At 60.0% G+C, this 55,740-nt stretch carries 54 protein-coding genes and 1 pseudogene (1 of these 55 only partly in view); 29 read left to right on the top strand and 26 right to left on the bottom strand.

What is annotated here, in order from left to right:
* Positions 1-448 precede the first annotated feature (448 nt).
* The 6 genes from AC0Z8Z_RS15935 to dadA all read right to left on the bottom strand — a co-directional run bounded on the left by AC0Z8Z_RS15935 (position 449) and on the right by dadA (position 6,239).
* Complete coding sequence (locus AC0Z8Z_RS15935; protein WP_485619743.1) at positions 449-2,371, bottom strand: acetyl-CoA hydrolase/transferase C-terminal domain-containing protein; 1,923 nt, start codon at positions 2,369-2,371, stop codon at positions 449-451.
* A gap of 105 nt (positions 2,372-2,476) precedes the next feature.
* Positions 2,477-2,779 carry a DUF2845 domain-containing protein gene (locus AC0Z8Z_RS15940; RefSeq protein WP_485619744.1) on the bottom strand — a complete coding sequence of 101 codons (303 nt, stop codon included), beginning with the start codon at positions 2,777-2,779 and terminating at the stop codon, positions 2,477-2,479.
* Between the two features lie 8 nt (positions 2,780-2,787).
* The gene (locus tag AC0Z8Z_RS15945; RefSeq protein WP_485619745.1) at positions 2,788-3,336 is read right to left on the bottom strand and encodes a cupin domain-containing protein; all 549 of its coding nucleotides are present in this window, start codon (positions 3,334-3,336) and stop codon (positions 2,788-2,790) included.
* A 158-nt stretch (positions 3,337-3,494) separates the two neighbouring features.
* The gene (alr, locus tag AC0Z8Z_RS15950) at positions 3,495-4,568 is read right to left on the bottom strand and encodes an alanine racemase (RefSeq protein WP_485619746.1); all 1,074 of its coding nucleotides are present in this window, start codon (positions 4,566-4,568) and stop codon (positions 3,495-3,497) included.
* Positions 4,569-4,612: 44 nt separating this feature from the next.
* Positions 4,613-4,966, bottom strand: coding sequence for a RidA family protein (locus tag AC0Z8Z_RS15955; protein WP_122534154.1), 354 nt, complete (start codon positions 4,964-4,966; stop codon positions 4,613-4,615).
* Positions 4,938-6,239, bottom strand: coding sequence for a D-amino acid dehydrogenase (dadA, locus tag AC0Z8Z_RS15960; RefSeq protein WP_172610274.1), 1,302 nt, complete (start codon positions 6,237-6,239; stop codon positions 4,938-4,940). The genes AC0Z8Z_RS15955 and dadA overlap by 29 nt, the downstream gene beginning before the upstream one ends.
* Positions 6,240-6,393: 154 nt before the next feature.
* Between dadA and dadR the strand changes: the two genes are divergently transcribed.
* Positions 6,394-6,882 carry a transcriptional regulator DadR gene (gene dadR, locus AC0Z8Z_RS15965; protein ID WP_065988245.1) on the top strand — a complete coding sequence of 163 codons (489 nt, stop codon included), beginning with the start codon at positions 6,394-6,396 and terminating at the stop codon, positions 6,880-6,882.
* A 34-nt stretch (positions 6,883-6,916) separates the two neighbouring features.
* On the opposite strand, the gene AC0Z8Z_RS15970 is transcribed toward dadR, so the two are convergent.
* Positions 6,917-7,270: a YkgJ family cysteine cluster protein gene (locus AC0Z8Z_RS15970; protein WP_485619747.1), complete on the bottom strand. Its 354-nt coding sequence runs from the start codon at positions 7,268-7,270 to the stop codon at positions 6,917-6,919.
* A 153-nt stretch (positions 7,271-7,423) separates the two neighbouring features.
* On the opposite strand from AC0Z8Z_RS15970, the gene AC0Z8Z_RS15975 reads away from it, so the two are divergent.
* Positions 7,424-8,734 carry an NAD(P)/FAD-dependent oxidoreductase gene (locus AC0Z8Z_RS15975; protein WP_485619748.1) on the top strand — a complete coding sequence of 437 codons (1,311 nt, stop codon included), beginning with the start codon at positions 7,424-7,426 and terminating at the stop codon, positions 8,732-8,734.
* 38 nt (positions 8,735-8,772) lie between these two features.
* Here AC0Z8Z_RS15975 and AC0Z8Z_RS15980 read toward each other — a convergent pair whose 3' ends face one another.
* Entirely contained in the window at positions 8,773-9,006 is a 234-nt protein-coding gene (locus tag AC0Z8Z_RS15980; RefSeq protein WP_485619749.1) for a DUF1127 domain-containing protein, read from the bottom strand.
* Between the two features lie 177 nt (positions 9,007-9,183).
* Between AC0Z8Z_RS15980 and AC0Z8Z_RS15985 the strand changes: the two genes are divergently transcribed.
* Both AC0Z8Z_RS15985 and AC0Z8Z_RS15990 read left to right on the top strand, forming a co-directional pair.
* The gene (locus AC0Z8Z_RS15985) at positions 9,184-10,611 is read left to right on the top strand and encodes an aminotransferase-like domain-containing protein (RefSeq protein WP_485619750.1); all 1,428 of its coding nucleotides are present in this window, start codon (positions 9,184-9,186) and stop codon (positions 10,609-10,611) included.
* Between the two features lie 92 nt (positions 10,612-10,703).
* Positions 10,704-12,293, top strand: coding sequence for a phospholipase D family protein (locus tag AC0Z8Z_RS15990; RefSeq protein WP_485619751.1), 1,590 nt, complete (start codon positions 10,704-10,706; stop codon positions 12,291-12,293).
* Here the strand turns inward: AC0Z8Z_RS15990 and AC0Z8Z_RS15995 are convergent.
* Positions 12,290-13,435: an MFS transporter gene (locus AC0Z8Z_RS15995; RefSeq protein ID WP_485619752.1), complete on the bottom strand. Its 1,146-nt coding sequence runs from the start codon at positions 13,433-13,435 to the stop codon at positions 12,290-12,292. The genes AC0Z8Z_RS15990 and AC0Z8Z_RS15995 overlap by 4 nt on opposite strands.
* Before the next feature lie 114 nt (positions 13,436-13,549).
* Positions 13,550-15,043, bottom strand: coding sequence for an aldehyde dehydrogenase (locus AC0Z8Z_RS16000; RefSeq protein WP_485619753.1), 1,494 nt, complete (start codon positions 15,041-15,043; stop codon positions 13,550-13,552).
* A 259-nt stretch (positions 15,044-15,302) separates the two neighbouring features.
* Between AC0Z8Z_RS16000 and AC0Z8Z_RS16005 the strand changes: the two genes are divergently transcribed.
* Positions 15,303-15,665: a cupin domain-containing protein gene (locus AC0Z8Z_RS16005; protein WP_074893116.1), complete on the top strand. Its 363-nt coding sequence runs from the start codon at positions 15,303-15,305 to the stop codon at positions 15,663-15,665.
* A gap of 60 nt (positions 15,666-15,725) precedes the next feature.
* Here AC0Z8Z_RS16005 and rpmG read toward each other — a convergent pair whose 3' ends face one another.
* Complete coding sequence (gene rpmG, locus AC0Z8Z_RS16010) at positions 15,726-15,881, bottom strand: 50S ribosomal protein L33 (RefSeq protein ID WP_010225867.1); 156 nt, start codon at positions 15,879-15,881, stop codon at positions 15,726-15,728.
* 11 nt (positions 15,882-15,892) lie between these two features.
* Positions 15,893-16,129 (bottom strand): 50S ribosomal protein L28, encoded by a 237-nt coding sequence (gene rpmB / locus AC0Z8Z_RS16015; RefSeq protein ID WP_037016669.1) that lies wholly within the window; start codon positions 16,127-16,129, stop codon positions 15,893-15,895.
* A gap of 363 nt (positions 16,130-16,492) precedes the next feature.
* On the opposite strand from rpmB, the gene AC0Z8Z_RS16020 reads away from it, so the two are divergent.
* Positions 16,493-18,082, top strand: a complete 1,590-nt coding sequence (locus tag AC0Z8Z_RS16020) for an ABC transporter substrate-binding protein (protein WP_485619754.1) — start codon at positions 16,493-16,495, stop codon at positions 18,080-18,082.
* Between the two features lie 180 nt (positions 18,083-18,262).
* Here AC0Z8Z_RS16020 and radC read toward each other — a convergent pair whose 3' ends face one another.
* Positions 18,263-18,937 (bottom strand): RadC family protein, encoded by a 675-nt coding sequence (radC, locus tag AC0Z8Z_RS16025; RefSeq protein ID WP_122534164.1) that lies wholly within the window; start codon positions 18,935-18,937, stop codon positions 18,263-18,265.
* Between the two features lie 132 nt (positions 18,938-19,069).
* On the opposite strand from radC, the gene coaBC reads away from it, so the two are divergent.
* The 5 genes from coaBC to AC0Z8Z_RS16050 all read left to right on the top strand — a co-directional run bounded on the left by coaBC (position 19,070) and on the right by AC0Z8Z_RS16050 (position 27,993).
* Complete coding sequence (gene coaBC / locus AC0Z8Z_RS16030; protein WP_485619755.1) at positions 19,070-20,278, top strand: bifunctional phosphopantothenoylcysteine decarboxylase/phosphopantothenate--cysteine ligase CoaBC; 1,209 nt, start codon at positions 19,070-19,072, stop codon at positions 20,276-20,278.
* Positions 20,279-20,284: 6 nt separating this feature from the next.
* Entirely contained in the window at positions 20,285-20,740 is a 456-nt protein-coding gene (dut, locus tag AC0Z8Z_RS16035; RefSeq protein ID WP_122534166.1) for a dUTP diphosphatase, read from the top strand.
* A 1,303-nt stretch (positions 20,741-22,043) separates the two neighbouring features.
* Positions 22,044-23,441 carry a phosphomannomutase/phosphoglucomutase gene (locus AC0Z8Z_RS16040; RefSeq protein WP_485619878.1) on the top strand — a complete coding sequence of 466 codons (1,398 nt, stop codon included), beginning with the start codon at positions 22,044-22,046 and terminating at the stop codon, positions 23,439-23,441.
* Between the two features lie 22 nt (positions 23,442-23,463).
* On the top strand, positions 23,464-24,369 hold the full coding sequence (argB, locus tag AC0Z8Z_RS16045) for an acetylglutamate kinase (RefSeq protein WP_122534167.1): 906 nt from the start codon (positions 23,464-23,466) through the stop codon (positions 24,367-24,369).
* A gap of 177 nt (positions 24,370-24,546) precedes the next feature.
* Complete coding sequence (locus tag AC0Z8Z_RS16050) at positions 24,547-27,993, top strand: ParB N-terminal domain-containing protein (protein WP_485619756.1); 3,447 nt, start codon at positions 24,547-24,549, stop codon at positions 27,991-27,993.
* 16 nt (positions 27,994-28,009) lie between these two features.
* Here the strand turns inward: AC0Z8Z_RS16050 and AC0Z8Z_RS16055 are convergent, their stop codons facing one another.
* Together AC0Z8Z_RS16055 and pyrE are read right to left on the bottom strand one after the other, a co-directional pair.
* Entirely contained in the window at positions 28,010-28,621 is a 612-nt protein-coding gene (locus tag AC0Z8Z_RS16055) for a DUF4124 domain-containing protein (protein WP_438826306.1), read from the bottom strand.
* 12 nt (positions 28,622-28,633) lie between these two features.
* Complete coding sequence (gene pyrE, locus AC0Z8Z_RS16060; RefSeq protein ID WP_485619757.1) at positions 28,634-29,275, bottom strand: orotate phosphoribosyltransferase; 642 nt, start codon at positions 29,273-29,275, stop codon at positions 28,634-28,636.
* An 82-nt stretch (positions 29,276-29,357) separates the two neighbouring features.
* Here pyrE and AC0Z8Z_RS16065 point away from each other — a divergent pair, with 82 nt between their 5' ends.
* Positions 29,358-30,137, top strand: coding sequence for an exodeoxyribonuclease III (locus AC0Z8Z_RS16065; RefSeq protein WP_065988229.1), 780 nt, complete (start codon positions 29,358-29,360; stop codon positions 30,135-30,137).
* Between the two features lie 83 nt (positions 30,138-30,220).
* Here the strand turns inward: AC0Z8Z_RS16065 and AC0Z8Z_RS16070 are convergent, their stop codons facing one another.
* Both AC0Z8Z_RS16070 and rph read right to left on the bottom strand, forming a co-directional pair.
* Positions 30,221-30,589, bottom strand: coding sequence for a DUF4870 domain-containing protein (locus tag AC0Z8Z_RS16070; protein ID WP_192171460.1), 369 nt, complete (start codon positions 30,587-30,589; stop codon positions 30,221-30,223).
* Positions 30,590-30,649: 60 nt separating this feature from the next.
* A complete protein-coding gene (gene rph / locus AC0Z8Z_RS16075) occupies positions 30,650-31,372 on the bottom strand; it encodes a ribonuclease PH (RefSeq protein WP_122534172.1) in 723 nt (240 codons plus the stop codon).
* A 290-nt stretch (positions 31,373-31,662) separates the two neighbouring features.
* On the opposite strand from rph, the gene AC0Z8Z_RS16080 reads away from it, so the two are divergent.
* From AC0Z8Z_RS16080 to AC0Z8Z_RS16105, 6 genes are all read left to right on the top strand, one after another.
* On the top strand, positions 31,663-32,526 hold the full coding sequence (locus AC0Z8Z_RS16080) for a YicC/YloC family endoribonuclease (protein ID WP_122534173.1): 864 nt from the start codon (positions 31,663-31,665) through the stop codon (positions 32,524-32,526).
* Positions 32,527-32,539: 13 nt separating this feature from the next.
* Positions 32,540-33,160, top strand: coding sequence for a guanylate kinase (gene gmk, locus AC0Z8Z_RS16085; RefSeq protein ID WP_122534174.1), 621 nt, complete (start codon positions 32,540-32,542; stop codon positions 33,158-33,160).
* 128 nt (positions 33,161-33,288) lie between these two features.
* Positions 33,289-33,552, top strand: a complete 264-nt coding sequence (gene rpoZ, locus AC0Z8Z_RS16090; protein ID WP_025257879.1) for a DNA-directed RNA polymerase subunit omega — start codon at positions 33,289-33,291, stop codon at positions 33,550-33,552.
* Between the two features lie 60 nt (positions 33,553-33,612).
* Positions 33,613-35,721 (top strand): bifunctional GTP diphosphokinase/guanosine-3',5'-bis pyrophosphate 3'-pyrophosphohydrolase, encoded by a 2,109-nt coding sequence (gene spoT, locus AC0Z8Z_RS16095; RefSeq protein WP_122534175.1) that lies wholly within the window; start codon positions 33,613-33,615, stop codon positions 35,719-35,721.
* Positions 35,722-35,745: 24 nt separating this feature from the next.
* Complete coding sequence (locus AC0Z8Z_RS16100) at positions 35,746-36,126, top strand: RidA family protein (protein ID WP_205485459.1); 381 nt, start codon at positions 35,746-35,748, stop codon at positions 36,124-36,126.
* Between the two features lie 57 nt (positions 36,127-36,183).
* On the top strand, positions 36,184-36,921 hold the full coding sequence (locus AC0Z8Z_RS16105; protein ID WP_485619758.1) for a hypothetical protein: 738 nt from the start codon (positions 36,184-36,186) through the stop codon (positions 36,919-36,921).
* Between the two features lie 128 nt (positions 36,922-37,049).
* On the opposite strand, the gene AC0Z8Z_RS16110 is transcribed toward AC0Z8Z_RS16105, so the two are convergent.
* Positions 37,050-37,910, bottom strand: a complete 861-nt coding sequence (locus tag AC0Z8Z_RS16110) for an SDR family oxidoreductase (protein ID WP_485619759.1) — start codon at positions 37,908-37,910, stop codon at positions 37,050-37,052.
* 212 nt (positions 37,911-38,122) lie between these two features.
* On the opposite strand from AC0Z8Z_RS16110, the gene exbB reads away from it, so the two are divergent.
* The 6 genes from exbB to AC0Z8Z_RS16140 all read left to right on the top strand — a co-directional run bounded on the left by exbB (position 38,123) and on the right by AC0Z8Z_RS16140 (position 44,850).
* The gene (gene exbB, locus AC0Z8Z_RS16115) at positions 38,123-39,100 is read left to right on the top strand and encodes a tonB-system energizer ExbB (protein WP_485619760.1); all 978 of its coding nucleotides are present in this window, start codon (positions 38,123-38,125) and stop codon (positions 39,098-39,100) included.
* A 3-nt stretch (positions 39,101-39,103) separates the two neighbouring features.
* A complete protein-coding gene (gene exbD, locus AC0Z8Z_RS16120; protein WP_122534179.1) occupies positions 39,104-39,529 on the top strand; it encodes a TonB system transport protein ExbD in 426 nt (141 codons plus the stop codon).
* Positions 39,526-40,269, top strand: a complete 744-nt coding sequence (locus AC0Z8Z_RS16125) for an energy transducer TonB (RefSeq protein ID WP_172610254.1) — start codon at positions 39,526-39,528, stop codon at positions 40,267-40,269. The genes exbD and AC0Z8Z_RS16125 overlap by 4 nt, the downstream gene beginning before the upstream one ends.
* Positions 40,270-40,360: 91 nt before the next feature.
* Positions 40,361-41,290 (top strand): hydrogen peroxide-inducible genes activator, encoded by a 930-nt coding sequence (locus AC0Z8Z_RS16130; protein WP_065988216.1) that lies wholly within the window; start codon positions 40,361-40,363, stop codon positions 41,288-41,290.
* An 8-nt stretch (positions 41,291-41,298) separates the two neighbouring features.
* The gene (gene recG / locus AC0Z8Z_RS16135; RefSeq protein ID WP_122534181.1) at positions 41,299-43,374 is read left to right on the top strand and encodes an ATP-dependent DNA helicase RecG; all 2,076 of its coding nucleotides are present in this window, start codon (positions 41,299-41,301) and stop codon (positions 43,372-43,374) included.
* A gap of 87 nt (positions 43,375-43,461) precedes the next feature.
* Positions 43,462-44,850 carry an aminoacyl-tRNA deacylase and HDOD domain-containing protein gene (locus AC0Z8Z_RS16140; RefSeq protein WP_122534182.1) on the top strand — a complete coding sequence of 463 codons (1,389 nt, stop codon included), beginning with the start codon at positions 43,462-43,464 and terminating at the stop codon, positions 44,848-44,850.
* 21 nt (positions 44,851-44,871) lie between these two features.
* Here AC0Z8Z_RS16140 and AC0Z8Z_RS16145 read toward each other — a convergent pair whose 3' ends face one another.
* From AC0Z8Z_RS16145 to AC0Z8Z_RS16160, 4 genes and pseudogenes are all read right to left on the bottom strand, one after another.
* The gene (locus AC0Z8Z_RS16145; protein ID WP_485619761.1) at positions 44,872-45,246 is read right to left on the bottom strand and encodes a helicase; all 375 of its coding nucleotides are present in this window, start codon (positions 45,244-45,246) and stop codon (positions 44,872-44,874) included.
* Between the two features lie 328 nt (positions 45,247-45,574).
* A pseudogene (locus AC0Z8Z_RS16150) lies at positions 45,575-45,844 on the bottom strand (HU family DNA-binding protein); the annotation flags it as partial.
* Positions 45,845-46,032: 188 nt separating this feature from the next.
* A complete protein-coding gene (locus tag AC0Z8Z_RS16155) occupies positions 46,033-47,181 on the bottom strand; it encodes an NAD(P)/FAD-dependent oxidoreductase (RefSeq protein WP_485619762.1) in 1,149 nt (382 codons plus the stop codon).
* Between the two features lie 33 nt (positions 47,182-47,214).
* Complete coding sequence (locus AC0Z8Z_RS16160) at positions 47,215-47,382, bottom strand: rubredoxin (RefSeq protein WP_002555879.1); 168 nt, start codon at positions 47,380-47,382, stop codon at positions 47,215-47,217.
* Positions 47,383-47,753: 371 nt separating this feature from the next.
* On the opposite strand from AC0Z8Z_RS16160, the gene AC0Z8Z_RS16165 reads away from it, so the two are divergent.
* Both AC0Z8Z_RS16165 and ubiA read left to right on the top strand, forming a co-directional pair.
* The gene (locus AC0Z8Z_RS16165) at positions 47,754-48,332 is read left to right on the top strand and encodes a chorismate--pyruvate lyase family protein (RefSeq protein ID WP_485619763.1); all 579 of its coding nucleotides are present in this window, start codon (positions 47,754-47,756) and stop codon (positions 48,330-48,332) included.
* The gene (gene ubiA / locus AC0Z8Z_RS16170) at positions 48,332-49,222 is read left to right on the top strand and encodes a 4-hydroxybenzoate octaprenyltransferase (RefSeq protein ID WP_485619764.1); all 891 of its coding nucleotides are present in this window, start codon (positions 48,332-48,334) and stop codon (positions 49,220-49,222) included. Before AC0Z8Z_RS16165 ends, ubiA begins: the two co-directional genes overlap by 1 nt.
* A gap of 33 nt (positions 49,223-49,255) precedes the next feature.
* Here ubiA and AC0Z8Z_RS16175 read toward each other — a convergent pair whose 3' ends face one another.
* Positions 49,256-49,636, bottom strand: coding sequence for a COG4315 family predicted lipoprotein (locus AC0Z8Z_RS16175; protein ID WP_485619765.1), 381 nt, complete (start codon positions 49,634-49,636; stop codon positions 49,256-49,258).
* A gap of 170 nt (positions 49,637-49,806) precedes the next feature.
* Here AC0Z8Z_RS16175 and phoB point away from each other — a divergent pair, with 170 nt between their 5' ends.
* The 3 genes from phoB (at position 49,807) to AC0Z8Z_RS16190 (ending at position 53,286) form a co-directional block, all read left to right on the top strand.
* Entirely contained in the window at positions 49,807-50,496 is a 690-nt protein-coding gene (gene phoB, locus AC0Z8Z_RS16180) for a phosphate regulon transcriptional regulator PhoB (RefSeq protein WP_037016751.1), read from the top strand.
* A gap of 89 nt (positions 50,497-50,585) precedes the next feature.
* A complete protein-coding gene (phoR, locus tag AC0Z8Z_RS16185) occupies positions 50,586-51,845 on the top strand; it encodes a phosphate regulon sensor histidine kinase PhoR (RefSeq protein WP_241043500.1) in 1,260 nt (419 codons plus the stop codon).
* 100 nt (positions 51,846-51,945) lie between these two features.
* Positions 51,946-53,286 carry a hemolysin family protein gene (locus AC0Z8Z_RS16190; protein ID WP_122623573.1) on the top strand — a complete coding sequence of 447 codons (1,341 nt, stop codon included), beginning with the start codon at positions 51,946-51,948 and terminating at the stop codon, positions 53,284-53,286.
* A 21-nt stretch (positions 53,287-53,307) separates the two neighbouring features.
* Here the strand turns inward: AC0Z8Z_RS16190 and AC0Z8Z_RS16195 are convergent, their stop codons facing one another.
* The 3 genes from AC0Z8Z_RS16195 to phoU form a co-directional block, all read right to left on the bottom strand.
* Positions 53,308-54,216 (bottom strand): peptidoglycan DD-metalloendopeptidase family protein, encoded by a 909-nt coding sequence (locus tag AC0Z8Z_RS16195; RefSeq protein ID WP_485619766.1) that lies wholly within the window; start codon positions 54,214-54,216, stop codon positions 53,308-53,310.
* Between the two features lie 276 nt (positions 54,217-54,492).
* The gene (locus AC0Z8Z_RS16200; RefSeq protein ID WP_122534191.1) at positions 54,493-55,398 is read right to left on the bottom strand and encodes a response regulator; all 906 of its coding nucleotides are present in this window, start codon (positions 55,396-55,398) and stop codon (positions 54,493-54,495) included.
* 173 nt (positions 55,399-55,571) lie between these two features.
* Positions 55,572-55,740 carry the final stretch of a phosphate signaling complex protein PhoU gene (gene phoU / locus AC0Z8Z_RS16205; protein ID WP_122534192.1) on the bottom strand. Its footprint extends 590 nt past the window's final position, so only the last 169 of its 759 coding nucleotides appear in the window; its start codon lies off the right edge, out of view; the stop codon is at positions 55,572-55,574.

The raw sequence follows: 55,740 nt of genomic DNA on the forward strand, positions 1-55,740 counted from the left end.
CGAGCAAGCTCACTCCTACAATTTGTGGCGTAGCCGACATCTGCGTCGGGCGCAAATCCACTGTAGGAGCAATCGGAGGTTACGACGGTCGCGAACGCGGCGGGTCTGTGACATGAATGTCGGCTGACACACCGCAATCGCGAGCAAGCTCACTCCTACAATTTGTGGCGTAGCCGACATCTGCGTCGGGCGCAAATCCACTGTAGGAGCAATCGGAGGTTACGACGGTCGCGAAGTCGGTGGATCTGTGACATGGATGTCGGCTGACCCACCGCAATCGCGAGCAAGCTCACTCCTACAATTTGTGGCGTAGCCGACATCTGCGTCGGGCGCAAATCCACTGTAGGAGCAATCGGAGGTTACGACGGTCGCGAAGGCGGTGGGTCTGTGACATGGATGTTGGCTGACACCCCCCAGCGCGTTCCTACGCCTCCAAAAGACAACGGACCTAAGCCGTAGCCTGCAACCCCGCCAGCACCAGCCGCTGATACAGCTCTTCTCGCAGTCCCTGTGGATGATCAAGGCCCATGCGCTGCAGATGCTCGGGATAAGCGCTCGCGTCAGGGGCCTCAAGCGTGGCCTTGCCCAGCTCGATGATTTCTGTGAGCTTGAACTTGCTCTTCAGCCAGTTCAGCGCGCGCAGCAGATCGCGCTCTTCAGCCGTAAAATCGCTGCCCAACGGGTACTCGATGAACAGCGACGGGAACTGGTCGCGGATGTCCTTCAGCCGCTCGGGCGTGTTCTGGCTGAACAGCGGATCAAGGCGGAAATCCTTCGGCAGCTTGCCGGCCTTTTGCGCCTGATCGATCAGGCCCGGCTGGAAGCGTGAATCGCTGATATTGAGCAGCGCTTCGATCACTGCGGCATCCGTCCTGCCGCGCAGATCGGCAATTCCGTATTCGGTAACGACGATGTCGCGCAGATGCCTGGGAATCGTCGTGTGCGCATAGTCCCAGACGATGTTGGAACTGACCTCCCCGCCCGATTCACGCCAGCTGCGCAGGATCAGCACGGAGCGCGCGCCTTCCAGCGCATGGCCCTGAGCGACGAAGTTGTACTGCCCGCCGACACCGCTGACCACCCGGCCATCAGCCAACTGATCTGAAACCGCTGCGCCCAGCAACGTGACCGTGAAACAACTGTTGATGAATCGCGCATCCCGCCGTTGCAGGCGCTTGAGCGTCTCATTGCCGTATAGCTCGTTGATGTAGCTGATCGCAGTCATGTTGATCTGCGCGATCTGCGCCGGGGTGAATTCCCGCAGCCGCTCATAGAAGCTGCGCGGGCCGAGAAAAAAGCCGCCGTGAATCAACACGCCGTCGCTGTAAACCGATTCGTCCAGAACCCCGTCGTTGGCCATTTGCTGCAGCTCGACGTCGGCGTACACCTTGCGCCGGATGATTCCCGCATCCAGCAGCACCAGCAGACCGTTGACCAGCATTTCGCTGCAGCCATAAAGCCCGGTGGCGAAGGGCATCACCCCGCCTTGCGCCTCGATCAACGGCTTCCAGGTAGAGATCCCGTCCAGCTCGGCCAGGCATGCGCGATAGGTTTCGTTATCGGCCTGGCGCGCAAGCAAGGCGGCGGTCAGGGCGTCGCCCATCGAGCCGATGCCGATCTGCAACGTCCCGCCGTCGCGCACCAGCATGCTCGCGTACAAGCCAATGAAATGATCCTGAATGCCGACCGGCATGTTCGGCGTCGAGAACAGCGTGCTGCGTTCTTCGTACTCGATCAGGAGGTCGAAGGTGTCGAGGCCGACCTCGGCATCGCCCTGCATATACGGCAGATCCGAGTGGACGTGGCCCAGCACCAGAATGCGTTCGCCCGCCGCACGGCGTTTTTCCACCAGGGGCAGCAGGTCAAGAGTGATGTCGGGATTGCAGCTCAGGCTGAGGTGATCGGGCCGTTGCGGGTCGCGGGCGATCAATTGTGCGATCAGATTCAAACCATTGGCATTGATATCCCGCGCAGCGTGGCTGTAGTTGCTGCTGACGTAATCCTGCTGAGCTTCGACGCTGCCCAACAGGCTGCCGGGTTGCATGAAGAACTGCTGAACGTGAATGTTGGGTGGGAGGTCGTCCCTGCGCAGGTCGGTGAGGAAATCCAGCTCCGGGTAGTCGTCGAAGACGCGCTCCAGAAAGGGCTCCAGGAACCTTCCCTGCAAGCCGTCGCCGCCATCGGGTCGCCCAAGGCACAGCGCGGTGTAGATAGTGAGATACCGATCGGGCAGCGATTTGATTCGGGTGTACAACGCGTTGGCGAAGCGATTGGGCTTGCCCAAACCCAGCGGCATACCCATATGGATGTGTGCCGGCAACTCGGCCAGCACGTGATCGACAGCTTGCTCGATCGAGCAGGAATGCGGCATCCGGCCTCTCCTGGTTTTGTTATTTGATAGCGGTTGGACCGGGCCTTCAGGGGATTTGCTGCATTGCGCCGCTTGCGCCCTTAAACACGACTGCCAGTCGGCGACTCAATCCCGCTTTGTCTCGATCTCTACCAGCTTGTCCTCGATAAACCGCAGGTGTTGTTTTGCACCGTTACGAGGGCCATACGCCCACAAACTAACCTTCGCAAAGCCGAGCCTGGGTACGCCATTGCTTCGCAGCGCAGGCATTTGATCAACACTGCTGTCAGGCGCTCCACACTTCTGACGGACCACGTCGGCGGTGTCGCCCAGACTGATAAGCGCCGTGCCGCAGCGCATGGTCGCGTCAGCAGTATCGGCGAAGAGCAAGACGGCCAGGCCGAGGACGATCAGTTTTCGGTTAATCATATTGATGATCAGAAATTCGCCGGCGTGGCCGCGCTGATGAGTCGCGCAGGGACGTCGTACGGGTTGCGAAAGCGATGCGGCCGGGAGCTCTCGAAGTAGTAACTGTCGCCCTCTTCGAGCACGTAGGTGTCCAGACCGATCACTAGCTCAAGACGGCCTTCGACCAGAATCCCGGTCTCCTCGCCCTCGTGAACGAGCATCTCAACGCCGGTGTCCGCGCCCGGCGGATAGACCTCGGAAAGAAACGCAATGGCCCGGCCCGGATGGGATTTGCCGACCAGTTTCATGGTCACGGCACCGTCCGAGATATCGATCAGTTCACTGGCTTTGTAGACCACTTGGGTCGGATTTTCGGGTTCGAGCTCTTCGGAAAAGAACTCCACCATGGACATCGGTATGCCGCCCAGCACCTTGCGCAACGAGCTGATCGAAGGGCTGACGCTGTTCTTCTCGATCATGGAGATGGTGCTGTTGGTCACGCCCGCTCGTTTGGCGAGTTCACGCTGGGACAGACCTTTGAGTTTACGAATGGATTGCAGTCGTTCACCGACGTCCAATGCGGCAGTCCTCCTGATAATCAAGTTGAGTCAAGTGGCCGCCATCATGGCAACAGCGTTCAGTATTTACAACACTTGAGCCCATGGCCGGATCGGCAAAGGGACTGGCGGCCAAGACTGACCGCCTATGGGTGGTTTACACAGTTGGCGAATGGCGATCAGGCCCCGGTATAGAACCTGGGCACGCGCTTGAGATTGCAAAGAATTTGATAAGGAATCATGTCTGCGCTGGATGCAAGGTCGCTGATGAGAATGTTTTTCCCCCACAGTTCGACGCGGCTGCCCAGCCCTGCGCCCGGCACGTCGGTGAGGTCCACGCAGAGCATGTCCATCGACACACGCCCGAGCAACTGGCTGCGATGGCCGTCGACCATCACGGAAGTGCCGGTGGGCGCCTGGCGCGGATAGCCGTCGGCATAGCCCATCGCGACCACACCGATGCGCATATTTCGTTCGGCGATGAATGTACCGCCGTAGCCCACTGGCTCGCCGACAGGCAGATCGCGCACGCAGATGACCTGGGACTCCAGGGTCATGACCGGCTGCAAACGATCGGCGACCGATTGCGGCTGCTCGAACGGCGTCGCGCCGTAGAGCATGATGCCCGGACGCACCCAGTCACTCGGCACGCTGGGCCAGCCCATAACACTGGGGGAATTGCGCAGGCTGACTTCGGCGGTCAGGCCGGCGCGCGCCGATTGGAAAATCGCCACTTGCTCGTCGGTGCGCGCGCTGTCGAGTTCGTCGGCGCGGGCGAAGTGGGTCATCAGGACAATTTTCGCGGCCTTGCCGCTGTTCAGCAGCCGCCGATGGGCCGCCTGAAAATCCGCCGGGTGAATGCCGACGCGATGCATGCCTGAATCCATCTTCAGCCATACATTCAGCGGCTTGCCGAGGGCGGTTTGCTCGATGACGTCGAGTTGCCAGATGGAATGCACCACGCACCAGAAATCATGCTCGACCATCAGCGCCAGTTCGTCGGCTTCAAAGAAGCCTTCCAACAGCAAAATGGGCGCTTTGATGCCGGCCTGACGCAGCTCCAGCGCTTCTTCGATGCAGGCTACGGCAAAGCCGTCGGCTTCAAATTCCAGTGCCTGTGCAACTCGCACCGCACCATGGCCGTAGGCATCCGCTTTGATAACGGCAAGAGCCCTCGCGCCAGCGGTGTCACGCGCCAATTGGTAGTTGTGGCGCAGGGCTTGAAGGTCGATAAGGGCGCGGGCTGGACGCATGGTGGGGCTTCTTGTTGGTCAATAAATGGATATAGGTGAGTCAGCTATGGCAGCGCCGCAACCACCGACAGTTCAACCAGAATCTCCGGCTCACACAGCTTCGCTTCAACTGTCGCACGTGCAGGCGCAAGGCCTCTTGGCAGCCATGTGTCCCAGACACTGTTCATGCCGGCAAAGTGCGCGTCGATGTCTTTCAGGTAAATGGTCACCGACAGTATGCGGGTCTTGTCGGTACCGGCCAGGTCCAGCAATCGCTCGATGTTGTGGAGCGTCTCGCGGGTCTGTTGCTCGATACCCCCTGCCATGTCGTCGGCCACTTGCCCGGCAAGGTAAACGGTGCCGTTATGGACGACCAACTGGCTCATGCGCTCATTGGTGAGCTGGCGCTGAATGGACATGTTTTGCGATCTCCCTGGAACTGCCATAACGAGAAATATCGAGGCCTTCAGCACTGATCTGCGGTGTTTTGCGCGCGATCAGGTCAGCCAGCAATCTGCCTGATCCGCAGGCCATCGTCCAACCCAACGTGCCATGGCCGGTGTTGAGGAACAGATTGCGATAGGGCGTGGCGCCCACGATGGGCGTTCCGTCCGGCGTGGTCGGGCGCAGGCCGGTCCAGAAGCTGGCCTGCTGCAGGTCGCCGCCGTGAGGATAAAGGTCGTTGACGATCATCTCCAGGGTTTCGCGGCGACGGGGATTGAGCGACAGGTCGAAGCCCGCGATCTCGGCCATTCCGCCCACACGAATGCGGTTGTCGAAGCGGGTAATCGCGACCTTGTAGGTCTCGTCCAGGATGGTCGACGTCGGCGCCATCGCCGGGTCGGTGATTGGCACCGTCAGCGAATAGCCCTTGAGCGGATACACCGGCGCCTTGATGCCAAGCGGCTTGAGCAATTGCGGCGAGTAGCTGCCGAGGGCCAGCACGTAGCGGTCGGCTGTTTCGAGCTTGCCGTTGATGCGCACGCCATTGATGGTGTCGCCAGCGAAATCAATGGACTCGATGGACTGGCCGAAGCGGAACTCAACGCCCAGCTTCACGCACATCTCGGCCAGACGCGTGGTGAACAGCTGGCAGTCACCGGTCTGATCGTTCGGAAGGCGCAGCGCGCCGCTGAGGATGTTGCTGACGCTGGCCAACGCCGGTTCAACCCGGGCAATGCCTTCGCGGTCGAGCACTTCATAGGGCACGCCGGCCTGTTCGAGAACAGCGATGTCCTTGGCGGCGTTATCCAGCTGTTCCTGAGTGCGAAACAACTGAGTCGTGCCCAGGCTGCGGCCCTCGTAGGCAATGCCGGTCTCGGCACGCAGCTCATCGAGGCAGTCGCGGCTGTATTCGGAGAGGCGAACCATGCGCTCTTTGTTCACGGCGTAGCGGTTCTGGGTGCAGTTGCGCAGCATCTGCGCCATCCACAGGTACTGATCAATATCCGCCGTGGCTTTGATGGCCAGCGGCGCATGGCGCTGCAGCAACCATTTAAGCGCCTTGAGCGGCACACCCGGCGCCGCCCATGGCGAAGCGTAGCCCGGCGACACCTGCCCGGCGTTAGCGAAACTGGTTTCCATGGCAGCGGCCGGTTGACGGTCAACGACCGTCACCTCGAAGCCCGCACGCGCCAGGTAATACGCACTGGTGGTACCGATTACGCCACTTCCAAGGACCAGAACGCGCATGTTGATTTCCTCATCGCGGATATCCGCTGACGTTTTCAAGTTTTAAGCAAGGATGTGCGCAGTATAAAAAGGCCTGAGCAGTGCTTTTGACTATATAAACGCCTATATTCGGCATTTCTTCTCGGCAACCGACGCTTTGGCAGAGGGCTCTTCGATGCGTACCCAGCACCAGTCCAAACGCGAGCTGGACAAGATCGACCGCAACATCCTGCGCATCCTGCAAAACGACGGCCGGATCTCCTTCACCGAACTGGGCGAACGGGTCGGACTGTCTACCACGCCGTGTACGGAGCGGGTCCGGCGTCTGGAGCGTGAAGGCATCATCATGGGCTACAACGCCCGCCTCAATCCGCAGAACCTTAAAGCCAGTTTGTTGGTGTTCGTCGAGATCAGCCTGGACTACAAGTCTGGCGACACCTTTGAAGAATTCCGCCGCGCGGTGCTCAAACTGCCCCATGTGCTGGAATGCCATCTGGTGTCAGGGGATTTCGACTATCTGGTGAAAGCGCGGATTTCCGAGATGGCGTCGTACCGCAAGCTGCTGGGCGACATCCTGCTCAAGCTGCCCCACGTGCGGGAGTCCAAGAGCTACATCGTGATGGAAGAGGTGAAGGAGAGTTTGTGCCTGCCGATCCCGGAGTGAATACCGGCAGTGAATTGATAGCATCGGGCGGTCGTTACACCAGCACCTGCCGCGTCGAGGCGATGAACTCATGCACCTGTTTCTCGGCGCGAGGGTGAATCAGCACATCAGGGCGGCGGCCGTTGGGGCATGGCAGGGTTTTCGTCGTACCGAACAAGCGGCAAATCAGCGGCCGCTCGTCGTAGACGGTGCAGCCGTGGGGCCCCAGGTGTACGCAGTTCAGCTCGTTAAGCGCCGCTTCCTGCTCGGCCGGAGTCTTGCGGGGCAATCGCGACATCTCTTCTGACGACGTGGTCACCGGCCCACAGCAATCGTGGCAACCCGGCACGCATTCGAACGACGGAATCTGCCGCCGCAGATCGCGGATTGTCTCGCTGTTGCAGCTCATAGCGGCAGTTTTCCCTGTTAAAGGTGGTGATTGTGCCCCAGCGCCGCTGCGACTGACACCCGGCTGATGATCCACCGGCATTTTCTTGCCCGGGCACCCTGACCCCGCTACCCTCCGTAAAATTTTCCAAACAGTGCTCTCGGGATATTCAACATGAATGCTCGGTCTCCCCAGCCCGGATTGTCTGATCACGCGGCCTCTTACTACGCCACCACCCGCCATCCTCAGGCTGACTACCCTGCCCTGCACGGCGAGATCAAAACCGACGTCTGCATCATCGGCGGCGGGTTTTCCGGGCTGAACACGGCGATCGAGCTGGCTGAACGCGGCTTGAAGGTGGTGCTGCTGGAAGCACACAAGATCGGCTGGGGCGCGAGCGGGCGCAACGGCGGGCAACTGATCCGGGGCGTCGGCCACGATGTAGACCAGTTCAGCAATATCATCGGCGAGGACGGCGTTCGTCAGCTCAAGCTGATGGGCCTCGAAGCGGTGGAAATCGTCCGCGAGCGCGTCAACAAATACCAGATCGACTGCGACCTGACCTGGGGCTACTGCGATCTGGCGAACAAGCCCAGGGAATTCGAGGGTTTTGCCAAAGACGCCGAAGAGCTGCGCAGCCTGGGATACCGACACCCGCTTGAATTGATTGAAGCGGGCAACCTCAGTAGCGTCATCGGCTCACCTAACTATGCTGGCGCCATGCTGGACATGGGCTCGGGCCATCTGCATCCGCTGAACCTGGCGCTGGGAGAAGCCGCCATCGCCCAGTCACTGGGCGTGCAGGTGTTCGAACACTCGGCAGCGACGCGCCTGGAATACGGGGCAGAGGTCAATATTCACACAGCCCGGGGTTTAGTGCGCGCCAGTACGCTGGTGCTGGGCTGTAACGCTTATCTCAACGCGCTCGATGAAGAGTTGAGCGGAAAGGTCTTGCCCGCAGGCAGTTACGTCATTGCCACCGAGCCGCTGAGCGAAGAGCTCGCCAGCCAACTGATTCCGCGCAATACCGCGATGTGCGATCAGCGTGTAGCGGTCGATTATTTTCGGCTGTCGGCTGATCGGCGCCTGCTGTTCGGCGGCGCTTGTCACTACTCAGGCCGGGACCCGAGCGACATTGCCGCATACATGCAGCCGAAGATGCTCAAGGTGTTCCCTCAGCTCAAAGACGTGAAAATCGATTTTCAGTGGGGTGGAATGATCGGCATCGGCGCCAACCGCTTGCCGCAGATCGGGCGACTGCACACGCATCCGAACGTGTTCTATGCCCAGGCGTATGCGGGGCACGGGCTGAACGCAACGCATCTGGCCGGGAAGTTACTCGCCGAAGCCATCAGCGGCCAACACAGCGGCGGGTTCGAGCTCTTTGCCAAAGTCCCTCACATCACCTTCCCCGGTGGCAAACATTTGCGCTCGCCGCTGCTGGCGCTGGGTATGTTGTGGCACCGTTTCAAAGAACTGGTGTAACGAAACCCGCCCCTGTGAGGCCGACTGCGTTAAGGGCCTCATTCGCGCCAGAACGGCTTGAGCCCTTCATGGCGTGCCTGCTCGCTGCTCAAACCAATATCCTTCAACTGCTCGTCAGTCAGCTTCAGTAACGCGCGCCGACTGGCTCGGCGATGCTGAAACAGCCCCCACATCCCCAGCCCTTCCGGCGCGTTGATGCGCAAGCCTGCGTCATGCTCACGGACCAGCTCGCCTGCATACAGCGTTAACCGAACATCACTTATTCCGCTCATTTCCAGACACCTCATGGTGGGTTTCGAGTGGATTAATGATGTGTCTGTATGCAAAACCATTACAGATCCAAAGAATTATTATTCTTTGCATACAGATTGGTTTCTTACCGGGCTGAATGCTGTATTTTCCCCACATCTGTATCGGTTACCGATCGTTCCGCATTGTGGGATTACGCCATGACCCTCTACGTCAACCTTGCCGACTTACTCGGCACGCGCATCGAAAACGGCTTTTATCGCCCTGGGGACCGACTGCCCTCGGTGCGTGCGTTGAGTCTTGAGCACGGCGTCAGCCTGAGCACGGTGCAACAGGCGTATCGATTGCTGGAAGACAACGGCCTTGCACTGCCACGCCCCAAGTCCGGGTATTTCGTACCGGCTGACCGCAAGACGCCCGCCCTGCCTGCGATCGGCCGGCCCGCGCAGCGCCCGGTGGAAATCTCCCAGTGGGATCAAGTGCTGGAACTGGCTAGGGCTGCTCCCAGCCCGGACGTGGTTCAACTGGGCCGCGGCATGCCCGACGTCACCAGCCCGACCTTGCGCCCACTGACCCAGGCGCTGGGCAGGATCAGCCGCCGCTCGGACATGCCCGGGCTGTATTACGACAACATCCACGGCCGGCGCTGCCTGAGGGAACAAGTCGCGCGCCTCCTGCTGGATTCCGGCACCAACATCGACCCGGACGACCTGGTGATCACCACCGGCGCTCAGGAAGCGCTGGCGATCTGCATCCGGTCGGTGTGCCAACCGGGCGATATCGTTGCAGTCGACTCGCCGAGCTTTCACGGTGCCATGCAGGCGCTCAAAGGGCTGGGGATGAAAGCCCTGGAAATCCCGACTGACCCGCTCACCGGCATCAGCCTCGAGGCACTGGAGCTGGCGCTGGAACAGTGGCCGATCAAAGCCATTCAACTGACACCGAGCTGCAACAACCCGCTGGGCTACATCATGCCGGAGGACCGCAAACGCGCACTGCTGACTCTCGCACAACGCTTCGATGTGGCGATCATCGAGGACGATGTGTATGGCGACCTGGCCTACACCTACCCTCGCCCGCGCACGATCAAATCCTTCGATGAAGACGGCCGCGTCCTGCTCTGCAGCTCGTTTTCCAAGACGTTGGCGCCGGGATTGCGCGTCGGCTGGGTCGCCCCCGGGCGATACCTCGATCGCGCCCTGCACATGAAATACATCAGCACCGGCTCCACCGCGACCCAGCCGCAACTGGCGATTTCCGATTTTCTCAAGGCCGGGCATTACGAGCCGCATATGCGCCGGATGCGTGGCCAATACCAGCGCAGTCGCGACCTGATGACCGGCTGGGTCACGCGTTATTTCCCAGAGGGCACTCGTGTGAGCCGTCCCCAAGGCGGCTTCATGCTGTGGATCGAATTGCCGGAGGACTTCGACTCGTTGCGCCTGAACCGCGCGTTGCAGGGGCAAGGCGTACAGATTGCCGTGGGCAGCATCTTTTCAGCGTCAGGCAAATACAGAAATTGCCTGCGCATGAACTTCGCCGCCAAACCAACCGCGCAAATCGAAGATGCTGTGCGCAAGGTCGGGGCTGCCACGGCGTTGCTCATGCAGCGGACCGACCCTGCATGACCTTTGCAGCTAAACCTTTTGAAGCTTTTAACCTTTTGGGGCTTTTAACCTTTAGGAGAAAGCGCGGTCATATCGCCATGACTGATTTTCGGATGACCGCGTTGACGAACTTACGGGCGGTGCCCCTCCTTCTGGCTCTCGCCCTCGGCCTCAGCGGTTGTGCGCACACGCCCGCCCCCGATGGCCCGAGTCAGGCGTTGCCGGCGGCGCAGTCCTCGTTCGGCCGCTCGATCATGGCCCAGGCCGCACCTCACGAAGGGCGCTCGGGCTTCCGCCTGCTGCCCAACAGCACCGAAGCGTTCATGGCCCGCGCCGAGCTGATTCGCAACGCCAAAACCAGCCTGGACCTGCAGTACTACATCGTTCACGACGGCTTGAGCACCCGGGCGCTGGTTGACGAATTGCTCAAAGCCGCCGATCGCGGCGTTCGCGTGCGCATTCTGCTGGACGACACCACCAGCGACGGGCTGGATGAAGTCATCGCCACACTCGCTGCACACCCAAACATTCAGATTCGCCTGTTCAATCCGCTCAATCTGGGCCGCAGCATGGGCGCCACCCGTAATCTGGGCCGGCTGTTCAATCTGTCCCAACAGCATCGACGCATGCATAACAAGCTGTGGCTGGCCGATGGCGCCGTGGCCATCGTCGGCGGACGCAATCTGGGCGACGAGTATTTCGACGCTGAGCCCAATCTGAATTTCACCGACATCGACATGCTCAGTGTGGGGCCTGTGGCCGAGCAGCTGGGTCACAGCTTCGATCAGTACTGGAACAGCACGCTCAGCAAGCCGATCAACGACTTTCTCTACTGGCCGCCCGACCGTAAGGACCTGACCAAAGCGCGCGCACTGCTGGCCGAGTCGCTGGATCAGGCCCACGTTGAGAAGAAAGCCCTGTATGAACGGCTGATGGACTATCGGACTCACCCGCGCATGAAGACCTGGCTCAATGAGCTGATCTGGGCGCACAACCAGGCGTTGTGGGACGCCCCCACGAAGGTGCTGTCACGGGGCGAGCCTGATCCGCACCTGCTGCTGGCGACCCAACTGAGCCCTGATCTGGGCAACGTGCATAAAGAGCTGATGCTGATCTCGGCCTACTTCGTGCCCGGGCAGGAAGGCTTGGTGTACCTGACCGGGCTCTCCGATAAAGGCGTGTCGGTGAACCTGCTGACGAATTCGCTGGAGGCTACCGATGTGCCCGCAGTGCACGGCGGTTATGCGCCCTACCGCCGCGCGCTGCTGGAACACGGCGTGAAGCTGTTCGAGCTGCGCCGGCAGCCAGGCGACCCGAGCAACGCTCAAGGCAGCGGCCCGAGTTTTCTGCGCACAAACCTGATCAAGGGCGGCTCGGAATCGAGCCTGCACAGCAAGGCGATGATCTTTGATCGACAGAAGATGTTCGTGGGTTCGTTCAATTTCGACCCACGGTCAGTGCTGTGGAACACCGAAGTCGGCGTGCTGGTCGACAGCCCCGAGCTGACCGAATACCTGCGCGAGCTGGCGCTTCAGGGTATGGCGCCGGCCATCAGCTATCAGGTCAAGCTCGAGAATGACCGGTTGGTGTGGGTGACAGAGGACAACGGCAAAATCCATACGCTGTCCAAGGAACCCGGCGACTGGTGGCGCCGGATGAACGCCTGGTTCAGCACGGCCATCGGCCTGGAAAAGATGCTTTAAGCCGACACCACTTGTACCCCGAAAGCCTTGGGGCGCTGGGACAGGATCACCAGCCCCAGCGCGCCAGCCGCCATCAGCAAGGGCAGCGCCTGACCGCTGACCCACTGACTACCAGCGCCAGCCGCCAAAGGGCCGAGCAGGCAACCGATCCCCCAGAGCTGAGCGACGTGGGCATTGGCGCGCACCAGGGCGTCATCGCGGTAGCGCTCGCCAATCAGAATCAGCGAGAGGGTGAACAGCCCGCCAGCGCTGGCGCCGAACAGCACCCACAGCGGCCAGATGGCGAGGGTGTCGACCAGCATCGGAATCGCCAGGCTCGACACCATCAGCACCAGCGCACACCCGGAAAACAGCCGCCGACGCGACACCCTATCGGCCAGCGCGCCAATCGGCAGTTGCAGAAGGGCATCACCGACTACCACGGTGCTGACCATCGCCAAGGCCACTTCGGGCGTATACCCCTGCTGCAGGCAATACACCGGCAGCAAGGTCAGAATCATCGCTTCAAATCCTGCGAACAACGCGATGGCCCATGCAATCGCTGGCAAACTCCGACAGAAGCCGCCGAGATCGCGCAGCGTTACATGGCTGGATTCCGCGCTCGGCGCGCCTGTTCTGCCCAGTAATAACAGCGGTGATACCGCCAACAACAGGGTCCCGACCCAGAACCCGTAATCGGCTTCCGTGCCAATGAAGCCCAGCAGCACCGGCCCGCCCAACTGACTCAGCGCGTAAGAACTGCCATATAGCGCCACCAGCTTGCCGCGCAGCCGTTCGATGACCAGCTGGTTGATCCAGCTTTCGCCGAGCACGAACACAATGGTCAGGATCATGCCGAGCATCAGTCGCAGAACCAGCCAGACCCAGTAATTGGGTAATAACGCCAGTAAACCTACGGAAACCGACCCGGCCCACAGGCACAGCCGCATCAGGTTGGCGGTGCCGAGGTTTGAAGCGAGTCGGCTGGCAAGACTGGCGCCCACCAACACGCCGATCGCGGGCATCGCGGCCATGACGCCGATGGCAAACGCGCCGTAACCCCAGGCTTCCAGCCGCAGCGACACCAGCGGCATGCTCACGCCCAGCGCCAGGCCGACGCTCAACACCGAGGCCAACACAGCGAAATAAGTACCCCAACGCATCACCACGCTCCTGTGGCTCAAAAGGACGAAACGAAACAAAACAGCCGGGCTGTGAGGAAAGCCCGGCTGCTCTGGTTTTCTAACGACTGAGTGTGAAGTTGTGCGGCCCTTTCTTTACAGCTTGATCCAGGTTGCCTTCAGCTCGGTGTATTTATCGAACGCATGCAACGACTTGTCGCGCCCGTTGCCGGACTGCTTGAAGCCACCAAACGGCGCGGTCATGTCGCCGCCATCGTACTGGTTGACCCACACGCTGCCCGCGCGCAACGCCTTCGCGGTCAGATGCGCCTTGGACAAGTCAGCCGTCCACACCGCCGCAGCCAGGCCATAAGGCGTGTCGTTGGCAATCTGAATGGCTTCTTCAGCGGTATCAAAGGTCAGTACAGACAGCACCGGCCCGAAGATCTCTTCCTGCGCGATCTTCATGGCGTTGGTCACGCCGTCAAAAATCGTCGGCTCGACGTAGGTGCCGCCGGTTTCCTGAAGAATGCGCTTGCCGCCGACGACGAGCTTGGCGCCGTCGGTGTGGCCGGCTTCGATGTAAGACAGGACGGTGTTCATTTGCTGGGTATCGACCAGCGCGCCAACGGTTGTCGACGGATCAAGCGGATTGCCCGGCTTCCAGGCTTTCAGCGCATCGATCACCATCGGCAGGAATTTCTCTTTGATCGAGCGCTCGACCAACAGGCGGGAGCCGGCCGTGCAGACCTCGCCCTGGTTGAAAGCAATGGCGCTGGCCGCGGATTCCGCCGCCGCTTGCAGATCCGGCGCATCGGCGAAAACGATATTCGGGCTTTTGCCGCCAGCTTCCAGCCAGACGCGCTTCATGTTCGATTCGCCCGAGTAGATCAGCAACTGCTTGGCGATCTTCGTCGAACCGGTAAACACAGCGGTGTCGACATCCATGTGCAGCGCCAGCGCTTTACCCACGGTGTGGCCGTAACCCGGCAGCACATTCAGCACGCCGGCCGGAATACCGGCCTCAATGGCGAGCTGAGCAACGCGGATCGCTGTCAGCGGGGATTTTTCCGACGGTTTGAGGATCACCGAGTTGCCGCTCGACAGCGCAGGACCCAGCTTCCAGGAAGCCATCAACAGCGGGAAATTCCACGGCACGATGGCCGCTACAACACCGATCGGCTCGCGAGTCACCAGGCCCAATTGATCGTGCGGCGTGGGCGCCACTTCGTCATACAGCTTGTCGATGGCCTCGCCGCTCCAGCTCAACGCCTGAGCGGAGCCGGGAATGTCGATGCCGTAGGAGTCGCTGATGGGCTTGCCCATGTCGAGGGTTTCGAGCAGCGCGAGCTCTTCGACGTTCTCATTGATCAGCTCGGCCAAACGAAGCATGGCTGCCTTGCGCTTGGCCGGCGCCAATCGCGACCAGACGCCGGAACTGAACGTAACCCGGGCGTTTTCGACGGCGCGTTGCGCATCGGCGGCGTCACAACTGGCGACATGGGCGAGGAAACGGCCATCGACCGGACTGATGCAGTCGAACGTCGAGCCGGATGCGGCGTCTGTGTATTCACCGTTGATGAAAGCACGGCCTTCGATTTTCAGATCCTGGGCGCGTTGTTCCCAGTCAGCATGAGTCAGGGTGGTCATGAAACGTCCTCCTCTAATGAAATAGGCGCGTCTTCGCACTCCAATCGGGCTTCAGGACAGAGCCTGACGCGTCATCGGATCGGCCGAAGGCATTCGCCACCCTAAACCAGCATTAAGCGAATTTCCAATATATTGGACATAAGTGGGCGAAACCTGACCGGATCGTGCATTTTATTCAACAGCCGCCCGGGCTCGCCTGCGCTTTCCATCCGGCCCTCGGCGAGCAACAATCACGCAGCGCCCACTTCAGGAATCAGATATGAGCATCGAAAGCATCGTCGACTTCAGCGAAGCCACTACCGCAGCGGAGCGTTTCACCCCTGCCGCTGAAAAGATTCTCAAAGGGGAGCCTAACCAGACGGTTTACAACCACTACAACAGCCCATGCGGGCAGCTGAATGCAGGCGTCTGGGAGGGGGAAGTCGGTCAGTGGAAAGTGAACTACACCGAGCATGAATACTGTGAAATCGTGCAGGGCGTCTCGGTCCTTCGCGATGAAGAAGGCAAATCGAAAACCCTGCGCGCGGGCGATCGATTTGTGATTCCCGCAGGATTCAAAGGCACGTGGGAAGTGCTGGAGGCATGCCGCAAGATCTATGTGGTGTTCGAACAGAAGGCCTGAATGATCGCCCACAAAAAAGCCCGCATCGCTGCGGGCTTTTTTGTAAGACGCAAAAATCAATTACTTGATTTTGGCTTCTTTGTAGATCACGTGCTTACGAACAACCGGATCGAATTTTTTAATTTCGATTTTGTCCGGAGTCGTGCGCTTGTTCTTGTCGGTGGTGTAGAAGTGGCCGGTGTTAGCGGTCGACACCAAACGGATCAATTCACGCATGATTTTCTCCCTTAGACCTTCGCGCCAGCACGGCGGATTTCGGCCAGAACAACCGTGATACCACGCTTGTCGATGATACGCATGCCTTTAGCAGATACGCGCAGACGTACGAAGCGTTTCTCTTCTTCAACCCAGAAGCGGTGATGCTGCAGGTTTGGCAGGAAACGACGACGGGTTTTGTTGTTTGCGTGGGAAATGTTATTCCCGGTTACCGGACCCTTACCGGTAACTTGACATACTCTCGACATGCCTCAGCCCTCTAAAACCACATGCCCAACCCGGCATGGGTTGGCCGCTTAATCTCTCAGTCATTTGGCGCCAGGCGCCGCGTTTCTTCAGGGGTCTTACCGGCCACACCTGCGGTGAAGGCAGCGGGCCCCTAGAAAAGAGCGCTGCTTTATACCAGAAAGCCCCAGGTGCAACAACACAAACCACGAATTGCCTGCCAGATAGCCGCGCCATTCAACCCGGTAACGCCAGCGGCGTTAGGCGCGGCGGGAAATATACCACTCGTCGCGCAGCGGCGATTGTTCTGCGCCAATCGATGGTCTAGGGTTACTGACTCTCCAGACTGCGCCGGCAGATGGGCTCTCTCTGAAAGGAAAATCGCCATGCGCCTAGCCGTTCTACCCCTGTTGCTCGCATCCCTGTCCACGCCATTACTGGCCCAGGCGGCAACGACGCTGAGCGTCTGCACGGAAGCCAGCCCTGAAGGCTTCGACGTGGTGCAGTACAACTCGCTGACCACCACGAACGCGTCGGCCGACGTGCTGATGAATCGCCTGGTGGACTATGACGCCAAGGACGCCAAGCTTGTCCCGAGCCTGGCGCAGAGGTGGAATGTGTCGCCTGACGGGCTGACCTACGACTTCAAACTTCGCGCTGGCGTGAAATTCCATCACACCGACTATTTCACCCCCACGCGTGAGCTCAACGCTGACGACGTGGTGTTCAGCTTTCAGCGCATGCTCGATCCGGCCAATCCGTGGAATAAGGTCGCTGTGCAGGGCTTCCCCCACGCGCAATCCATGCAATGGCCGTCGCTGATCAAGAAAGTCGAAGCGACCGACGCCAACACAGTGCGCATCACTCTGGATCACCCGGACGCGACTTTTCTAGCGACGCTCAGCATGGGTTTCGCTTCTATTTATTCCGCAGAGTACACCGCGCAGCTGTTGAAGGCCGGTACGCCGGAGAAGCTCAACAGCCAGCCGATTGGCACCGGCCCGTTTATCTTCAAGCGGTTCCAGAAAGACTCGGTGGTGCGTTACGAGTCCAATCCGGATTACTTCGCCGGCAAGCCCGCCGTCGATACGCTGGTCTACGCGATCACCCCGGACGCCAACGTTCGCCTGCAACGCATTCGCCGCAATGAATGCCAGGTTGCCCTGTCTCCCAAGCCGCTGGATGTCGCTGAGGCCGCGAAGGATTCAAACTTGAGGGTCGAAAAGACCGACGCCTTCATGACCGCTTTCCTGGCGATCAACAGTCAGCACCCTCCGCTGGACAAGCCGGAAGTGCGTCAGGCAATCAACCTGGCGTTCGACAAAGATACTTACCTGAAAGCGGTGTTCGAAGGATCGGCGCGCCCGGCCAACGGTCCGTATCCACCTAATACCTGGGGCTACGCCAGTGACCTGCCTGGCTACAAGCATGATGTGGCGAAGGCAAAGGAACTGCTGGCCAAGGCCGGTCTTAAAGACGGCTTCAAGACGACGATCTGGACTCGGCCGTCGGGCAGCTTGCTTAATCCCAACCCGAACGCCGGCGCGCAGTTACTGCAGAGCGATCTGGCAGCGGTAGGGATCAAGGCAGAGATCAAGGTCATTGAATGGGGTGAGCTGATTCGCCGCGCCAAAACCGGTGAGCATGACCTGCTGTTCATGGGGTGGTCGGGTGATAACGGCGATCCGGATAACTTCCTGACACCGCAGTTCTCCTGCGCCGCAGTCAAATCCGGCACCAACTTCGCGCGCTATTGCGACGAGGGGCTGGACAAGCTGATCAGCAAAGGCAAGGCCGTGACCGATCAGGCGCAGCGCAGCAAGCTGTATCACCAGGTTCAAGAGCAGATCCAGAAGCAGGCATTGTGGCTGCCGCTCGCACATCCAACGGCCTATGCCCTGATCCGCAAGAATGTCGAGGGCTACAGCGTCAGCCCGTTTGGTCGTCAGGATTTCTCAAAGGTGACCGTGAAGTAATTCGCCAAGACTCCGGAGTAAGCGCACGTTCCCCGTAGGACCGGCTTTAGCCGGGAAGAGGCCGGTTTGCACACCGATAGTTTTGCGGTGTGACCGCCAGCGTCTTCCCGGCTAAAGCCGGTCCTACATTCGTTCGGCGGCCAGCCCTAGAATCTCCGTGATTAGCCAGTCCTAATGCCGCTACATCAACCCATACTCAACCATCGACAACGGATCGCCGTCGCCGATGATCAAGTGATCCAGCACCACTACGTCCACCAGCGCCAGCGCCTGTTTCAGATGCCGCGTCAGGTCAATGTCGGCTTCGCTGGCATCTTTGACGCCGGAAGGATGGTTGTGGCAAAGGATCAATCCTGCTGAATTGTGGGCCAGTGCCCGCTTGACCACCTGCCGCGCATGGACATGCGCCGTGTTGATCGAGCCGTGAAACAGCACTTCGAAGGTCTGAACCCGATTCTTGCTGTCGAGAAACAAACAGCCGAAGACTTCATGCTGCTCGTGCCGTAACAGCGCCTTGAGGTAGCGCCGCACCTGGGTCGGGTTTTCCAGGACGGAATCGCGCTTCAAATCCTCGCCCATGTTGCGCCGGGCCATTTCCATGACCGCCTGCAACTGCGCGAACTTGGCGGGTCCAAGGCCCAGCTCGCTGCTGAATGCCGTCAGGTTGGCTTCGAGCAATGCACGCAGACTGCCGAACTGATGCAAAAGGTGCCGGGCCAGGTCCACGGCACTTCTGCCCGAGACGCCCGTGCGCAAGAAAATCGCCAGCAATTCAGCGTCCGACAGACTCGACGCCCCCCGTTCCAGCAGCTTCTCCCGCGGACGCTCTGCCGCCGGCCAATCGCGAATACTCATAGCAGCTCCCTGTCTGTGGCGCCGCTGTTCCCGTGCGGTCGCTGTGCTATCTTAGCCGCTCTTTTTTGCGCGACAGTCAGGCCTGGGGAGGCGTAATGATTGCCGCGTGTTAACCGACCTAAAGGCAGGCCTATGCAGCGGCTGTATCGAAAACGCATCGTTCTCGGCGTCGGCGGTGGCATCGCGGCCTACAAGAGCGCCGAACTGGTCCGCCGTTTGCGCGACCACGGTGCAGAAGTCCGCGTCGTCATGACCAAAGGCGGCGCTGAATTCATCACCCCGCTGACCATGCAGGCCTTGTCCGGCCACCCGGTTCACCTTGATTTGCTCGACCCCGCAGCCGAAGCTGCCATGGGCCATATCGAGCTGGCCAAGTGGGCCGACATGATCCTCATCGCGCCGGGCACCGCCGACCTTATGGCCCGTCTGGCCCAAGGCATTGCCAACGATCTGCTGACCACCGTGGTGCTGGCGACCGACGCTATCGTCGCCGTCGCGCCCGCGATGAATCAGGCCATGTGGCGCGACCCCTCCGTGCAGGCGAATCTGCATCTGCTCGAACAGCGCGGCTTTCGCATGTTTGGCCCGGCCAGCGGCAGTCAGGCCTGTGGCGACGTAGGCTACGGGCGCATGCTCGAACCCAATGATCTGGCGCAATCTGCCGCCGATTGCTTCCAGCGGCTGACGCTGACCGGCAAGCACGTGTTGATCACCGCCGGCCCGACCCAGGAAAACATCGATCCGGTTCGCTACATCACCAACCACAGCTCCGGAAAAATGGGTTTCGCCCTGGCCGAAGCCGCTGCCGAAGCGGGTGCGCGTGTCACTCTGATCACCGGCCCGGTGAACCTGCAGACGCCTGACCGGGTGTCGCGCATCGACGTTGTCAGTGCCCGCGACATGCTCGCCGCCTGCGAAGACGCCATGCCTTGCGATCTCTTCATCGCCTCCGCAGCCGTTGCGGACTACCGGCCGGAAGTCGTCGCCACACAGAAATTGAAGAAAGATCCCACCACCGGCGATGGTCTTCTGCTGCAGATGGTCCGTAACCCGGACATTCTCGCCACCATTGCCCAGCGCCCGGATCGCCCGTTCAGCGTCGGCTTCGCGGCCGAAACCGAACACCTGCTTGATTACGCCGCTCGCAAGCTCAAGGACAAGAACCTTGACCTGATCGTCGCCAATGACGTCGCCAATCCTACTATTGGCTTCAACAGCGAAGAAAACGCCTGCAGCGTGATCGACCGAGCGTTGCAAGCGACGCTCTTCGCCCAGACCAGCAAAGCCAAGATCGCACGGCAGCTGGTGACTTTTATTGCCGATCGCATGAACCAGGTTTAATCACGAATGCACGCTCTACAAGCCAAGATCCTCGACCCTCGCATTGGCAGCGAATTCCCGCTTCCCGCTTACGCCACTTCAGGCTCGGCCGGCCTGGACCTGCGCGCCATGCTGAAAGAAGACACCCTGCTCGAACCCGGCCAGACCCTCTTGATTCCTACCGGGCTGTCGATATACATCGCAGACCCTGGCCTGGCTGCGCTGATCTTGCCGCGCTCGGGCCTGGGCCATAAACACGGCATCGTGCTGGGTAACCTGGTGGGCCTGATCGACTCCGATTATCAAGGCGAGCTGATGGTCTCCTGCTGGAACCGCGGCCAGACTGCTTTCAAGATTTCCATCGGCGAGCGTCTGGCGCAGCTTGTACTGGTGCCGGTGGTGCAGGCGCACTTCGAAATCGTCGAAGATTTCGATGAAAGTCAGCGTGGCGCTGGCGGCTTCGGTCACTCCGGCAGCCATTGATCCGGCCACAAACACTCACTTTGGCTAGCGCACTGCTTTTGGCCTGACGGGCTTTGAGCGGTGCGTAAAAACAAGAACGCGTCAGGACGACCCAGCAGGGAGAGTTAGTTTGAAAGGCATCAAACGCACGGCCAAAGCGACCCCCACGCCGGAAACGACTGACGCGGCCAGTAAAGACGCCAATTTGAGTTTATCGACCCCCGGCGTCACTCCTTCGCTCATTGGCCTCCTGGCTGCAATGGTGCTGGTGTGGCTCGCCATTCAAAGCCAGCCTCAGCAACAGGAGCAACTGGTTCAGGCTTGGGGAAGCGCACAGGCCGGGGCCGTCAACAAGGCGCTGCGTCAGATCAACGCCGACACCCAGGCCGCCGCAATGGACGCCGCGCTGAGCCAGGCCCTGTTGAGCAACAATCCGTCGGTCATTGAAAGCGCGCAGACGCAGCTGCGTTATCGCGACGGCGTGGTGGGCGCACGGCTTAACCCCTTAGGGTTCAACGGCGTCGACACCCAAAGCGCGCTGCCGATCAGCTTCGCCACGCTGGACATGCTGGCCAAGGCTGGCAAGGGTGAAACCCCTGCCCCTGAAGCTCGCAAGGTCGGCGACACATGGCTGATCTACAGCGCAGCGCCCCTGCGCACGGCGCCAGACTCGCCGATCACCGGGACCCTGTTGCTGGCGTTCAACCCGCAGCGCCTGATCAACGCACTCCCCGAAACGCCTGCCGATGCGGGTCAGGTGGTGCTCGTCCAGCAGTTCGGTAACGCCACCGCACAGAGTTTTCTCACCCGTGGCGAGGACGATGGCAGCCGTCCCCAGGAATTCTCCACCGGCTACCCTAACTGGAAACTGACCTTTGCCGCCGGCCCCGCACTGCAAGGCTCGACGCCTTGGCTGATGCTGCTGCTCGCCTTGCTGGTTGCCGCCGGGGCGATGCTGTTGGGGTTGTATCTGAACGAGAGTGCACTCAAGCGCCGGGTGGCGGCTGATGCGCGACAACTCGAGCAACTGCTGCAAGAGCTCTCCGGAGGCAAGGCCGTCAAAGCCTTCGGCTTGAGCCTGCCCGCGTTGAACGGGCTCGCCCAGAGCATGGCGCGGTTCTCACTGCGCAATAATCCAACGGCAGCCGGAGCGACAGAACAGGGTCAGCCAACCGGGACACCGCCCCACAGCGCCGCGCCGCTCCTTCCCGTTGCGTCGGAGGACGACCACCTGACCGACCCGCTGTTCCAGGACACCGATATTCTGGACCTTGACTTGATCGATGAACCCCAGGACTTCTCGAAGTCGGAGCCATCCCACGCCATGAGCAACACCGCCTCCATCGCCCCGCCTTTTCCGGAGACGATTTTTCGCGCCTACGACATTCGCGGCATCGTCGGCGATACGCTGAGCACCGAAACCGCCTACTGGATCGGCCGAGCCGTCGGTGCAGAAAGCTTGGCGCAGGGCGAGCCGCATGTTGCTGTGGGCCGCGACGGCCGACTATCGGGCCCTGCGCTGGTCGCGGACTTGATCAAGGGCCTGCATGACAGCGGCTGCCACGTCAGCGACATCGGGTTAGTGCCCACCCCCGCGCTGTATTACGCCACCCATGTGCTGGCGGGCAGAACGGGTGTCATGCTGACGGGCAGCCACAACCCGAAGGATTACAACGGCTTCAAGATCGTCATCGCCGGCGACACGCTGGCAGACGAACAGATTCAAGCGCTGCATGAACGCATCAAGGCCAATGACCTGCCTTCTGCCAAGGGCAGCATCATCAAGGTCAATATCCTCGACCGTTATGCCAGCCAGATCATTGGCGATGTCGTGCTCGCGCGGCGCATGAAAGTGGTGGTGGATTGCGGCAACGGCGCAGGCGGCGTGATCGCCCCGCAATTGATCGAAGCGCTCAACTGCGAAGTCATCCCGCTGTACTGCGAGGTCGACGGCAATTTCCCGAACCATCACCCTGATCCAGGCAAGCCGGAGAACCTCCAGGACCTGATCGCCAAGGTCCGGGAAACCGGTGCCGATCTCGGCCTGGCCTTCGACGGTGATGCTGATCGTGTCGGTGTCGTCACAAACGCCGGCACTATCATCTACCCCGACCGCCTGCTGATGCTGTTTGCCCGCGATGTGGTCAAGCGCAATCCCGGGGCTGACGTGATTTTCGACGTCAAATGCACGCGCCGCCTGATACCGTTGATCCACGAATACGGCGGCCGCCCGGTGATGTGGAAGACGGGTCATTCGTTGATCAAAAAGAAGATGAAAGAAAGCGGCGCCTTGCTGGCCGGCGAGATGAGCGGACACATCTTCTTCAAGGAGCGCTGGTTCGGTTTCGACGACGGCATCTACAGCGCAGCGCGCCTGCTGGAAATCCTCAGTCAGGAAAAACTCAGCGCCGAGGAGCTTTTCCTGACCTTTCCGAACGATTTTTCGACCCCGGAAATCAACGTCAAAGTCACCGAGACCCGCAAGTTCAGCATCATGGAAGCGTTGGAGCGCGACGCCCAGTGGGGCAACGCCAACCTCACCAGCATTGATGGTGTGCGGGTCGATTATCCGAGAGGCTGGGGTCTCATTCGCGCGTCCAATACCACGCCAGTGCTGGTGTTACGCTTCGAGGCCGAAACCGAGCAAGAGCTGCAGCGGATCAAAGACGTCTTCCACACCCAGTTGAAACACGTAGCACCGGATCTAGAACTTCCTTTTTGACCCTATTTTGAGTGGAGCCCAAATGACCCTCGAACATGATGCCGCAGCCAATGCCGCCAAGGTCCTCTCCGAAGCGTTGCCCTACATCCGACGCTTTGTCGGCAAGACGCTTGTTATCAAGTACGGCGGCAACGCCATGGAGAGCGATGAGCTGAAAAACGGCTTCGCCCGCGACATCGTGCTGATGAAAGCGGTGGGCATCAACCCGGTCGTGGTTCACGGCGGTGGCCCTCAGATTGGTGACCTGCTCAAGCGCCTGTCCATCGACAGCCACTTCATCGACGGTATGCGCGTCACCGATGCGCAAACCATGGACGTGGTGGAGATGGTGTTGGGTGGCAAGGTCAACAAGGACATTGTCAACCTGATCAACCGCCACGGCGGCAGCGCCATAGGCCTGACCGGTAAGGACGCGCAGCTGATTCGTGCAAAAAAGATGAACGTCACGCGCCAGACCCCGGACATGCTCAAGCCGGAAATCATCGACATCGGCCATGTGGGTGAAGTCGTCGGCATTAACACCGACCTGCTCAACATGCTGGTGAAGGGCGATTTCATTCCGGTTATTGCGCCCATTGGAGTAGGCGCTGATGGCGAGTCCTACAACATCAACGCCGATCTGGTCGCAGGCAAAGTCGCTGAAGCTCTGAAGGCTGAAAAGCTGATGCTGCTGACCAACATCGCCGGCTTGATGGACAAGGAAGGCGAAGTACTGACCGGCCTGACCACCGAGCAGGTCAATGGCTTGATCGCCGACGGCACCATCTACGGCGGGATGCTGCCGAAGATCCGCTGCGCACTGGAAGCGGTGCAGGGCGGCGTGAACACTTCCCACATCATCGACGGCCGTGTGCCGAATGCCGTGCTGCTGGAAATTTTCACCGATACCGGCGTCGGCACGCTGATCAGCAATCGCAAGCGTCACTGATTGCCACTGCAAATAGCCCCGCCCGGTTCACTACCCGGCGGGGCTTTTTTACGGCCAGGTTTCAGTGGCGCCCACACAGGTTTCAGATTTATCTGACCTGCTAAATCGCCATTTGATGACGGCCACGCCCGTAGGCTCTGAACACCGTAGGTCTCGCTCATTATTTCGAGACCTTTTATGTCCACGCTGCATCGCAATACCTCGCAACCCGTTCAACTAGAACCCTCATTGAAACTCCTTTTGCCAGGCGAGCAGCTGGATGCAGCGCTGGCACCCCCGGCAGGTCTATTGGAGCCCTACGTCAGCGCGCAGTCGCTGACCGGGCACGTCGCACTTGAGGACGTCGGGCCCTTCAATGGCGTGTACAACATCGACGGCTTGCTGTTCATCGAACTTGATGGCCGCACGTACGAAGTGGAGTTCGATTCGGACAACTTCCGCTTCAACGTTGTGTCGCCCAATGCCCCCGCTCAAGCAAGTGACGAAGGCGCCAGCGAGCCGACAAACCGGGAGCAGATACTGCGCGAATGGCACCCGCTGTATCTTGAAGACTGTCAGAAGTGGATGTTGCTGAGCGCGGGTGCGCGCTTGAATGACGCAGAGCAACCCGCCCGCTCGATGACGCTGCCTCAGCGGGTCGACGCACTCCTCAAGTTCGACGACTTACTGACCATCAGCGAGACAGTGAAGGGTTTCGTGCAGTCACAAGTGTCGCAGGACGCTCACTCGGCACGGACGCACACACTGCTTTTATTGCTTGCGGCGCCACATTTACCCCCATCGACGTTAAGCCACGATAACGCGAAACGGGCGCAGCAACTGAGCATCGTCCTCGAACAAATGATTAGCTCGGCTCAAGCCGACACGCTCGCCGGGCAACTGCTTTCAGCGCTGAAGTGGTATGGAGGTGACGAGGGCGAAACCACGGCTCCAGTCATCCGACAGCACTTGGTTTGGGCAGCGCTGATGCTGGAGCTCAACCCTCCACGACAACAGCGGCGGGACTACATAGCGGGCTATGACTTGGAGGGGCCGCAAAACTGGGGTTTGACCTACCCGCAGCGTCGAGAGCAACTGCTCGTTGCACTCTCGGCCAAAACCTCACTTCCAGAGTTGGCGCTGCACATCCTGACGCCTGCCCTCCCCGATTTTATGGTTCAGGGCATCGACGGAGACCTGCGCCACGGCACGGCGCCATGGGCGAATTTCATTCACGGTGTATCCCTCGCCAACGCGCTGGATCCGGCCGCAGCGGCGACGCTTACGTTCGAGGCGTTGATTCATTTGCCTATGACGCTGAGCGAAGCAGCCGCCCCTGAAGAGCTGATGCTGATCGCCGCCACCCGGGTGGGTCCGAGTCTGACGTGGGCGATCGCCAACGGGGTGTTATCCGGCAAGGCGCGCACGGACTACTCGTTATCGGAACTGGCCACGGCGGCATCCGCTCTGGATGCTCATATCGCGAACGGCGTAAGCGCGGCGGAAGGGCTGACGCGTGAGGCGCCTGATCGCGTGCAGATGGCACTGCAGAAGCTGCACCAACTTTTCGGGGACAGCGCTGAGCAGATAAAAAAACGGATCATGCACCCCGTCAATATTGCGGACAGGTTTGACTACTCCCTGCGCAGCGATGACATGTACTCAGGCGCACAGTTTTACCTGCTGGACGTCTTCGCAGCAGGGCACATGAAAAATGGGATGGATAAATTCCAACCCGTCTCGCCCCATGACCAAGTGCTGGTCAATCGGGCGTTTGGAAGCATCGCTCATCAGCTCGAAGGCATCGACATTCCGCTGATGTTTGAAGGGAGTTACCGATTCTATGAGGCTCAGTCCAGGCGGGCCTACACGTTCATTATCGACAGCCTGTGGGCGCAAATACCGGGAGAGGATCGACGAGCGTTGCACTACGGGAGGGTGAGGATTCATACGCTGCGAACGTTCACGGGAAAAATCGCGGGCATGGAAAGCGTTCAGGATAGGGAGCGCGCGCGAGGCCGGTATGGCTTTATCCTTGAATGTAGCTACCAGAACACCTCGTTCTTCTACGAACTCTTCCCGTTGAAAGGCATAGCCATCCGGCACGCCAGGATGGCGATACCGACCAAGCGCAAGCACACTCATCCGTCTGCCCTGCCTTCATTTCTGGAAGTCGTCTCTGGCAGCGAGATCGGCGTCGATTGGAACGCCTACGCCTCGCTTTCTGCACCGGTGAGCGGCGCAGTGTCTTTGGTCATCAGCGAAGTCATCACTGAGCTCGCCCCTATCGGGGAGCCTGATAACGACATACCCACGCCGCTCACCTCCCCTCGTTTAAACGCCATTTCGATCGCCGTCGCCAGCCACCACCTGTTTTTCTACCCCCATGACGCCTATCAGCGACTCCGGCATGAAACGGGTTCTGAGGAAGTCGCCAACAACTACCCGACGCCTTTGCGCGAGCTCGCGCTGATCGTGCCGGGGCTCAGTTGTATTAATTCGATCATCACAGGCGAAGCCCCAGCCGTCGTATGCGCACTTGAGGTACTGACATTTGGCATACCTGCTCTCAAGCTTCTGCGGGGTACGATCCAGCTGGCATTCAGGGCAGGAAAGCTACTCATCACAAAGGTCTTGCCACGGTTCGCCTCGCTGTCGACCGAGGTCATCATGCGGTCCACTCAGTTCCAACGTGCAATGAAGACTGCGGGCACGTTTATGCCCGGCGCGGTGAACAGGCTTGCAGGGGCAAAAGCATTTGATCTAAACGCCTTTCACGCGCTGGCCAGCAGATTGCGCAGCTACGCAGTGCCGGCCTCCGACCTGGCAGCGGGCTTGCGCCATGTGTCGGGTATTCCCACCATCACCGTGCCCGAGCAATGGCGTGGCACCGGTGCCTTTGACACGCTGGCCGAAGTCAGCGGAATCCAGAACGTGCCAGTCCGCCAGCTATCCAACGCCGTGTCTGGCACCTTGGGCCGGTATTATCTAATCGAATCCGGCATGGCGTATGGCCCGCCCTTGATCGTCCGGCAATCGACCACGGCCGCATTGCAAAGGGTCAATGGCAGGGTGGGGTATCCGATGTCGGGGCGGGGCGCGATAAGGAGCCCCCTCGCAAAGCCGGTCCACACAAGGCTGGGTGCTCAGGTCAAATCCTTCACAGCTCTGGAAGAGGTCATCGAGGCCAATAACATCAGCGCCACCCCGGAGCAGCTCAGCTTGATAAAGACAGCGATGGATGACGGTGCACCACTGTTCGTCTACACAACCCGCGATGGCGCCGCAAGTCTGGCGTTGCGTGATGTGTATGACGATATTTATCTGGACGCCTTTACCAACAATCGGGTGAGCATCTCCGGATTCTACGATCACGCCGTCGAGAAAACGTGGCGGGTGGACCCTGCGCTCCAGGCCAACGTCCGGCAGATTAACCCGCAATTGCTGACGACCAATGGAAGGGAGCTGATCAAGGAACGTTTCGATGCGATCAAGTCGGAAATTATGGACGGGCAATATTTGCCGCCTATCCATGTCAGCCCCATGGCGGGCGGGTTTTACCCCGTAATGAACGGCAATCACCGGTTGGCGGTTGCGCGGGAGATGAAGCTTGAAACCGTCCCGGTGTTGATCGTTCAGGAGTAACGCCTGAACGGCTGCCTTACCGACCGAGAAGCTTCTGCAAACGCGCGCGATCCTGCGCAAACTCGGCCTCAGCCTGAGTCCGAGCGGTCTGGTAACGCAGGATGTCGACTTTCAGGTTCTGCTGCTGATCACGCAGATCGTCCATCTGATCAAGCAACGTCTTCGGCACTGGGCGCCCTGCCCGCTCCTGATCAGCCGCTTGCGTCTGAAGCGCGCCTTGCTGCGCGACGAGGTTCTGAATATTGCCTTGCGCGACGACGATCAGGCCGTCGAGCTCGGCGAGTCGACGATTCTTCGCACGGTCGACGTCTTCGACGCTGCTGTATAGCCGCAGCAAATGCGCATCGGCGTCGGACTGAAGCTTGGCGGCCTGGGCGTCGCGCAGTTCATCGGCGGACGGTGCAGGCGGTATCGTCTGCACCACGCGACCACGCTGATTGAGCACTTCGTAACCCTTGCCGACGTACTCTGGCGGCACGCCCTGGCGATCGAGTACCGTCACGCCGCGACTGTCGACGTAGCGATACAGCACGATGCCCGGAGCGTCGTCCGCTTGAACGCTTGCGATGCAACCCAAACCCAGCGACAGACAAAAACCCAACGTGCCCAGCTTGAGCATAAACCGCATCCTTTTGGAGGCTCAGATTCCGTATTGAGCCCGGTACGCTTCGACGGCAGGCAAGTGCTGCTTGAGCTGCGGATCGTCGGCCAGGAATTCCAGCACCTGATTCAACGAAACGATGCTCACCACCGGAATGCCGAAATCGCGCTCGACTTCCTGGATGGCAGACAGCTCGCCATTGCCGCGCTCCTGGCGGTTCAACGCGATCAGCACGCCGGCAGCGTTCGCGCCCTGGGCCTGAATGATCTGCATGACTTCGCGAATCGCGGTGCCTGCAGTTATTACGTCATCGATGATCAGCACATTGCCGGTCAACGGCGCGCCCACCAGGCTGCCGCCTTCGCCATGGGCCTTGGCCTCTTTGCGGTTGAAGCACCAAGGGAGGTCGAGACCGTGATGCTCGGCAAGCGCCACGGCGGTCGCCGCCGCCAGGGGAATGCCCTTGTAGGCCGGACCGAACAGAACGTCGAAGGAGATACCGCTTTCAACAACGGCGGCGGCGTAGAACTTACCCAGCTGGGCAAGGGCCGAACCACTGTTGAAAAGACCGGCATTGAAGAAGTAAGGACTGGTGCGCCCAGACTTCAAAGTGAACTCACCGAAGCGCAAAACTCCGCGATCGATGGCAAAACGAATGAAATCGCGTTGATACGCCTGCATGAAAAAAGCCCCGAATACCACGGATTTAGCTAATTAGGTAGAGCTCGGGTATCATACACGCACGTGATTTTTGGGGCCATTTATGCGGATCATCAGTGTGAACGTTAATGGTATTCAGGCTGCAGTCGAGCGTGGTTTGCTCAGTTGGCTGCAAGCCCAGAATGCCGACGTCATCTGCCTTCAGGACACCCGCGCCTCCGCCTTTGAACTGGACGACCCAGCCTTCCAACTGGACGGCTACTTCCTATACGCCTGCGAAGCCGAAGTCCCTGCCCAGGGTGGCGTGGCGCTTTACTCGCGGCTGCAACCGAAGGCGGTTATCAACGGTCTTGGTTTCGAGACGGCTGACCGTTACGGGCGTTACCTGCAGGCAGATTTCGACAAAGTCAGTATCGCGACCTTGCTGCTTCCTTCCGGGATGAACGGCGATGAAGACTTGAATCAGAAATTCAAGCTCATGGACGATTTCGGCAAGTACCTCGACAAGCAGCGGCGCAAACGTCGCGAGTACATTTACTGTGGCTCGCTGTACGTGGCGCAACAGAAGCTGGACATCAAGAACTGGCGTGACAGCCAGCAATCTCCAGGCTTCCTGGCACCAGAGCGTGCATGGATGGACGAGATCGTTGGCAACATGGGTTATGTCGATGCCCTGCGCGAAGTCAGCCGTGAAGGCGATCAGTACAGCTGGTGGCCGGATAACGAACAGGCCGAGATGCTCAACCTGGGCTGGCGCTTCGATTATCAGTTGCTGACCCCGGGCCTGCGCCGTTTCGTACGCAGTGCGCGCCTGCCACGCCAGCCGCGCTTCTCGCAACACGCGCCGCTGATCGTGGACTACGACTGGACGCTCACCATCTGACGTTCAGTTGCTCAAAAAAAGCCGACGTGAAGTCGGCTTTTGTTTGTCCGCAGATCAGGCAATCACCTGATTTTCTTGAGCATTTATTTGATCAATCGCCAGGTGAACGGATAGCGGTAGGCAATGCCGTCATTGACCTTGACGCCCGCGATGATCGTCAGCACCAGCGCGCCGACGCCCACCAGCATCAATAGCGGAAAGCCGATGATCACCACCATCAGCAAAAAACAGATCATCGCGGCGATGGCGACGGTGATCTGAAAATTAAGGGCTTCCTTGCCCTGGGCATCGATGTACGGGTCGACTTCTTTCTTGAGCTGCCAGACGATGAGCGGCCCAAGCAAATTGCCGAACGGAAAGATCAGGCCGAAAAACGCAGCGAAGTGGCACAGCATCGCCCACTGACGAACTTCTTTACTCGGCGTAGGCAACGGCGACTGACTCTCGATCATCATGCTTTCCCTGTTTTGATGCAGCGCTCTGACGTAGTGTTCTAACTTATTGAAAATCGATCAGTCGGCCAGTGCCGCCTGCTGCAGCTCGAAGATTTCATTCATGCCTTTTTGAGCCAGTGCCAACATTGCGTTCAGGTCTTCAGGCTGGAATGGCGCGCCTTCGGCAGTGCCCTGCACTTCGATGAAACCGCCCGCATTGGTCATGACCACGTTGAGGTCGGTCTCGGCCGCAGAGTCTTCCAGATAATCCAGGTCCAGGACCGGCTCACCCTGATACATGCCCACCGATACGGCCGCGATCATCTGCTTCAACGGATCGCCACCCTTGAGGCCGCCACGCTTCTTGATCGATTTGAGTGCATCGATCAGCGCAACCATGGAGCCGGTGATCGACGCAGTGCGCGTCCCGCCGTCCGCCTGGATCACGTCGCAGTCGACGTACAGGGTGATTTCACCGAGTTTGGACATGTCCAGTGCCGCGCGCAGCGAGCGCCCGATCAGGCGCTGGATCTCGAGGGTACGGCCGCCCTGCTTGCCACGGCTGGCTTCGCGCTGGTTACGCTCGCCGGTTGCACGAGGGAGCATGCCGTATTCAGCCGTCAACCAGCCTTGGCCCTGGCCCTTGAGAAAACGCGGAACGCCGTTTTCAACGCTGACTGTGCAGATCACCTTGGTATCACCGAACTCGACCAGCACAGAACCCTCGGCGTGCTTGGTGTAGTTGCGGGTGATGCGGATCGGGCGAAGCTGATCGGCAGCGCGACCACTTGGACGTTTCATCTGGGATACCTGTACTGGGAGACGGAAAACTGGCCTGCATTATAGAGGTGCATACACGGCTTGGGACATCTAATGACGCATTGCTCACGACCGGCGCCGCAGATTTGCACTGCCGGCCAGCAGGATTACTACGCCGCGCATCGCTTGCGACAATGCCACATTTGGGCGCACACCCTGCACTGAGCTACAATCCTGCGCCTTTATAGCCAGTCGTTTCCCCACGACACGTTGCCGGGGATTCATACCGGTCCGGCTATCCGCAACCGCCTGAATTTATAGAGGTACTTCCCATGGTGCACAGCATGACGGCTTTTGCCCGCGCTGAACGAGCCGGCCCACAAGGCACGCTGAGCTGGGAAATGCGCTCGGTCAATCACCGTTACCTCGAACCCCATCTGCGGCTGCCGGAGTCATTCCGTGACCTGGAAGGCGCCGTGCGTGAGGCCCTGCGCCAAGGCCTGTCCCGCGGCAAAATCGAATGCACCCTGCGTTTTACTGAAGAAACCGCAGGCAAACCGCTGCAGGTTGATCGCGAGCGCGCAGGGCAACTGGTCGCGGCAGCGGAGATGGTTGCCAGCCTGATCAAGCAACCTGCTGCGCTGAACCCGCTTGAAGTGCTGGCCTGGCCCGGTGTTCTGGTGGCCGACGCTGCCGACCCGCAAGCGCTGAACAACGACGCACTGGCCTTGTTCAACGAAGCGCTCGAAGAGCTCAAGGCCGGTCGCGCCCGCGAAGGCGCCGACCTGGCCAGGCTTCTGGACGAACGGCTTACCGCGATCAAAACTGAAGTCGCGACCTTGCGTACGCTCGTGCCGCAGATGCTCGCTGCCCAGCGCCAGAAGGTGCTCGATCGCTTTGCCGACATGAAGGCCGAGCTCGATCCGCAGCGTCTGGAACAGGAAATGGTCCTGCTGGCGCAAAAAAGCGACGTCGCCGAAGAACTCGACCGCCTGAGCACTCACGTCACCGAAGTACGCCGCGTACTCAAAGCCGGCGGGCAGGCCGGGCGCCGGCTGGACTTCTTGATGCAAGAGCTCAACCGCGAAGCCAACACCCTGGGCTCCAAAGCCTTTGATCCTCGAAGCACGCAAGCCGCCGTCAACCTCAAAGTGTTGATTGAGCAGATGCGCGAACAAGTGCAGAACATTGAGTAAGGCCACCTCTGACATGACCCACAGCACCGGCACCCTGTACATCATTTCCGCCCCATCGGGCGCAGGCAAGACCAGCCTGGTCAACGCCCTGATCAACGCTCAGCCGCAGATCCGCGTGTCGGTGTCACACACCACCCGGGCCATGCGTCCGGGCGAAGCAGACGGCGTGAACTACCACTTCGTCGACCGCGCCGAGTTCGTGCGCATGATCGAGCACGGCGACTTTCTCGAACAGGCTGAAGTCTTCGGCAACATGTACGGGACGTCACAGAGCCGTTTGCAGCAGACACTGGACGAAGGTCATGACCTGATTCTGGAGATCGACTGGCAAGGTGCGGAGCAGGTTCGCAAACTGATGCCCCGCGCACGCTCGATCTTCATTCTGCCACCGACTCAGCAGGCGCTGCGCCAGCGTCTGACCAATCGAGGTCAGGACAGTGACGAGATCATCGAAGGCCGTATGCGCGAAGCCGTCAGCGAGATGAGTCACTACGCCGAATACGATTACATTGTGATCAACGACGATTTCGCCACGGCGCTTGAAGACCTGAAAGCAATCTTCCGCGCCAACTTGCTGAGCCAGGAGCATCAGCAGCAGCGCCACACCGAGTTGTTGGCTCAATTGCTGGCCTGACCGTTTTATCAGGCAAAACCGACCCATTCAAAATCAGCGCTTCCCTAAACGCTGGTGATTTTTTAGACTGTCGAGTCCGCTCGCCCATTCGGGCACCGCGCATATCGCATTTGCTACGAGGAATACCCATGGCCCGCGTGACCGTTGAAGACTGCCTGGAACATGTAGATAACCGTTTTGAGCTGGTCATGCTCGCCACCAAGCGCTCGCGTCAATTGGCGACCGGTGGCAAAGAGCCAAAGCTGGCATGGGAAAACGACAAGCCTACCGTAGTGGCCCTGCGTGAAATCGCTGCAGGCCTGATGGATTACGCTGTTATCGCAGAAGCCGAAATCGTTGAAGATGAACCACTGTTCGCCGCATTCGAGGACGAGTCCAGCGAGGCCGTCTAAGCCTATGCCTGGTCGACGTAGCAAGGCGCAGGGTCACAGCCTGCGGCAAGGAGAATTATCTTGCCGAGCATAGACGCCCTCGCCGATCGCCTCTCGACCTACCTCGGCGCAGACCAGGTCAACCTGGTCCGCCGGGCGTACTTCTACGCCGAACAAGCCCACGACGGCCAACGCCGTCGTAGCGGCGAAGCCTACGTCACGCATCCGCTGGCGGTGGCCAACATCCTTGCCGACATGCATATGGACCATCAGAGCCTGATGGCTGCCATGCTGCATGACGTGATTGAAGACACCGGCATCGCCAAAGAAGCGCTCTGCGCACAGTTTGGTGAAACGGTGGCCGAACTCGTCGATGGGGTCAGCAAACTGACCCAGATGAACTTCGAGACCAAAGCCGAAGCTCAGGCCGAGAACTTCCAGAAGATGGCGATGGCCATGGCGCGGGACATCCGCGTGATTCTGGTCAAGCTCGCCGACCGCCTGCATAACATGCGCACGCTTGAAGTCCTTTCCGGAGAGAAGCGCCGCCGCATCGCCAAAGAAACTCTCGAAATCTACGCCCCTATCGCCAATCGCCTTGGCATGCATAGCGTGCGCATCGAATTCGAGGACCTCGGTTTCAAGGCGATGTACCCGATGCGCTCTTCGCGCATCGGCCAGGCGGTCAAGCGCGCGCGCGGTAACCGCAAGGAACTGGTCAACAAGATCGAAGAATCGCTGAGCCACTGCCTTGCCGTCGATGGCATCGAAGGCGAAGTCAGCGGCCGCCAAAAGCATTTGTATGGCATCTACAAAAAGATGCGCGGCAAGCGCCGGGCCTTCAACGAGATCATGGACGTCTACGCGTTCAGGATCATCGTCGACAAGGTCGACACCTGCTATCGCGTGCTCGGCGCTGTACATAATTTGTACAAGCCACTACCCGGCCGCTTCAAGGATTACATCGCGATCCCGAAAGCCAACGGCTATCAATCGCTGCACACTACTCTGTTCGGTATGCATGGCGTGCCCATCGAGATCCAGATTCGTACCCGCGAAATGGAAGAGATGGCCAACAACGGCATCGCCGCGCACTGGCTGTACAAGTCGTCTGGCGATGAACAGCCCAAGAGCACCCACGCGCGGGCCCGTCAGTGGGTCAAGGGCGTGCTGGAAATGCAGCAGCGTGCGGGCAATTCGCTGGAATTCATCGAAAGCGTGAAGATTGACCTGTTCCCGGACGAGGTCTACGTGTTCACGCCCAAGGGCCGGATCATGGAGCTGCCGAAAGGCTCTACGGCGGTGGACTTCGCATATGCCGTCCACACTGACGTCGGCAACAGCTGCATCGCCTGCCGGATCAATCGCCGACTGGCTCCGCTTTCCGAACCGCTGCAAAGCGGCTCGACCGTCGAGATTGTCAGTGCGCCGGGAGCACGCCCTAATCCGGCCTGGCTCAACTTTGTCGTGACCGGCAAGGCCCGCACGCACATCCGTCATGCGCTCAAACTGCAACGCCGGTCGGAGTCGATCAATCTCGGCGAACGCTTGTTGAACAAGGTTCTCAACGGCTTCGACAGCACGCTGGAAAAGATTCCGGCCGAACGCGTGCGTTTGATCCTCACCGAATACCGGGTCGAGGTCATCGAAGACCTGCTCGAAGACATCGGCCTGGGCAATCGCATGGCGTATGTGGTTGCTCGCCGATTGCTGGCCAGTGAAGGCGATCAACTGCCGAACGCCGAAGGTCCTCTGGCCATTCGTGGCACCGAGGGCTTGGTCCTCAGTTACGCCAAGTGCTGCACACCCATTCCGGGGGACCCGATCGTCGGGCATCTGTCGGCGGGCAAAGGCATGGTCGTGCACCTGGACAATTGTCGGAACATCGCGGAAATCCGCCACAACCCCGAGAAGTGCATTCAGCTGTCATGGGCCAAAGACGTTACTGGCGAATTCAATGTCGAATTGCGCGTCGAACTGGAGCACCAGCGCGGCCTGATCGCTCTGCTCGCCAGCAGCGTCAATGCCGCGGACGGCAACATCGAAAAAATCAGTATGGATGAACGCGATGGTCGTATCAGCGTGGTCCAACTGGTGGTCAGCGTGCACGACCGCGTGCATCTGGCCCGTGTGATCAAGAAGCTGCGCGCCCTGGCCGGCGTGATCCGCATCACCCGTATGCGCGCGTAGTCAAACCGCAGACAGGAGTTTTTCATGAGCAAGACCGTCATCTCCAGCGACAAAGCCCCCGCCGCCATCGGCACCTATTCCCAGGCAATCAAGGCGGGCAACACCGTGTACATGTCGGGCCAGATTCCGCTGGACCCGAAGACCATGGAGCTGGTCGAAGGCTTTGAGGCTCAGACCGTTCAGGTCTTCGAAAACCTGAAAGCTGTGGCCGAAGCCGCAGGCGGTTCGTTCAAGGACATCGTCAAGCTGAATATCTTCCTCACCGACCTGAGCCACTTCGCCAAGGTCAACGAGATCATGGGCCAGTATTTCGAGCAGCCGTACCCGGCGCGTGCCGCCATTGGCGTTGCTGCGCTGCCGCGTGGCGCGCAGGTCGAAATGGACGCCATTCTGGTCGTCGAGTAAATCCCGGTGCGGAGCTCAAGCACGCTCCGCCTCCTCAGAAAAGGAAGGACTCCACCCATGCGCGTTGCGTTTGCCCTCTCGCTGCTGGTCGCACTGCTCAGCGGCTGCGCCAGCCACTCCGACAAAAGCCCGGACGGCACCTGGATCAACCAGGCCGCCATTGACGCTGCAGGCCAAGGCGGCAATCTGCGTCAGGCGCTGCTGGCCTACGGCCCCAATCTGGAATGGAACATCAACACCAAGGCCGGACAAGCCACTGCTTCAAACGGCTTCGAGCTGAGTGAAGGCAAGATCGCCAGTAGTGCCGACGGCAAGCTGCGCGTCGACTTCTACGGCAATGCGTCTGATGAACTGACCATCAAGGGCGACGAGCTTGTGCAGCGCGCCAGCGATACCGGACCCGAGCAGCATTTCCGCTCGCCGAAAGAAGCGCCTCCGGCTGGCGCCCAACCCGGCACCAGCTTTGAGCGCGCGCTTTACACCGCCTACCTTGGCGGCAAATGGACCATCGTCAATGGCGAGGGTCAGGGCAGCACGGTTGAGTTTCTGCCAGACGGCAGCGTGAGTGGCCTGCCGGGCAATGATCGCTACGCACTGTGCCTCGCTGGCGACTGCGCGGCCATGAGCGGTGAATACGACAGCATGTGGCTGGAGAAGAACGAGCGCGGCAACCCGTGGATTTTCGTCCGTAACGGCAAACAGCTGGAGTTGTTCCAGGCGGTCAACAACGCCCAGGCCACTGAAATGCCTGACCTGCGCCCGGGCGAGAAACGCTGGGTGCTTGAGAAGAACTGACTATCGCATACGAAGGGTAGCACCTGCTTCAGCCGGGAAGAGGCCAGTCCATACAACCTCGATTTTCCGGTTGTTAACCTGACGCCTTCCCGGCTAAAGCCGGTCCTACCAATCGGCGCCAAAGCGAGCTAGTTCGGCTGATCTGCCAGCATCGCCTCATAGCCTTCTTTATAGGTCGCATAACGCGGCGTCCAGCCCAGCGCCTTGGCGCGGGCATTGCTGCAGCGCTTGCTGCCGGCGCGGCGCACGTTGTTTTCATCGGACCACTCTGTAACACCCAGACGCTTACGCATCCAGTCGACCACTTCGGCCAGCGGCGCGGGCGCATCGTCGACGCCGATATAGCAGTCTTCCAGCGCTAGCTCGTCCGCAGCCGTCCGTAGTAAAAACGCCAGCAGGCCGGCCGCATCGTCGGCATGAATGCGATTGCCATACAGCGGCGGATCGATCGCAACGCTGTAGCCCTGCCGCACCCGATTCATCAGGTCACTGCGTCCCGGACCATAGATTCCGGTCAACCTGACGATGGTCGCTGGCACCCCGCTGTTCAGCGCCACTTGCTCCGCCTCGCGCATGACTTGGCCCGAATACCCGGTAGCTTCGACGGGCGACGTTTCATCAACCCATTCGCCGTGCTGCTGACCATAAACGCTGCTGCTGGATACGAAAAATATCCGCTTCGGTCTCTGTCCGCTGCGCTCGCTCCAGCCCAGCACGTGCCGAAGGCCTTCTACATAAGCCGCTCTGTAACCCGCCTCATCACGGTCAGTGGGTGTGGCGCAGTAGACCAGGTAATCAAGCCGGCCTTCAGGCCAGTGGGCGGGAATCCGGGGGTCGAAAAGATCGCCGCTGACGCCGAGTACGCCATTGGGCAGTTTCTCTACCGAGCGGCGCAGGCCGTACACGGTCCAGTCATCAGGCATAAGTTGGGAGGCCAGTCGGCTCCCGATATCGCCACATCCAGCAATCAAAACGGATGGCGCTGACATGTCCAATCTCCACATCACTTATTGAATTTGAGCCTGTAAAACGGGCTTTAAAACCGACCGTTGGGAAGCATTCTCATGAAAAAAGAGACGCTCTTACTTTTGTTAACAAGAATTACTTGCAATAATGACGGCCCTTTGTTCTCCTCCGCTCGCCTCGCGCCAGCGTGACGCTCTCAGAACGAACACCTATTTTCATATCAGGTCGGGCCAGCATGACATCTATTCAAACCCCCGCTTCGTCCATTGCCAATCGAGGTCTGCCACGCGCAGGACGCGCCGTTGCCGCGCTGCTGTTCAGCCTGATGTTGACGCCCGTAGCGCTCGCCGACTCCAACGCTCCCGCACAAAACCCCGCCATACAGGCCGAGGCCCCAACCGCCGCACCGGTTGACCCTGCGACTACGCCAGGCGTTCAAGAACTGACCCCGGCATCTGCTCCGACTGAGTCGCTCGACGCCGTCGCGGAAGATAACAGCCTGGGCATGTCCCACGACCTCTCGCCATGGGGCATGTACAAGAACGCGGACATCATCGTCAAAGCCGTGATGATCGGTCTGGCCATTGCATCGGTCATTACCTGGACCATCTGGATCGCCAAGGGCTTCGAACTGCTGGGCGCCAAGCGTCGTCTGCGGAGCGAAATCGCTGCGCTGAAGCGCGCGCGCAACCTGGACGAAGCCAGCGCAGGGGCGAAGAAAGAAGGGACCCTTTCCCATTTGCTGGTGCACGACGCACTGGAAGAGATGCGCCTGTCGGTTAACACACGCGAACGGGAAGGCATCAAGGAGCGCGTCGCTTTCCGCCTTGAACGCCTGGTCGCCGCTTGCGGCCGCAACATGAGCATGGGCACCGGCGTACTGGCCACCATCGGTTCAACCGCGCCCTTCGTGGGCCTGTTCGGCACCGTCTGGGGGATCATGAACAGCTTCATCGGCATCGCGAAAACCCAGACGACCAACCTGGCCGTTGTGGCGCCGGGCATCGCCGAGGCCCTGCTGGCCACCGCGCTGGGTCTGGTTGCAGCGATTCCGGCCGTGGTCATTTACAACGTCTTCGCCCGCTCCATCGCCGGTTACAAGGCGCAAGTGTCCGACGCTTCGGCGCAGGTTCTGTTGCTGGTCAGCCGCGATCTGGATCACCAGCCTGCGGTCGAGCGCAGTCAATCGCCGCACATGGTAAAGATGGGGTAAACCATGGGCCTGCATTTGAAGGAAGGCGACGACGATCTCGCCGAGAACCACGAAATCAACGTGACGCCGTTCATCGACGTCATGCTGGTCCTGCTGATCATCTTCATGGTTGCCGCACCGCTGGCAACCGTGGACATCAAGGTTGACCTACCGGCCTCCACAGCCAAGCCAGTGCCTCGGCCCGAGAAGCCGATTTTCCTGAGCGTGAAAGCCGACCAGAGCTTGTACCTGGGCGATGAAAAGGTCGCGCGCGAGCAGATCGGTCAGGTGCTGGATGCCAAGACCAAAGGCAAGAAAGACACCACGATCTTCTTCCAGGCCGACAAGGGCGTCGACTACGGCGACCTGATGGACGTGATGAACGCCCTGCGCGGCGCCGGCTACCTGAAGGTAGGCCTGGTGGGTCTTGAGACGGTCGGCAAGAAATGATCAATACGCGCCAAAAGCTGACGCGCTATAGCGGTAGTCTCTTGTTGGTGCTGGCGGTCCATGCCGTGGCGATTGTCGTCGCGTTGCGCTGGCCCTCCTCGCAGGCCATCGAGCTGCCGCCGGCCGCGATGATGGTTGAGCTGGCGCCCGCTCCCGAGCCCGCTCCGCCGCCACCGCCGAAGGTCGTGCAACCACCGCAGCCGCCTGCGCCTGAAGAACAACTGCCGATTCCGCCAGTCGCCGAGGCGCCCAAGGCCGAAATCGCTGTACCCAAGCCGGTCAAGCCCAAACCCAAACCACAGCCGCCAAAACCTGTGAAGAAGGTCGAGCCGCCGAAGGAAGAAAAACCAGCCGACGACAAGCCGCTGGACGCACCGCCGTCCAATGCCAAGCCGGAGAAGTCAGCGTCGCCGCAACCTGCTGCGCCCACACCGCCAAGCAATGCATTACCCACTTGGCAAGGCGAACTGCTGAGTCACCTGAGCAAGTTCAAGCGTTATCCGGAAGACGCCCGACGTCGCGGCATGCAGGGCACCAGTAAGTTGCGCTTTGTGGTCGATGGCGAAGGTCGCGTTTTGTCCTACGAACTGGCTGGAGGTTCAGGAAGCGCCTCGCTGGACAGAGCGACGCTGGAAATGATCCGCCGCGCGCAGCCGCTGCCTAAACCGCCGCCGGAACTGCTGAAGAACGGCTCGCTGGAAGTGGTCGCACCCTTCGTTTATTCGCTGGATAAACGCTGAAACCAGAATTTTGTCAGCCGCGACGGGTTGATAACGTGCGTCTATCGATTGCACCCGCTATGCTGGGGCCGCAACTTCATGGACGCACGTTATGACCCTTACAGAATTGCGCTACATCGTTACCCTCGCTCAAGAGCAGCACTTCGGCCATGCCGCCGAACGCTGCCACGTCAGCCAGCCGACCTTGTCGGTGGGCGTCAAGAAGCTGGAAGATGAACTCGGCGTGCTGATTTTCGAGCGCAGCAAGAGTGCCGTACGTCTAACCCCGGTTGGCGAGGGCATCGTGGCTCAGGCGCAAAAAGTCCTCGAACAGGCTCAGGGCATTCGTGAACTGGCCCAGACCGGCAAGAATCAACTGACCGCTCCGCTTAAAGTCGGCGCGATCTACACCGTCGGCCCCTACCTGTTTCCTCATCTGATTCCCCAACTGCACCGGGTTGCCCCGCAGATGCCGTTGTACATTGAGGAAAACTTCACTCACGTGCTGCGCGACAAGCTGCGCAATGGCGAGCTCGACGCGATCATCATCGCTTTGCCGTTCAACGAGGCCGATGTCCTGACGCTGTCGTTGTACGACGAGCCGTTTTACGTGCTGATGCCGGCCGATCATCCATGGACTCAGAAAAAGACCATCGATGCTTCGGCGCTGAACGACAAGAGCCTGCTGCTGCTGGGCGAAGGTCACTGCTTCCGTGATCAGGTGCTTGAAGCCTGTCCGACATTGGTCAAGGGCGGCGATGCGGCCAAGCACACCACGGTGGAATCCAGTTCGCTGGAAACCATTCGGCACATGGTCGCTTCGGGGCTGGGTATTTCCATCCTGCCGATGTCCGCCGTCGACAGCCATCACTACGCACCCGGCGTGATCGAAGTTCGTCCGCTGTCGCCGCCGGTGCCCTTCCGCACCGTGGCAATCGCCTGGCGTGCCAGCTTTCCGCGTCCCAAAGCCATCGAAATCCTCGCAGACTCGATTCGTCTGTGTTCCGTCGCTCGCCCTAAAGCTCAGGCTGAAGCGAGTTAAGGGACGGTATGACGGAGCTGTCTCATGTCTCGGTCACGGCGCTAAAAGGCGTCGGTGAGGCCATGGCTGAAAAGCTGGCGAAAGTCGGTCTTGAGAACATTCAAGACGTGCTGTTTCACCTGCCGTTGCGTTATCAGGACCGGACTCGCGTCGTGCCCATCGGTGAGTTGCGCCCAGGTCAGGACGCCGTGATCGAAGGTGTGGTGAGCGGCGCCGACGTCGTCATGGGCAAACGTCGCAGTCTGCTGGTCAGGATCGGCGACGGCACCGGGGTGTTGAGCCTGCGCTTTTACCACTTCAGCAACGCGCAGAAGGACGGCCTCAAGCGCGGTACACACGTGCGCTGCTACGGTGAAGCTCGTCCCGGCGCCTCGGGGCTTGAGATCTACCACCCGGAATACCGCGCAATCACTGGCGATGAGCCGGTTGCTGTGGAGCAGACGCTGACACCGATCTATCCCACGACCGAAGGCCTCACCCAGCAGCGCCTGCGGCAACTGTGTCAGCAGAGCCTGTCGATGCTTGGGCCGAAGAGCCTGCCTGACTGGCTGCCGGACGAGCTGGCGCGCGACTACCAACTGGCGCCCCTGGCTGACGCCATTCATTACCTGCACAACCCGCCCGCCGATGCCGACGTTGAAGAACTCGCGCTAGGCCATCACTGGGCGCAGCACCGACTGGCATTCGAAGAGCTGCTGACGCACCAGCTTTCCCAGCAACGCCTGCGTGAAAGCCTGCGCTCGCAACGCGCGCCTGCACTGCCCCCGGCGAAACGCCTGCCGAAGAAATTCCTCGCTAACCTCGGATTCCCGCCCACAGGTGCGCAGCAGCGCGTCGGCAACGAGATCGCCTACGACCTCAGTCAGCAGGAACCGATGCTTCGGCTGATTCAGGGCGATGTGGGCGCTGGCAAGACGGTCGTCGCAGCACTCGCGGCGCTTCAGGCGCTGGAGGCGGGCTATCAGGTCGCACTGATGGCGCCCACCGAGATTCTTGCCGAACAGCACTTCATCAACTTCACCCGCTGGCTGGAGCCTCTCGGCATAGAGACGGCCTGGCTCGCGGGCAAACTCAAGGGCAAGGCGCGGGCGGCATCCCTGGCGCAGATTGCCGGCGGCACACCGATGGTGGTCGGCACCCACGCGCTGTTCCAGGACGAGGTGCAGTTCAAGAACCTCGCGCTGGTCATCATCGACGAACAGCACCGTTTCGGTGTTCAGCAACGGCTGGCCCTGCGCAAGAAAGGCGTCGGCGGCTCGATGTGTCCACATCAGCTGATCATGACCGCAACGCCTATTCCGCGCACGCTGGCGATGAGCGCCTACGCCGACCTCGACACGTCGATCCTCGACGAACTGCCGCCCGGGCGTACGCCGGTGAACACCGTTCTGGTTGTCGACAGTCGACGGATCGAAGTCGTCGAGCGCGTGCGCAATGCGTGCGCCGAAGGCCGGCAGGCGTATTGGGTGTGCACGCTGATCGAGGAGTCCGAGGAGCTGACGTGTCAGGCCGCTGAAACCACGTTCGAGGAACTCACCAGCGCGCTGGGTGAGCTCAAGGTCGGTTTGATTCACGGGCGCATGAAGCCCGCCGAAAAAGCCGCCGTCATGGGCGAATTCAAGCAGGGCAACCTGAATCTGCTGATCGCAACAACGGTGATCGAAGTCGGCGTGGACGTCCCCAACGCCAGCCTGATGATTATCGAAAACCCGGAACGCCTGGGCCTGGCCCAGCTTCATCAATTGCGCGGTCGGGTCGGCCGAGGCAGCGCCGCCAGCCATTGCGTGCTGCTGTATCACCCGCCGCTTTCTCAGATCGGTCGTCAGCGGCTGGGCATCATGCGTGAGACCAACGATGGCTTCGTGATTGCCGAAAAAGATCTTGAGCTGCGCGGGCCGGGCGAGATGCTCGGCACCCGCCAGACAGGGCTGCTGCAATTCAAGGTTGCAGACCTGATGCGCGACGCAGATTTGCTGCCTGCGGTCAGGGACGCCGCCCAGGCGCTGCTCGAACGCTGGCCGCAACACGTCAGTCCGCTGCTGGAACGCTGGCTGCGCCATGGCCAGCAATACGGCCAAGTGTGAAGCAGTCAACGCAATATCAGGGTGTCTCACCTCTATAACAACTAAGCTGGTTATACTTCAGCGATTGTAGGAATCTGGATACAGGCCATGACAGAAGTTGCCCACATCGACGCAACCCCACACTGCCCTTCCGTCATTCGGCAGCTGCTAGGCAAAATCGACTTTCGTGAAGTGACCGACGACGAGTCGCTCCCGCTCCAACAGAAAGTTCAGGCCATTCTGGTCGATGACTCCGTCGGCGCGCTGTTCATCCTGCTTCCGCAAAACCATTTGCTCGACCTCAATCGCATTACTGAATTGACCGGCCGCAAATTGAAGGCGGTGCCGAAAGAGTCGCTCGAACTCATGCTGCAGAAGCATAAACTCGGCACGTTGCCCGGCCTGCCTGCACTGACCAGCTCGCCTTGCCTGTACGAAGAACGCATTCTCTCCGGCCCTGCTGTTCTGATCGACTCTGGCGAACCGGGCCTGTTGCTGGAAATCAGCAGCGAGGATTTCAAGACGCTGCTGACCAAGGCCAGCGCCGCCCGCTTCGGCGAACCGGTGGCGTCGGTCACCCCCAACCTCACGCGTCCCGATGACGACCGCGAGGAGATCACCAAAGCCGTACAGAATTTCACCGCCCGGCGTATTCAGCAGCGTCTGGAGTCCACGGTGGAAATCCCGCCGTTGGCCGACACGGCGCAGAAGATCATCAAGCTGCGTGTCGACCCGGACGCGACCATCGATGACATCACCGGTGTAGTCGAAACCGATCCAGCATTGGCGGCACAGGTCGTGAGCTGGGCGGCCTCCCCGTATTACGGTTCGGCCGGCAAAATTCGCTCGGTGGAAGATGCCATCGTTCGCGTGCTGGGTTTTGATCTGGTGATCAATCTTGCACTCGGTCTGGCGTTGGGCAAAACCCTGGCGCTGCCCAAGGATCATCCGCAGCAGGCAACGCCGTACTGGCAGCAGTCGATTTATACGGCTGCGATCATCGAAGGGCTGACCCGCGCCATGCCCCGTGCCGAGCGCCCGGAAAGCGGCCTGACGTACCTTGCCGGCTTGCTGCACAACTTCGGCTACCTGCTGCTGGCGCATGTGTTTCCACCGCACTTTTCGCTGATCTGCCGCCAGATCGAAGTCAATCCGCATTTGCACCACAGCTACGTCGAGCAGCACCTGCTGGGCATCACTCGTGAGCAGATCGGCTCCTGGCTGATGCGCAACTGGGACATGCCGGAGGAACTGGTCATCGCACTGCGCTTTCAGCACGATCCGCACTACGCAGGTGAGCATTACAAATATGCGAATCTGGTGTGCCTGGCCGTGAGCCTGCTGCGCAAGGAAGGCATCGGCTCAGGCCCTCTAGAAAGCATTCCGGACGAGCTGCTAGAGCGTCTGAAGCTCTCTCGCGAGAAAGCCCAGGACGTGGTGAAAAAAGTGCTGGAGGCCGAAGTGCTGTTGCGCGAACTGGCCTCTCAGTTCAGCTGATCTCGGACTGGCCGGGGAAGACTATTTCTTTTTCCTCGGCTTCAAATACTTCGTTAGCCCTTGAAACCACATCACCAGGCCGGCATTGCCGGTGACCACGATGTTCTTGTCCTGAATGCCCTGCATGAACGCGAGCTGCTTGTTCCGGGCCTGCAGGGTGGCAAAGCCGTAATCGGCATCCTTGAAAGTGATCACGAAAGCAGGTGCGGCAAAGGTGCCCGCGCGGCTCTTGACGCGTTGCTCGTGCACGATGAAATGCCGGGCAATCTTGCCGTCAGCCGTTTGCAACTGGAAAGCGAGGTCCTTCCCCGCGAGTTGCTGTTGAAAAGCGGGATTGTTGCGACTGGCGCGGGCCATCAACAGGCCCAACATCCAGAGTAGAAAGCGAAACTTCATGCGTGGGCCTCATGGAATAGACGGCGGTCAGGGTTACCAGCCGCAGTGTAGCGAGCTTGATCGCCCGATGAGCAGGCAGAACCGCTCAGTCGCAAAGTGGCGCAGTAGACGTAACGCGCAGGTCCGCAAGGTGGATTCGTCGGGCATAAAAAAATGGACATGCCGACTGATCGGCATGCCCATCTCCATGCTGCTCGCCCTCCGCAGAGCGCTCAGCGAATTACTTTTTCTTTGCTGCAGGTGCCTTGGCGACTGCTGCCTTGGCTGGCTTGGCATCTTGGGCGGCGGCAGCAGGCTTGGCTGATTTCGCTGGCTTTACCGAGTCCGGATTAACGCTGTCTTTGAGAAACTTGCCCGGCTTGAATGCAACCGTGTTGCTGGCCTTGATCTTGACAGGCTCACCGGTCTGAGGGTTCTTACCGGTACGGGCGCCACGATGGCGTTGCAGGAAAGTGCCGAAGCCGACCAGCGTGACGCTGTCCTTTTTGTGCAGCGCGTTGGTGATTTCGTCGAGCACGGCGTTGAGGACGCGATTGGCTTGTTCTTTGGTGAGATCTGCTTTCTCGGCAATAGCCGCTGCGAGTTCTGGTTTACGCATATGAAGCCTCTTTTACGGTTTTTTGTTTTTATGTCCCGTGCAGCCCTTGCGGACAGCGAGCAGGTGCCGCAACAGCTCTACGTTGCGGCAGACCGGAATGAGAATGGCACGCCACCGTGACCCACGCCAGTACGTGGGACACGTTTGTTTCAACTAAAAGATGGCTTATCCGACAGAACGACTGTTAATCAGGCCAACAACGGGGGCAAGGCCTTGTTCAGCGCGAGCTTCTCCATCACTGCAGCGCCTGTTAGCGCGTAGCCCAGCAGGTTACCGTCGCTGTCGCGGCACAGCGCCTTGATGTCGGCGCCCTCACCTTCAACGGTCCAGACACCTTCCAGGCCCTTCGGCGGCGGGGAGACCACCAGCGGGCATACCGGCGTTTTCACGGTGACCGGCATCGGGCCATATTTAACGGGTGTGGGCGTGCCAGCCAGAGTTTGCGCCAATGCTCGGGCGCAGTTCATCAGCGGCATGACGTAGAGCAGATTCAGCCCATCGACTTCAGCGCAGTCGCCCAGTGCGTAGATGTTGGCGTGGGAAGTCTGCAAATGCCGGTCGACCACAACGCCCCGCCCGATTTCCAGGCCTGCCGCTGCGGCGAGATCAGTGCGAGGACGCAGGCCGATGGCCGACACCACCAAATCGCAGTGCAGCACCTCGCCATCCGACAGATGCGCTTCGAGCCCGTCGTCGGTGCGCTCAAGCCGTGTCAGCAGTGGGCCAAGGTGAAAACGCGCGCCCAGGCTCTCCAGCCCGGCCTGTACCGCTGCGGCGGCAGCAGGGTGCAGCAGCGTCGGCATGACCTGCTCGCACGGCGCAACCAGGTCGATTTCGTAGCCTCCGAGGACCAAGTCATTGGCAAACTCGCAGCCGATCAGGCCTGCCCCAAGGATCAACACCCGTTTCTTGCCGGCGGCAGCGGCACGGAAACGCGCGTAGTCCTCCAGATCGTTGATCGGGAATATGGCGTCGGCAGCGTCGCCCGCCACCGGCACGCGCACGGTTTCCGCGCCCCACGCCAGAATCAGGTCGCGGTAAGGCACCGCTTCTTCGCCGATCCACAGCCGCTTGTGCCCCGGATCGATGCCGCTGACGCGGGTGTGCGTGCGCACTTCAGCCTTGAGCTGATCGGCCATGGCGCCCGGCTCGGCCATGCTCAGTCCGTCGGCTTCCTTGTTTTTGCCAAAGCCGGTGGAGAGCATGGGTTTGGAGTACGAACGGCCGTCATCGGCGGTGATCAGCAAGAGCGGGGTTTCGCCATCCAGCTTGCGAAATTCGCGAGCAAGGTTGTAGCCGGCCAGCCCGGTGCCGATGATCACGACAGGTGCGTTCATTCATTTCTCCAGAGGGTCATGGAAGTCGGCGTATCAGCCGATTTCGATCATTTCAAAATCCATTTTGCCGACGCCGCAGTCGGGGCACAGCCAGTCTTCCGGCACATCCTGCCAGAGCGTGCCCGGCGCGATGCCGTCATCCGGCCAACCATCGGCTTCGTTGTAGATAAGGCCACAGACTATGCATTGCCACTTTTTCATTGCTCGGTTCTCTTGGTTTCAGGCTAGACGTCCCAGACGTTTCACTGTGGTCGCGAAATTTATCGAATGGGTCAGGCCTTTTACTGATCACAGCGCCATGACGCAAGTTTCATTGGTGTACAGCGCGCGCTTTTCAGAGGATTGGCTCAAGCGCGATGGCGTCGGTCGTCATGTCGCAAGATTGATAGCGTCCAAACCGGCCTCTTCCCGGCTGAAGCCGGTCCTACGAATGCCGTGCATCTGTAGGACTGGCTTTAGCCGGGAAGGCGTCAGTAGCTTCACTGCGACCATGGAATGGCGCTCCGGTCGTCGGTGAAAAATCGCAATCATGCTAAGCTCGCCGCCTCGATTGCCGCCTGTGTTTGTCCCCCGTGATCCAGCAAACCCCAGCATTTCCAACGCCTGAATGGCTTTCGCGCGATCAGTTGATCGAAGCGCCTTCGCCGATCGTACTAGAGTGGCTGTTCCACGAAGATTCCCTGACCCGACGCCTGACCCGCCTCTCTGACAATCGCTTCTGTGTCAGTCCGCAGTTCGAAGGCTGGCAGCGTCTACGTGATGATGAATGCGCCGCGCTGCAGTTACCTGAAGGCAGCGAGGGCTGGGTACGGGAAGTCTATCTGCTGGGCCATGATGAAAATTGGGTGTTTGCCCGCAGTGTTGCCGGGAGAACTGCGCTGGAGCATGCCGGCCTGCACATGGACGAACTCGGTACCCGATCGCTGGGGGAGTTACTGTTCAGCGATAAAGCCTTCGTCCGCGGCCCCCTGCAGGTCTGCCGCTATCCTGCAAAATGGCTGCCTGCGACTGATGCACAGCAGGGCTTGTGGGGCCGCCGCTCCTGTTTCAGCCGTGGGGCTTTGAGCATTCTGGTGGCGGAAGTGTTTCTGCCCACCGCATGGCGCGCGATCGAAGCCAACCTTCCACTGCACGCCCAAGAGGGCCGCTGATGTACCTGTCGCTGCTCAAATCCCTGAACCGTCTGTACCCGCGCGCCTGGGACTTCATCCAGCTCACGCGCATCGACAAACCCATCGGCATTTATCTGTTGCTGTGGCCCACACTGTGGGCCGTGTGGATTGCCGGCAAAGGTTCGCCCTCCCTTAGCACGCTGCTGATTTTCGTCGTCGGAGTGTTCCTGATGCGCGCGGCGGGCTGCGTGATCAACGACTTCGCCGACCGCAAGGTGGACGGCCACGTCAAACGCACCGAGCAGCGGCCGTTGGTCAGCGGCAGGGTGACGTCAAAAGAAGCGCTGATCCTATTCGCCGTGCTAGTGACGCTGAGCTTTGTGCTGGTGCTGTTCACCAACGCGACGACGATCTGGCTGTCATTCGGCGGGCTGGCCCTCGCAGCGACTTACCCCTTCATGAAGCGCTACACCTACTACCCGCAAGTGGTGCTGGGTGCGGCGTTCTCGTGGGGCATGCCGATGGCGTTCACCGCCGAGACCGGCGAGCTGCCGGCTGCCGCGTGGCTGCTGTACATCGCCAATCTGCTGTGGACGGTGGGGTACGACACGTACTACGCGATGACCGATCGCGAGGACGACTTGAAAATCGGTGTGAAATCCACCGCCGTGCTATTCGGTGACGCGGATCGGGTGATCATCCTGACGCTGCAATGCCTGGCGTTGTTCTGCCTGATGCTGGCAGGAACACGCTTCGAGCTGGGCCAGTACTTCTTTATCGGCCTGCTGGTCGCGGCGGGATGCTTCGCCTGGGAGTTCTGGTCGACACGGGACAAAGACCCGCAAGCCTGCTTCAGAGCCTTTCTGCATAACCACTGGGCGGGGCTGGCGATTTTTGTCGGTATCGTGGCGGACTACGCGCTGCGCTGACCGATCCGGGCCGACGCAGCGCGAAGGTTCAGATCAAGGCTTGGCGATGTGCCAAACGTCGCCCTTGCCGTCGCCGGTTTTTTCGCCAGCGGCCTTATCGCTTTTGAAGAAGTACAGCGGTTTGCCCTTGTAAACCCACTGCGAGGCGCCGTCATCGCGCTTGATGATGGTCCAGTCGCCTTCAGGCTTATCACTGGCGGTGGCGGTCAGCGGCGGCCAGTTGGTTGCGCATTGATCGTTGCAGACGGACTTGCCTGCAGAGGTGTCTTTGTCAAAGGTATAAAGCGTCATGCCCTTGTGGTCGGTGAGCATGCCGTCGCTGGTCATTGCAGGCGCGGCAGCGAATGCCATGCCGGAGGACGCCAGTGCGGCTGCCGCCAAAAGGCGCATCAGAGCGGAAGAAATTTTAGCCATGGATGAATCCTCTTCTTGTTTGTCTTTGTATGGACGTTTCTTGTAGGACAAGTCGCCAGCTTAGCGCTAGACCGGCGAATACGCCTAGCTCGAACTAACCTGTCACACGACTGCAATAATTCCGTTATCTAATGCGCCCCAAGACAGTTAAATGACATGAGGTTCGAGGCATGGTTGGCAGGAGCATTCTGATCGTTGACGACGAAGCGCCCATACGCGAAATGATTGCCGTCGCACTGGAAATGGCTGGCTATGACTGCATTGAGGCTGAGAATTCGCAACAGGCCCACGCCGTTATCGTGGACCGCAAGCCGGACCTCATCCTGCTGGACTGGATGCTGCCCGGCACATCCGGCATCGAGCTGGCCCGCCGCCTCAAGCGTGACGAGCTGACCGGCGACATCCCGATCATCATGCTTACGGCCAAAGGCGAAGAGGACAACAAGATCCAGGGCCTCGAAGTCGGCGCTGACGACTACATCACCAAACCATTCTCTCCTCGCGAGCTGGTCGCCCGGCTCAAGGCCGTGCTGCGTCGGGCAGCCCCGAACGATGGCGAGTCACCGATCGAAGTAGGCGGTCTGCTGCTCGACCCGATCAGCCACCGCGTGACCATCGACGGCACACCTGCCGAGATGGGCCCGACCGAATACCGCCTGCTGCAATTCTTCATGACCCATCAGGAACGCGCCTATACCCGCGGGCAGTTGCTCGATCAGGTCTGGGGCGGAAACGTCTACGTGGAAGAGCGCACCGTGGATGTCCACATCCGACGTCTGCGCAAAGCCCTCGGCGAGGCTTACGAAAATCTGGTACAAACCGTCCGCGGTACTGGCTACCGTTTCTCCACCAAAAGCTGAAAAGCCTTTGGCAGCGATTCAGACCGCTGAAGACAAGGACGCGTTAATTGAATCACAACTGGCATGGCACCCTGATCCGCCACTTGCTGATGTTGGTCACAGCCTCGCTGCTGGCCGGATTGATCAGCGGGCATTACGGGGGGTGTCTGGCAATCGGTCTGGGGCTTTATCTGGCCTGGACGCTCAAACAGCTGTTACGCCTGCACGACTGGCTTCGCCATCACAAACCCGACGAGCCGCCGCCCGATGGCTATGGCTTATGGGGTGAAGTCTTCGACAGCATTTACCATCTGCAACGACGCGACCAGCGCGTGCGTGGCCGTCTGCAAGCGGTGATCGACCGTGTGCAGGAATCCACTGCCGCACTGAAAGATGCCGTGATCATGCTCGACAGCGACGGCAACCTGGAATGGTGGAACCGCGCCGCCGAAACGTTGCTGGGCTTGAAGACGCCCCAGGACAGCGGTCAGCCGGTGACCAATCTGGTGCGCCATCCGCGCTTCAAAGAGTACTTCGAGCACGCCAATTACGCCGAGCCGCTGGAGATCCCTTCGCCGGTCAATGACCGCCTGCGCATTCAGATGCTGATCACCCGATACGGCAACAACGAGCATTTGATGCTGGTGCGCGACGTGACGCGCATGCATCAGCTGGAGCAAATGCGCAAAGACTTCGTCGCCAACGTTTCCCATGAACTGCGCACGCCGTTGACGGTCATCTGCGGCTATCTCGAGACGCTGCTGGATAACGTCGAGGAAGTGAATCCGCGCTGGGTCCGGGCGTTGCAGCAGATGCATCAGCAAGGCGGGCGCATGCAGACGCTGCTCAACGACCTGCTGCTGCTGGCAAAGCTGGAAGCCACCGATTATCCGTCGGACAATCAGCCCGTGGCCGTGTCGTCGCTGCTGCAAAGCATTACCAATGATGCTCAGGCGCTATCGGGGAGCAAGAATCAACAGATCACTCTGGATCTGGAAAGCGACGACAGACTCAAGGGCAGCGAGGCCGAACTGCGCAGCGCGTTCTCCAATCTGATCTTCAACGCGGTCAAATACACGCCGGCCGAGGGCAAGATCCGCATCCGCTGGTGGAGTGACGGCCGTGGCGCACACTTAAGCGTCCAAGACTCCGGCATCGGCATCGACAGCAAGCACATTCCACGCCTGACCGAGCGCTTCTACCGCGTCGATTCCAGCCGCGCGTCAAACACCGGCGGCACAGGCCTGGGCCTGGCAATCGTCAAGCACGTGCTGTTGCGCCACCGCGCAGCATTGGAAATCAACAGCGTCCCGGGCAAGGGCAGTGTGTTTATCTGCAACTTTGCCCCGGCGCAGATGACCAAAGCCTAGGCAAGCCTGTAGATAGCCGCTAAATTGCGTCCCTTGTGCCCTCCAATTGTGAGGGCTTGTTTCATTCCACACTTCAAAACGGAACCTGCAAAACCCCATCATGGACCCTTCCCCTGGTATCAGCCTGGCTTCACTCTTCGCCGATTTCGGCATGATTCTTTTCGCAATGGTGTTGGTTCTGCTCAACGGATTTTTCGTTGCGGCCGAGTTCGCCATGGTCAAACTGCGCTCGACCCGCGTCGAGTCCATCGCCGAGAAAAACGGCTGGCGCGGGCGCATCCTACGCACCGTTCACAGTCAGCTCGATGCTTATCTGTCGGCCTGCCAGCTGGGTATTACGCTGGCGTCGCTGGGCCTGGGCTGGGTTGGCGAGCCGGCATTTGCTCACCTGCTGGCGCCGTTGCTCGAGACCGTAGGCGTGGAATCGCCGGAAGTCGTCAAAGGCGTGTCGTTCTTCAGCGCCTTTTTCATGATTTCGTACCTGCACATCGTGGTGGGTGAACTGGCGCCGAAATCCTGGGCCATTCGCAAACCCGAACTGTTGTCGCTGTGGACGGCGGTGCCGCTGTACCTCTTCTACTGGGCGATGTACCCGGCCATTTATCTCCTCAACGCCAGTGCCAACGGCATTCTGCGCATCGCAGGCCAGGGTGAGCCCGGCCCCCATCACGAGCATCACTACAGTCGTGAAGAGCTCAAGCTGATCCTGCACTCAAGTCGTGGTCAGGACCCGAGTGACCAAGGCATGCGCGTGCTGGCCTCCGCCGTGGAAATGGGCGAGCTGGAAGTCGTGGACTGGGCAAACTCCCGCGAAGACATGGTCTCGCTGGAATTCAACGCCCCGCTCAAAGAAATCCTCGCGATGTTCCGTCGGCACAAGTTCAGCCGGTACCCAGTGTACGACTCGGACCGCAACGAGTTTGTGGGTCTGCTGCACATCAAGGACCTGCTGCTAGAGCTGGCGGCGCTGGACCATCTTCCCGAGTCCTTCAACCTCGCCGAGCTCACGCGGCCGCTGGAGCGGGTGTCCAAGCACATGCCACTGTCGCGTCTGCTGGAGCAGTTCCGTCAAGGCGGCGCGCACTTTGCGCTGGTTGAAGAAGCCGACGGCAAGATCATCGGCTACCTGACGATGGAGGACGTGCTGGAAGTGCTGGTGGGCGACATTCAGGACGAACACCGCAAGGCCGAGCGCGGGATTCTGGCCTATCAGCCTGGCAAGCTGCTGGTTCGAGGAGACACCCCGCTGTTCAAGGTCGAGCGCCTGCTGGGCATCGATCTGGACCACGTTGAAGCTGAAACCCTGGCAGGCCTGATCTACGACAGCCTCAAGCGCGTGCCTGAGGAAGAGGAAGTCATGGAGGTCGAAGGCCTGCGCATCATCATCAAAAAGATGAAAGGCCCGAAGATCGTGCTGGCGAAGGTGCTGAAGCTGGATTGACCTGCCCGTCAGAGCAGATGATCAATTCCCGCCAATCGCGAAGTTGGGCAGGCTCTGGACCGGTTGCGAGAATTCGTACGGAATCGACTCCAGCGCCAGCCCGACATTGCGCTGCACCACGAAGTGCAAATGCGGGCCGGTGCTGTTGCCGGTGTTGCCGGACCGCCCGAGCGGCGCGCCCACTGCCACATGCTGGCCTTCCTTGACGCTCACCGATCCCTGCTGCAGATGCAGATAAACGCCCATCGTGCCGTCGTCGTGCAGGATGCGCACGAAGTTGCCTGACGGATTGGCGCCACGGCCCGACTGGGCATTTTCGGTCTTGATCACGGTACCGCCCCGCGCAGCAATGATCTGCGTGCCTTCGGGCATGGCGATGTCGATCGCATAGCGGCTCTTGGCGCCAACGTGGCTGTAGGACCCATTGGCACCCTGACTGATGCGAAACGGCCCGCCCACCCACGGCAATGGATAGCGATAGGCAAATCCATTCGCTGAGACACCGCGCTGCGGGTCACCCACGATTGATCGCAGGCTGGGCTTATAGGCCATGGCCTTGCTGGCGACTTGCGGGCTGAGGGCGATGAGGCGTTCGTTGCTGCGCGCTGGAATGGTACGACGAATGACCTGATCCGACACGCCGACCACATTCTTCACCCCGGCCAGACGCAGTTCGACTTCCACGGGCGCGTACAGATCATTGCGAACATACAGGCTGTCGCTGCCGTTGGCTTTTTTGACGCTCAGACGCACCTGGCTGTCGATGCGCTCGACCATGCGCTCGCGAAGCTTCATCACCTGCGCGCCGCGCACGGGCTGGTCGGTAAACGACACCACGCCATTGGCATCGGTGAACCGATAGATCGTGACTGCCCCGGCGCTCTGCGTGGCCAGCAGCAGGGCACAGACAACCAGCATGCGCTCTAACATCGGGAAGACCTGGTGAGTGGACGATTGGCGCCCAGCCTAACAGCGATGCCGACGCAATTGGACTCATCCGAATCAATCGGTAATAGACGAAGCGTCAAGGAAATCGCGTCAGCACAGGGCGCGATCGGAATTGCAATTTCTATGCTAGGTAACGCGGGAGCGAGCTTGCTCGCGAAGATGGACGCCCGGCCGCTGCACATTTAGCGGAGATACCGGTCTCATCGCGAGCAAGGTGGAGCGCCACCCGGTCGCTCCCACACATGAGTGCGCAGCGAATCAGGCACCCGGCACGAAGTGCTTCTGCGCCGTACCACGGGCAATCAGACGCGAAAGGTAATCAAGCTTCTGGGTGTCCTTGTCGACAAAGCGGAAAGTGACCTGCAGCCACTCACTGTCCGGCTTCTGCTCGAACGCGGCAATCGCGTGCAGATAGCCATTGAGACGCGCTACCTCGGCGTTTTCACCTTGCTCCAGATCGAGCACGGCGCTTTCAAGGATCTGCGGCAGGACTTCGCCACGGCGGACCAGCAGCGACGCTTCCTTGAGCGTCAACGCCTTGATCACGCAGGGCTGGTTTCCACCTGGGAGACGCAACTGACCCTGACCACGACCGGTAGGTGCGGCGGAAGGAGCCGCTTTTGCCACAGGCGGGACCATAGACTGAGCAGTTTGCGATGCAGTTGAAGCCGCAGGTGCCGTGTTGACGACCTCGGGACGGTTACCCGTCAAGGCGCTGAGCGAGTCATTGGCAAACGCTGCATTGACGCGGGCCGGGCCACTGGACATCAACGCGTCAAGCTTGCCGACCTTGTGCAGCGCCTTCTTGACCTTGGTCAGCAGTTGCTCGTTGGTAAACGGCTTGCCGATGAAGTCCGATACGCCAGCCTGGATCGCCTGAATCACGTTTTCCTTATCGCCACGGCTGGTGACCATGATGAAAGGCATGGTCTTCAGGTTGTCCTGCTGGCGGCACCAGGTCAGCAATTCAAGCCCGGACATTTCGGGCATTTCCCAATCGCACAGCACCAGATCGAACACTTCACGGCTGAGCAGCACTTGCGCCTTGCGACCGTTGACCGCGTCTTCCAGAGCGATACCCGGGAAGGCGTTGCGCAGGCCTTTCTTGACCAGATCGCGGATGAACGGTGCGTCATCCACCACCAATACACTGACTTTACTCATCGACGCTCCTGATGGCGTGTTCACCGTAAATGGCGAGCATTTGCTGGCGGGTGGCCAGCTGCCAAACTGTTTGACGACACCGGGACTTTTATTCGCGGGTGACTTGAAAAATATGGGCAGACCGGAGAAACAAAAACGCCCGGCGGTCGCCAGGCGTTTTTTCTCAGGCAATCTTATTTATCGTCAGGCTTGTCCAGAACATTAATCCTTTCGGCGGTCAGGCCTTTGACTTCTTCCTGCATGCGCTTGAGGCCCAGGTGGCGAACATCGGTACCGCGCACGAGGTAGATCACCAGTTCGGAGATGTTGCGCGCATGATCACCGATGCGCTCCAGCGAACGC

It is taken from the genome of Pseudomonas sp. 1L-C-7-B-C1, from assembly GCF_057291635.1.

Excerpts from the sequence above, each read along its gene's own strand:
- AC0Z8Z_RS15935 (WP_485619743.1), bottom strand. The coding sequence starts at position 2,371 with ATGCCGCATTCCTGCTCGATCGAGCAAGCTGTCGATCACGTGCTGGCC.
- AC0Z8Z_RS15940 (WP_485619744.1), bottom strand. The coding sequence starts at position 2,779 with ATGATTAACCGAAAACTGATCGTCCTCGGCCTGGCCGTCTTGCTCTTC.
- alr (WP_485619746.1), bottom strand. The coding sequence starts at position 4,568 with ATGCGTCCAGCCCGCGCCCTTATCGACCTTCAAGCCCTGCGCCACAAC.
- AC0Z8Z_RS15955 (WP_122534154.1), bottom strand. The coding sequence starts at position 4,966 with ATGTCCATTCAGCGCCAGCTCACCAATGAGCGCATGAGCCAGTTGGTC.
- dadA (WP_172610274.1), bottom strand. The coding sequence starts at position 6,239 with ATGCGCGTTCTGGTCCTTGGAAGTGGCGTAATCGGTACCACCAGTGCG.
- dadR (WP_065988245.1), top strand. The coding sequence starts at position 6,394 with ATGCGTACCCAGCACCAGTCCAAACGCGAGCTGGACAAGATCGACCGC.
- AC0Z8Z_RS15970 (WP_485619747.1), bottom strand. The coding sequence starts at position 7,270 with ATGAGCTGCAACAGCGAGACAATCCGCGATCTGCGGCGGCAGATTCCG.
- AC0Z8Z_RS15975 (WP_485619748.1), top strand. The coding sequence starts at position 7,424 with ATGAATGCTCGGTCTCCCCAGCCCGGATTGTCTGATCACGCGGCCTCT.
- AC0Z8Z_RS15980 (WP_485619749.1), bottom strand. The coding sequence starts at position 9,006 with ATGAGCGGAATAAGTGATGTTCGGTTAACGCTGTATGCAGGCGAGCTG.
- AC0Z8Z_RS15985 (WP_485619750.1), top strand. The coding sequence starts at position 9,184 with ATGACCCTCTACGTCAACCTTGCCGACTTACTCGGCACGCGCATCGAA.
- AC0Z8Z_RS15990 (WP_485619751.1), top strand. The coding sequence starts at position 10,704 with ATGACCGCGTTGACGAACTTACGGGCGGTGCCCCTCCTTCTGGCTCTC.
- AC0Z8Z_RS15995 (WP_485619752.1), bottom strand. The coding sequence starts at position 13,435 with ATGCGTTGGGGTACTTATTTCGCTGTGTTGGCCTCGGTGTTGAGCGTC.
- AC0Z8Z_RS16000 (WP_485619753.1), bottom strand. The coding sequence starts at position 15,043 with ATGACCACCCTGACTCATGCTGACTGGGAACAACGCGCCCAGGATCTG.
- AC0Z8Z_RS16005 (WP_074893116.1), top strand. The coding sequence starts at position 15,303 with ATGAGCATCGAAAGCATCGTCGACTTCAGCGAAGCCACTACCGCAGCG.
- rpmG (WP_010225867.1), bottom strand. The coding sequence starts at position 15,881 with ATGCGTGAATTGATCCGTTTGGTGTCGACCGCTAACACCGGCCACTTC.
- rpmB (WP_037016669.1), bottom strand. The coding sequence starts at position 16,129 with ATGTCGAGAGTATGTCAAGTTACCGGTAAGGGTCCGGTAACCGGGAAT.
- AC0Z8Z_RS16020 (WP_485619754.1), top strand. The coding sequence starts at position 16,493 with ATGCGCCTAGCCGTTCTACCCCTGTTGCTCGCATCCCTGTCCACGCCA.
- radC (WP_122534164.1), bottom strand. The coding sequence starts at position 18,937 with ATGAGTATTCGCGATTGGCCGGCGGCAGAGCGTCCGCGGGAGAAGCTG.
- coaBC (WP_485619755.1), top strand. The coding sequence starts at position 19,070 with ATGCAGCGGCTGTATCGAAAACGCATCGTTCTCGGCGTCGGCGGTGGC.
- dut (WP_122534166.1), top strand. The coding sequence starts at position 20,285 with ATGCACGCTCTACAAGCCAAGATCCTCGACCCTCGCATTGGCAGCGAA.
- AC0Z8Z_RS16040 (WP_485619878.1), top strand. The coding sequence starts at position 22,044 with ATGAGCAACACCGCCTCCATCGCCCCGCCTTTTCCGGAGACGATTTTT.
- argB (WP_122534167.1), top strand. The coding sequence starts at position 23,464 with ATGACCCTCGAACATGATGCCGCAGCCAATGCCGCCAAGGTCCTCTCC.
- AC0Z8Z_RS16050 (WP_485619756.1), top strand. The coding sequence starts at position 24,547 with ATGTCCACGCTGCATCGCAATACCTCGCAACCCGTTCAACTAGAACCC.
- AC0Z8Z_RS16055 (WP_438826306.1), bottom strand. The coding sequence starts at position 28,621 with ATGCGGTTTATGCTCAAGCTGGGCACGTTGGGTTTTTGTCTGTCGCTG.
- pyrE (WP_485619757.1), bottom strand. The coding sequence starts at position 29,275 with ATGCAGGCGTATCAACGCGATTTCATTCGTTTTGCCATCGATCGCGGA.
- AC0Z8Z_RS16065 (WP_065988229.1), top strand. The coding sequence starts at position 29,358 with ATGCGGATCATCAGTGTGAACGTTAATGGTATTCAGGCTGCAGTCGAG.
- AC0Z8Z_RS16070 (WP_192171460.1), bottom strand. The coding sequence starts at position 30,589 with ATGATCGAGAGTCAGTCGCCGTTGCCTACGCCGAGTAAAGAAGTTCGT.
- rph (WP_122534172.1), bottom strand. The coding sequence starts at position 31,372 with ATGAAACGTCCAAGTGGTCGCGCTGCCGATCAGCTTCGCCCGATCCGC.
- AC0Z8Z_RS16080 (WP_122534173.1), top strand. The coding sequence starts at position 31,663 with ATGGTGCACAGCATGACGGCTTTTGCCCGCGCTGAACGAGCCGGCCCA.
- gmk (WP_122534174.1), top strand. The coding sequence starts at position 32,540 with ATGACCCACAGCACCGGCACCCTGTACATCATTTCCGCCCCATCGGGC.
- rpoZ (WP_025257879.1), top strand. The coding sequence starts at position 33,289 with ATGGCCCGCGTGACCGTTGAAGACTGCCTGGAACATGTAGATAACCGT.
- AC0Z8Z_RS16100 (WP_205485459.1), top strand. The coding sequence starts at position 35,746 with ATGAGCAAGACCGTCATCTCCAGCGACAAAGCCCCCGCCGCCATCGGC.
- AC0Z8Z_RS16105 (WP_485619758.1), top strand. The coding sequence starts at position 36,184 with ATGCGCGTTGCGTTTGCCCTCTCGCTGCTGGTCGCACTGCTCAGCGGC.
- AC0Z8Z_RS16110 (WP_485619759.1), bottom strand. The coding sequence starts at position 37,910 with ATGTCAGCGCCATCCGTTTTGATTGCTGGATGTGGCGATATCGGGAGC.
- exbB (WP_485619760.1), top strand. The coding sequence starts at position 38,123 with ATGACATCTATTCAAACCCCCGCTTCGTCCATTGCCAATCGAGGTCTG.
- exbD (WP_122534179.1), top strand. The coding sequence starts at position 39,104 with ATGGGCCTGCATTTGAAGGAAGGCGACGACGATCTCGCCGAGAACCAC.
- AC0Z8Z_RS16125 (WP_172610254.1), top strand. The coding sequence starts at position 39,526 with ATGATCAATACGCGCCAAAAGCTGACGCGCTATAGCGGTAGTCTCTTG.
- AC0Z8Z_RS16130 (WP_065988216.1), top strand. The coding sequence starts at position 40,361 with ATGACCCTTACAGAATTGCGCTACATCGTTACCCTCGCTCAAGAGCAG.
- recG (WP_122534181.1), top strand. The coding sequence starts at position 41,299 with ATGACGGAGCTGTCTCATGTCTCGGTCACGGCGCTAAAAGGCGTCGGT.
- AC0Z8Z_RS16140 (WP_122534182.1), top strand. The coding sequence starts at position 43,462 with ATGACAGAAGTTGCCCACATCGACGCAACCCCACACTGCCCTTCCGTC.
- AC0Z8Z_RS16145 (WP_485619761.1), bottom strand. The coding sequence starts at position 45,246 with ATGAAGTTTCGCTTTCTACTCTGGATGTTGGGCCTGTTGATGGCCCGC.
- AC0Z8Z_RS16155 (WP_485619762.1), bottom strand. The coding sequence starts at position 47,181 with ATGAACGCACCTGTCGTGATCATCGGCACCGGGCTGGCCGGCTACAAC.
- AC0Z8Z_RS16160 (WP_002555879.1), bottom strand. The coding sequence starts at position 47,382 with ATGAAAAAGTGGCAATGCATAGTCTGTGGCCTTATCTACAACGAAGCC.
- ubiA (WP_485619764.1), top strand. The coding sequence starts at position 48,332 with ATGTACCTGTCGCTGCTCAAATCCCTGAACCGTCTGTACCCGCGCGCC.
- AC0Z8Z_RS16175 (WP_485619765.1), bottom strand. The coding sequence starts at position 49,636 with ATGGCTAAAATTTCTTCCGCTCTGATGCGCCTTTTGGCGGCAGCCGCA.
- phoB (WP_037016751.1), top strand. The coding sequence starts at position 49,807 with ATGGTTGGCAGGAGCATTCTGATCGTTGACGACGAAGCGCCCATACGC.
- phoR (WP_241043500.1), top strand. The coding sequence starts at position 50,586 with ATGTTGGTCACAGCCTCGCTGCTGGCCGGATTGATCAGCGGGCATTAC.
- AC0Z8Z_RS16190 (WP_122623573.1), top strand. The coding sequence starts at position 51,946 with ATGGACCCTTCCCCTGGTATCAGCCTGGCTTCACTCTTCGCCGATTTC.
- AC0Z8Z_RS16195 (WP_485619766.1), bottom strand. The coding sequence starts at position 54,216 with ATGTTAGAGCGCATGCTGGTTGTCTGTGCCCTGCTGCTGGCCACGCAG.
- AC0Z8Z_RS16200 (WP_122534191.1), bottom strand. The coding sequence starts at position 55,398 with ATGAGTAAAGTCAGTGTATTGGTGGTGGATGACGCACCGTTCATCCGC.